Origin of the sequence: Chryseolinea lacunae, assembly GCF_016735595.1 — a bacterium.
Lineage (GTDB): Bacteria > Bacteroidota > Bacteroidia > Cytophagales > Cyclobacteriaceae > Chryseolinea > Chryseolinea lacunae.
Window position 1 is genome coordinate 1 of sequence record NZ_JAERRB010000014.1, and the last position, 57,671, is coordinate 57,671.

Annotated in this window: 52 protein-coding genes, 1 tRNA gene, 1 pseudogene and 1 riboswitch (1 of these 55 running past the window's edge); of the genes and pseudogenes, 34 read left to right on the forward strand and 20 right to left on the reverse strand. The window is 51.1% G+C overall.

Going from position 1 to position 57,671, the window contains the following annotated elements:
* Positions 1-223 precede the first annotated feature (223 nt).
* Complete coding sequence (locus tag JI741_RS27535; protein ID WP_202015173.1) at positions 224-952, reverse strand: hypothetical protein; 729 nt, start codon at positions 950-952, stop codon at positions 224-226.
* Positions 953-1,134: 182 nt separating this feature from the next.
* On the opposite strand from JI741_RS27535, the gene JI741_RS27540 reads away from it, so the two are divergent.
* Together JI741_RS27540 and JI741_RS32670 are read left to right on the forward strand one after the other, a co-directional pair.
* Positions 1,135-1,320 carry a hypothetical protein gene (locus JI741_RS27540; RefSeq protein ID WP_202015175.1) on the forward strand — a complete coding sequence of 62 codons (186 nt, stop codon included), beginning with the start codon at positions 1,135-1,137 and terminating at the stop codon, positions 1,318-1,320.
* A gap of 25 nt (positions 1,321-1,345) precedes the next feature.
* Positions 1,346-2,080, forward strand: a pseudogene (locus JI741_RS32670) (recombinase family protein); the annotation flags it as partial.
* 781 nt (positions 2,081-2,861) lie between these two features.
* On the opposite strand, the gene JI741_RS27550 reads toward JI741_RS32670, so the two are convergent.
* From JI741_RS27550 to JI741_RS27565, 4 genes are all read right to left on the reverse strand, one after another.
* Positions 2,862-2,935 (reverse strand) — tRNA-Pro (locus JI741_RS27550).
* 107 nt (positions 2,936-3,042) lie between these two features.
* The gene (locus JI741_RS27555; RefSeq protein ID WP_202015177.1) at positions 3,043-3,726 is read right to left on the reverse strand and encodes an SIMPL domain-containing protein; all 684 of its coding nucleotides are present in this window, start codon (positions 3,724-3,726) and stop codon (positions 3,043-3,045) included.
* 166 nt (positions 3,727-3,892) lie between these two features.
* Positions 3,893-4,489, reverse strand: coding sequence for a carboxymuconolactone decarboxylase family protein (locus JI741_RS27560; RefSeq protein WP_202015179.1), 597 nt, complete (start codon positions 4,487-4,489; stop codon positions 3,893-3,895).
* A gap of 55 nt (positions 4,490-4,544) precedes the next feature.
* A complete protein-coding gene (locus JI741_RS27565) occupies positions 4,545-5,102 on the reverse strand; it encodes a peroxiredoxin (protein ID WP_202015181.1) in 558 nt (185 codons plus the stop codon).
* Between the two features lie 129 nt (positions 5,103-5,231).
* Here JI741_RS27565 and JI741_RS27570 point away from each other — a divergent pair, with 129 nt between their 5' ends.
* From JI741_RS27570 to JI741_RS27610, 9 genes are all read left to right on the forward strand, one after another.
* Complete coding sequence (locus JI741_RS27570; protein ID WP_202015184.1) at positions 5,232-6,152, forward strand: hydrogen peroxide-inducible genes activator; 921 nt, start codon at positions 5,232-5,234, stop codon at positions 6,150-6,152.
* Positions 6,153-6,251: 99 nt separating this feature from the next.
* Positions 6,252-6,755 (forward strand): GbsR/MarR family transcriptional regulator, encoded by a 504-nt coding sequence (locus JI741_RS27575; protein ID WP_202015186.1) that lies wholly within the window; start codon positions 6,252-6,254, stop codon positions 6,753-6,755.
* A 60-nt stretch (positions 6,756-6,815) separates the two neighbouring features.
* The gene (locus JI741_RS27580) at positions 6,816-7,187 is read left to right on the forward strand and encodes a hypothetical protein (RefSeq protein ID WP_202015188.1); all 372 of its coding nucleotides are present in this window, start codon (positions 6,816-6,818) and stop codon (positions 7,185-7,187) included.
* Between the two features lie 11 nt (positions 7,188-7,198).
* Positions 7,199-8,005 (forward strand): DCC1-like thiol-disulfide oxidoreductase family protein, encoded by an 807-nt coding sequence (locus tag JI741_RS27585; RefSeq protein ID WP_202015190.1) that lies wholly within the window; start codon positions 7,199-7,201, stop codon positions 8,003-8,005.
* Positions 8,006-8,015: 10 nt separating this feature from the next.
* Positions 8,016-8,930, forward strand: a complete 915-nt coding sequence (locus tag JI741_RS27590; protein WP_202015192.1) for a TIGR01777 family oxidoreductase — start codon at positions 8,016-8,018, stop codon at positions 8,928-8,930.
* Between the two features lie 170 nt (positions 8,931-9,100).
* Positions 9,101-9,658 (forward strand): RNA polymerase sigma factor, encoded by a 558-nt coding sequence (locus JI741_RS27595; protein ID WP_236676306.1) that lies wholly within the window; start codon positions 9,101-9,103, stop codon positions 9,656-9,658.
* 32 nt (positions 9,659-9,690) lie between these two features.
* On the forward strand, positions 9,691-10,467 hold the full coding sequence (locus tag JI741_RS27600) for a HEAT repeat domain-containing protein (protein ID WP_202015193.1): 777 nt from the start codon (positions 9,691-9,693) through the stop codon (positions 10,465-10,467).
* Positions 10,468-10,624: 157 nt separating this feature from the next.
* Positions 10,625-11,365, forward strand: coding sequence for a DUF4097 family beta strand repeat-containing protein (locus JI741_RS27605; protein WP_202015195.1), 741 nt, complete (start codon positions 10,625-10,627; stop codon positions 11,363-11,365).
* Positions 11,366-11,443: 78 nt separating this feature from the next.
* Complete coding sequence (locus tag JI741_RS27610; RefSeq protein ID WP_202015197.1) at positions 11,444-12,190, forward strand: hypothetical protein; 747 nt, start codon at positions 11,444-11,446, stop codon at positions 12,188-12,190.
* A gap of 96 nt (positions 12,191-12,286) precedes the next feature.
* Here JI741_RS27610 and JI741_RS27615 read toward each other — a convergent pair whose 3' ends face one another.
* A complete protein-coding gene (locus JI741_RS27615; RefSeq protein WP_202015198.1) occupies positions 12,287-12,469 on the reverse strand; it encodes a hypothetical protein in 183 nt (60 codons plus the stop codon).
* Between the two features lie 442 nt (positions 12,470-12,911).
* Between JI741_RS27615 and JI741_RS27620 the strand changes: the two genes are divergently transcribed.
* From JI741_RS27620 to JI741_RS27665, 10 genes are all read left to right on the forward strand, one after another.
* Positions 12,912-13,517, forward strand: a complete 606-nt coding sequence (locus tag JI741_RS27620; RefSeq protein WP_202015200.1) for a YceI family protein — start codon at positions 12,912-12,914, stop codon at positions 13,515-13,517.
* A 259-nt stretch (positions 13,518-13,776) separates the two neighbouring features.
* Complete coding sequence (locus JI741_RS27625) at positions 13,777-15,216, forward strand: phytoene desaturase family protein (protein ID WP_202015202.1); 1,440 nt, start codon at positions 13,777-13,779, stop codon at positions 15,214-15,216.
* A gap of 59 nt (positions 15,217-15,275) precedes the next feature.
* Positions 15,276-16,535 (forward strand): YeiH family protein, encoded by a 1,260-nt coding sequence (locus JI741_RS27630; protein WP_202015204.1) that lies wholly within the window; start codon positions 15,276-15,278, stop codon positions 16,533-16,535.
* A gap of 527 nt (positions 16,536-17,062) precedes the next feature.
* A complete protein-coding gene (locus JI741_RS27635) occupies positions 17,063-17,812 on the forward strand; it encodes an alpha/beta fold hydrolase (RefSeq protein ID WP_202015207.1) in 750 nt (249 codons plus the stop codon).
* Positions 17,787-19,022 (forward strand): sterol desaturase family protein, encoded by a 1,236-nt coding sequence (locus JI741_RS27640; protein WP_202015209.1) that lies wholly within the window; start codon positions 17,787-17,789, stop codon positions 19,020-19,022. Before JI741_RS27635 ends, JI741_RS27640 begins: the two co-directional genes overlap by 26 nt.
* 103 nt (positions 19,023-19,125) lie before the next feature.
* A riboswitch (SAM riboswitch) is annotated at positions 19,126-19,230 on the forward strand.
* A 322-nt stretch (positions 19,231-19,552) separates the two neighbouring features.
* Complete coding sequence (locus tag JI741_RS27645) at positions 19,553-20,401, forward strand: phytanoyl-CoA dioxygenase family protein (protein ID WP_202015211.1); 849 nt, start codon at positions 19,553-19,555, stop codon at positions 20,399-20,401.
* Between the two features lie 226 nt (positions 20,402-20,627).
* A complete protein-coding gene (locus JI741_RS27650) occupies positions 20,628-21,536 on the forward strand; it encodes an ATP-grasp domain-containing protein (RefSeq protein ID WP_202015213.1) in 909 nt (302 codons plus the stop codon).
* 75 nt (positions 21,537-21,611) lie between these two features.
* Positions 21,612-24,524 carry a TonB-dependent receptor gene (locus tag JI741_RS27655; RefSeq protein WP_202015215.1) on the forward strand — a complete coding sequence of 971 codons (2,913 nt, stop codon included), beginning with the start codon at positions 21,612-21,614 and terminating at the stop codon, positions 24,522-24,524.
* Positions 24,525-24,685: 161 nt separating this feature from the next.
* A complete protein-coding gene (locus JI741_RS27660; protein ID WP_202015216.1) occupies positions 24,686-25,570 on the forward strand; it encodes a sulfite exporter TauE/SafE family protein in 885 nt (294 codons plus the stop codon).
* 563 nt (positions 25,571-26,133) lie between these two features.
* Entirely contained in the window at positions 26,134-26,670 is a 537-nt protein-coding gene (locus tag JI741_RS27665; RefSeq protein ID WP_202015219.1) for an SET domain-containing protein, read from the forward strand.
* Positions 26,671-26,694: 24 nt separating this feature from the next.
* On the opposite strand, the gene JI741_RS27670 is transcribed toward JI741_RS27665, so the two are convergent.
* The 7 genes from JI741_RS27670 to JI741_RS27700 all read right to left on the reverse strand — a co-directional run bounded on the left by JI741_RS27670 (position 26,695) and on the right by JI741_RS27700 (position 34,884).
* On the reverse strand, positions 26,695-29,649 hold the full coding sequence (locus JI741_RS27670; RefSeq protein ID WP_202015221.1) for a tetratricopeptide repeat protein: 2,955 nt from the start codon (positions 29,647-29,649) through the stop codon (positions 26,695-26,697).
* Positions 29,650-29,758: 109 nt separating this feature from the next.
* Positions 29,759-30,046 (reverse strand): Asp-tRNA(Asn)/Glu-tRNA(Gln) amidotransferase subunit GatC, encoded by a 288-nt coding sequence (gatC, locus tag JI741_RS27675; protein ID WP_202015223.1) that lies wholly within the window; start codon positions 30,044-30,046, stop codon positions 29,759-29,761.
* The gene (locus JI741_RS27680; protein ID WP_202015225.1) at positions 30,043-30,771 is read right to left on the reverse strand and encodes a lysophospholipid acyltransferase family protein; all 729 of its coding nucleotides are present in this window, start codon (positions 30,769-30,771) and stop codon (positions 30,043-30,045) included. Before JI741_RS27680 ends, gatC begins: the two co-directional genes overlap by 4 nt.
* A gap of 55 nt (positions 30,772-30,826) precedes the next feature.
* Positions 30,827-32,161, reverse strand: a complete 1,335-nt coding sequence (locus JI741_RS27685) for a M24 family metallopeptidase (RefSeq protein ID WP_202015227.1) — start codon at positions 32,159-32,161, stop codon at positions 30,827-30,829.
* Between the two features lie 81 nt (positions 32,162-32,242).
* Positions 32,243-32,806: an acyl-CoA thioesterase gene (locus tag JI741_RS27690; protein WP_202015229.1), complete on the reverse strand. Its 564-nt coding sequence runs from the start codon at positions 32,804-32,806 to the stop codon at positions 32,243-32,245.
* A gap of 108 nt (positions 32,807-32,914) precedes the next feature.
* Positions 32,915-34,279, reverse strand: a complete 1,365-nt coding sequence (locus JI741_RS27695; protein ID WP_202015230.1) for an MATE family efflux transporter — start codon at positions 34,277-34,279, stop codon at positions 32,915-32,917.
* 47 nt (positions 34,280-34,326) lie between these two features.
* Positions 34,327-34,884, reverse strand: a complete 558-nt coding sequence (locus tag JI741_RS27700; RefSeq protein ID WP_202015231.1) for an NUDIX domain-containing protein — start codon at positions 34,882-34,884, stop codon at positions 34,327-34,329.
* Between the two features lie 135 nt (positions 34,885-35,019).
* On the opposite strand from JI741_RS27700, the gene rnhB reads away from it, so the two are divergent.
* A complete protein-coding gene (gene rnhB, locus JI741_RS27705) occupies positions 35,020-35,616 on the forward strand; it encodes a ribonuclease HII (RefSeq protein WP_202015232.1) in 597 nt (198 codons plus the stop codon).
* A gap of 116 nt (positions 35,617-35,732) precedes the next feature.
* Positions 35,733-36,494: an NRDE family protein gene (locus tag JI741_RS27710; RefSeq protein WP_202015234.1), complete on the forward strand. Its 762-nt coding sequence runs from the start codon at positions 35,733-35,735 to the stop codon at positions 36,492-36,494.
* A gap of 10 nt (positions 36,495-36,504) precedes the next feature.
* On the opposite strand, the gene JI741_RS27715 is transcribed toward JI741_RS27710, so the two are convergent.
* Positions 36,505-41,835 carry a beta strand repeat-containing protein gene (locus JI741_RS27715; RefSeq protein WP_202015236.1) on the reverse strand — a complete coding sequence of 1,777 codons (5,331 nt, stop codon included), beginning with the start codon at positions 41,833-41,835 and terminating at the stop codon, positions 36,505-36,507.
* A gap of 100 nt (positions 41,836-41,935) precedes the next feature.
* Between JI741_RS27715 and JI741_RS27720 the strand changes: the two genes are divergently transcribed.
* From JI741_RS27720 to JI741_RS27765, 10 genes are all read left to right on the forward strand, one after another.
* The gene (locus JI741_RS27720; protein ID WP_202015239.1) at positions 41,936-42,796 is read left to right on the forward strand and encodes an alpha/beta hydrolase; all 861 of its coding nucleotides are present in this window, start codon (positions 41,936-41,938) and stop codon (positions 42,794-42,796) included.
* 154 nt (positions 42,797-42,950) lie between these two features.
* The gene (locus JI741_RS27725) at positions 42,951-43,667 is read left to right on the forward strand and encodes an ABC transporter ATP-binding protein (protein ID WP_236676307.1); all 717 of its coding nucleotides are present in this window, start codon (positions 42,951-42,953) and stop codon (positions 43,665-43,667) included.
* 38 nt (positions 43,668-43,705) lie between these two features.
* Positions 43,706-44,257 carry a cob(I)yrinic acid a,c-diamide adenosyltransferase gene (locus JI741_RS27730; protein ID WP_202015240.1) on the forward strand — a complete coding sequence of 184 codons (552 nt, stop codon included), beginning with the start codon at positions 43,706-43,708 and terminating at the stop codon, positions 44,255-44,257.
* Between the two features lie 19 nt (positions 44,258-44,276).
* Positions 44,277-45,035 (forward strand): arylamine N-acetyltransferase family protein, encoded by a 759-nt coding sequence (locus JI741_RS27735; RefSeq protein ID WP_202015242.1) that lies wholly within the window; start codon positions 44,277-44,279, stop codon positions 45,033-45,035.
* 183 nt (positions 45,036-45,218) lie between these two features.
* A complete protein-coding gene (locus JI741_RS27740; protein ID WP_202015244.1) occupies positions 45,219-46,283 on the forward strand; it encodes a branched-chain amino acid aminotransferase in 1,065 nt (354 codons plus the stop codon).
* Positions 46,284-46,371: 88 nt separating this feature from the next.
* Positions 46,372-46,893 (forward strand): hypothetical protein, encoded by a 522-nt coding sequence (locus JI741_RS27745; RefSeq protein ID WP_202015246.1) that lies wholly within the window; start codon positions 46,372-46,374, stop codon positions 46,891-46,893.
* 54 nt (positions 46,894-46,947) lie between these two features.
* A protein-coding gene (gene prfB, locus JI741_RS27750; RefSeq protein WP_202015248.1) for a peptide chain release factor 2 occupies positions 46,948-48,046 on the forward strand; the annotation gives its coding sequence in 2 pieces (ribosomal slippage) (positions 46,948-47,007 and positions 47,009-48,046; 1,098 coding nt in all).
* Between the two features lie 59 nt (positions 48,047-48,105).
* Positions 48,106-49,275, forward strand: a complete 1,170-nt coding sequence (locus tag JI741_RS27755) for an MFS transporter (protein ID WP_236676308.1) — start codon at positions 48,106-48,108, stop codon at positions 49,273-49,275.
* Positions 49,272-49,958, forward strand: a complete 687-nt coding sequence (locus JI741_RS27760; protein WP_202015249.1) for a lysoplasmalogenase — start codon at positions 49,272-49,274, stop codon at positions 49,956-49,958. Before JI741_RS27755 ends, JI741_RS27760 begins: the two co-directional genes overlap by 4 nt.
* 98 nt (positions 49,959-50,056) lie before the next feature.
* A complete protein-coding gene (locus JI741_RS27765) occupies positions 50,057-50,695 on the forward strand; it encodes an MgtC/SapB family protein (RefSeq protein ID WP_202015250.1) in 639 nt (212 codons plus the stop codon).
* A 114-nt stretch (positions 50,696-50,809) separates the two neighbouring features.
* On the opposite strand, the gene JI741_RS27770 is transcribed toward JI741_RS27765, so the two are convergent.
* Entirely contained in the window at positions 50,810-52,147 is a 1,338-nt protein-coding gene (locus JI741_RS27770; RefSeq protein ID WP_202015251.1) for a DUF418 domain-containing protein, read from the reverse strand.
* A gap of 144 nt (positions 52,148-52,291) precedes the next feature.
* On the reverse strand, positions 52,292-53,107 hold the full coding sequence (locus JI741_RS27775; protein ID WP_202015252.1) for a head GIN domain-containing protein: 816 nt from the start codon (positions 53,105-53,107) through the stop codon (positions 52,292-52,294).
* Positions 53,108-53,224: 117 nt separating this feature from the next.
* Here JI741_RS27775 and JI741_RS27780 point away from each other — a divergent pair, with 117 nt between their 5' ends.
* On the forward strand, positions 53,225-53,833 hold the full coding sequence (locus JI741_RS27780) for an IMPACT family protein (protein WP_202015253.1): 609 nt from the start codon (positions 53,225-53,227) through the stop codon (positions 53,831-53,833).
* A gap of 3 nt (positions 53,834-53,836) precedes the next feature.
* On the opposite strand, the gene JI741_RS27785 is transcribed toward JI741_RS27780, so the two are convergent.
* From JI741_RS27785 to JI741_RS27800, 4 genes are all read right to left on the reverse strand, one after another.
* Positions 53,837-56,110 carry a GAF domain-containing protein gene (locus JI741_RS27785; protein ID WP_202015254.1) on the reverse strand — a complete coding sequence of 758 codons (2,274 nt, stop codon included), beginning with the start codon at positions 56,108-56,110 and terminating at the stop codon, positions 53,837-53,839.
* 67 nt (positions 56,111-56,177) lie between these two features.
* Positions 56,178-56,330, reverse strand: coding sequence for a hypothetical protein (locus JI741_RS27790; protein ID WP_202015256.1), 153 nt, complete (start codon positions 56,328-56,330; stop codon positions 56,178-56,180).
* A 49-nt stretch (positions 56,331-56,379) separates the two neighbouring features.
* Complete coding sequence (locus JI741_RS27795; protein ID WP_202015258.1) at positions 56,380-56,706, reverse strand: 2Fe-2S iron-sulfur cluster-binding protein; 327 nt, start codon at positions 56,704-56,706, stop codon at positions 56,380-56,382.
* A 21-nt stretch (positions 56,707-56,727) separates the two neighbouring features.
* Positions 56,728-57,671: the 3' portion of an NAD(P)/FAD-dependent oxidoreductase gene (locus JI741_RS27800; protein ID WP_202015260.1), read on the reverse strand. It continues 61 nt past the right edge of the window; 944 of the gene's 1,005 nt are visible here — the last part of the coding sequence; its start codon lies beyond the right edge, outside the window; it ends in the stop codon at positions 56,728-56,730.

A 57,671-nucleotide genomic window follows, 5' to 3' on the forward strand; every position in this document is an offset into this window, starting at 1 on the left:
CCTAATTTCGTTTTGATTAACTTAGATTCTGTTCTCATTTTTCTGACAGTTTAAAGGGTTTGACTTTAGATAGTTTGCACTTCTAAGTTAACCCAACTGTCAGATTAAGTCGGAACTACTACAACTTAACCAAAATCTAAGTCCACATTATGAATTAATTAACGACTGTAATGATTCAGTACTCTACAAGGATTAAGATTAAGTCTGACTGCTTCACCCAGAGCTAAGGAGGAGTTAAATTCATTTTCTTTCTCAGGTACGCGATCCATTTCTCAGTGTTTTCTTCAACTTCCTTCACAGATTGATGGGGAAATTTTTTCGAAACGTATTCAGAAAAACTAGTTCTCAACTTCGCATCTTCCCATTCCATAATCGACATACTTAACATTGGCCAAATCTTAGATTGCACCATAAATCCAAACAATGGCAAATAGGGAGGTGCATAATAAAACGAATTCTCTATCAATTCATCATACAGCTGTTTGTTGAGCGCCATCTTCATGTCTCGCACAACATCAAAAAATATTCTCAACTTTCCGCCTTCCCTGATTGCTGTCGCAAGCGCTGGCATTCCTTTATCCTGAAAAAATGTAAACAAGTAGTCACCAAATCCGGGCTCGGTAAGATCGCATAGATCCTGGCCATAAAATAAATACTCTTCTTTAAACCGTTCGAGAGAAAAATCTGATAGGGTCTTTTCTATCACAAAATCGATGAGCTCTTTTTCCTTTTCAATAATTTGATCGATGGTTGGGCCTTGTTTCTTTCCAGATGAAAAAACAACATATCGAGGTTTGGAAAATAACTCAAAATAATAGCTCTTAAAGAAAATAGTTTTTCGATCATAGGTTACATGCACGTATAGAGGATGCGTAAGTTTCCCATGAAAATGAACCTTCTTCAGTCTATCGTTCAGAAAAATCTTATAACTGACCTTGTAGGTTTTGCTCATCCGCTGTTATTTGACCTGGACTCAAAATATCAGTTTATTCAAATCAATCCAAAATAAATCATTTTGAATTATCATAGGGTAATTCAAAGAGCCATTTAAGCTAATTAGATACAAGTTTAGTTAAAAATATTTGTTATCAAAACAAAACTTTTTAACTTAGCGTTTAAACGGTACCCCTTGTCATGCGCAAGGCGGATGAAGGGTGCCAAATGGAGAAAATTACGCCAGAAAAAGTAGTACAAATGCTCAAAGCAAAGGGCATGGAAGTGTCCCTTGAAGAGGCTACTTCTATACTTAAGTTTCTCCAACTACTTGCTGATGCCGTGGTGTCTCAATATCTGGGCAGAGAATGCAAGGAGCATAAATGATTTATTAATCTAAAGTGTTGTGCGCATGAAAACAGCCGATCTTTATGTAAGGGTAAGCACAGATGAGCAAGCTGATAAGGGCTATTCACAGCGCAGCCAGGAAGAGCTACTGCGAAAGTACTGTGACATCAATAAAATTGCCATTGGCAAGGTCATTATGGAAGACCATTCCGCTAAGACCTTCAACCGTCCGGAATGGCAAAAATATCTCCTCGAACTCCGAAAGCACAAGCGACAAGTTGACGTTGTGTTATTTCTGAAATGGGACAGGTTTAGTCGCAATGCTGGTGATGCGTATCAGATGATCAACACGCTGCGCAAACTTGGCGTTGAACCTCAAGCCATCGAGCAACCCTTAGACCTTTCTATTCCAGAAAATAAAATGATGCTGGCGTTTTATCTGGCTGCGCCAGAAGTTGAGAATGACCGAAGAGCATTGAATGTAATACACGGTATGCGCAGGGCAAGGAAAGAAGGCCGCTACATGGGATTGGCACCCATCGGATACGTTAACCGTACAGACGAAACAGGTAAAAAGCTTATCGCTCCTATAGAGCCACAAGCAGGAATTATACGTTGGTCATTCGAGAAGATTGCGGAAGGGGTATTCAATACCGAGCAGGTCTATAAGCAGGCAAAAGAAAAAGGCTTCGAGGGCACTAAAAGTTTGTTCTGGTTTGCGATCCGCAACCCGGTGTATTGCGGGAAGATTTTCATTGCTAAATACAAGGATGAAGAAAGTCGTTTTGTTAAAGGTCAGCATGAATCAATTATTTCTGAATCTCTCTTTTACGATGTTCAGGATGTTTTAGACGGAAGGAAACGAGGACAATACAAACTCAAAATTGCTTCCAATGCTACACTTCCTTTACGTGGCTTTTTGATTTGTCCTCATTGCGGAAAGCTGTTAACGGGAAGTGCCTCTAAGGGAGCCAGAAAGTATTATTCATATTATCACTGCTTTGATGGTTGTACTTGTAGATTCAGGGCAGATGGAATAAATAATCTCTTTGTCTATGAGCTAAAGAAATACATACCGAAACCGGAAATGATAGACGTCTATAAATTAGTTTTAACAGAAGCATGGAACGGACAGTTCGGTTCTGTGCAGGACGATAGAACTAAGCTGCTGACGCAAAAAAAAGAGCTTGAGGGCAAGATTTCTTATATCAGGGACCTGCTTTCATCTCGACAGATCGATCCGGCAGATTTCAGGGAAATGAAGTCCGATTATAGCAATAAGTTAGAAAGGCTTGAGGCTAAGCTGAGCGCTTTCAACCACGAGCAGATAGACATTAAGCAACTTTTAGATAAGGGATTGGATAACCTTTTAAAACTTGATTACGCTTATGAAAGTGGTGACATAGAAAAGAAGCGGCTAATCATTAGTTCGATGTTCCCGGAAAAAATGACATTTGACGGATTCGTACTTCGAACAACCCGCATCAATGAGGCAGTACGCCTCATTTACACGTTGAACACGGATTTTGGGCAAAATAAAAACAGGACAAATAGAGCTAACTCTAATTTGTCCTGTCAAGTCGGGGTGACAGGATTCGAACCTACGACCTCTTCGTCCCGAACGAAGCGCGCTACCGGGCTGCGCTACACCCCGAATGATATTTTAAAATTAAGAATTCTTTGAAAATGGAAATACCCCCAAAATAAAAAAATGCAGGAATACTTTCCTGCATTTTTTTTAAGGCACTGAAGGCGAGAACCCTACTTTATCTCGAATTGCGCCACAATCTGCGCCTTCAGTTTTATCTTCTTGAACCCGATTTCAGGCTCACCGGAATTGCCGGCCAGGTCGCCTCCTTTGAACATCGCATTTGCATACACGGGCTGAACGGGCTCATTATCCCAATCGCGCACCATGAGCGGCTTGCCCGCCTCGGCGCCGATGGATTTCAAAAGTGTTTGGGCTTTGGCCTGGGCGGCTTGTAACGCTTTCACTTTCAGGTCGATTTTGTATTTCTCGATGTCGGTGTGGCTCACGCGGGTGAGGTCGAGTTGTTCCACTTTCACGGGCTCGAGTTTCACCAGGAATTTTTCCAGTTCGGCGGCGCTGGTCAACTTCAGCTCGTAGGACTTTTCGCGGAACGCATCTTTTTCTTTGCGGCCCAGTTTGCCGAGTTGTGAGCCGGCATCGGCCAGCGTAAGATTTTTGCGGTCAACGCCGGCGGCCTTCAGGGCTGCCATAAAATCCTGGTCGAGTTTTTCGAGTTGCACTTTGTTACGGTTCTCTTCGAATTCGCGCAGGCGGATGAACAGGAAGATTTCGTTTGGTTCAATTTCCAATTGTGCCGAGCCGGGCACTTCAATAAAATGTTCGCCTTTAAAAACATCCTGGCCAAAGGTGGTGGCGACAGAGAACAGAAAAATAAAAAAAATCGGGAATCGCATAGTTGTATTTGTTTGATGGATTAGACACAAAACCCTTGCCTAAAGTGGTAACGCAAACTCAAAAATGATGGACAACTGCGGTAATGCGCTGATCTACAGAAACAATAAAAAAATAAAAAGGCCGATGTCACGCGACACCGGCCTTCTCTTAACAAACTAAAACTCCTTAATAAATAATCTTGCTCACACTGGTGATAACAGACGCGAGACGCACGGCTTCAAAAATCCGTTCTTCTTTGCTGCCCAGCTCAATGAGCGAAGCCTCATGCGACTTCACACACAGCTCGCAGCCGTTCACCGCGCTCACGGCCAGGCTCATCAGCTCAAAGAATTCTTTGCCGCCTACAGGTCTGCCCATGATGTTCATCTTGATGCGTGCAGGGATCTCGTTGTATTTTTCCTTGTTCACAAAATGACGGAACCGGTAAAACACATTGTTTGCGCTCAGCAGCGAGGAGCAACCTACCGCTTCGGCAATTTCTTCGGCCGACGCCCCTTCTTCCTGGGCGTTGGCGGCGAAAAAGGTGCGCAAAACGGGGTTCCCGGCATTCACTGCCAACGCCACCCCAAGCACTGCAATCTCTTTCTTGGTGAGAAACTCGCTTTCGAAAGAGTTCTTGAAATTGATTTTCAGGTCGGCCAGGTAGCGCGACTTGCCATTTTCCAGCAGGTCGAGCGATTGGGTTTCGTATCCCTTGTCGAGTTTCAGAAAGTCGAGGAATTCCTGCGTGCTTTCCGAATACGTCGTTGTTGTTGATTCCATGATTTGTTTTGCTTATTGAACTGAAATAGATTCCAGAGACGCGAGGGGAATTGTACTACACCTTCAGCGTTTCTTTTCCTTTTTCCCAGTTGCAAGGGCAAAGCTCGTCGGTTTGAAGCGCATCGAGCACGCGGATCACTTCTTTCACATTGCGGCCCACGTTCAGGTCATACACACTCACCCAACGCACGATGCCCTGAGGATCGATGATGAAGGTGGCACGGTATGCGATTTTCTCTGTAGGCTCCAGGATGCCAAGGTCTTCAGCCAACGACTTCGAGGTGTCGGCCAGCATGGGGAACTTCAGGTCTCTCAGGTCGTCGTGATTTTTTCTCCAGGCCAGGTGAACAAATTCAGAATCGGTCGAAGCGCCGATGAGGTTGGCACTGCGGTCGCGGAACTCGCCATAGCTTTTGTTAAATTCTGCAATTTCGGTAGGGCACACAAACGTGAAATCCTTGGGCCACCAGAAAAGCACGGTCCAGCGTCCTTCGTCGTTGATGAGGTCTTCCGAAGAGATGTCAAAAAATTCTTTTCCTTTTTCGAGCGATACAACAGCCGACTTTTTGAAAGCGGGGAACGGTTGTCCAATAGATAAGATGCCTTTTGTCATGAGGTTAGAAAATTTTTTAGTGATTGATTCTGACAAAAATAAGATGAATTGAGTTATAAATTTTATCGATATTTACTATTCGGATATATATGTGGTCTATTACAACGTTTTAAATACACGCGCAATCGTATGAACCTCCAACAACTCGAATATATTGTCGCCCTCGACATCCATCGAAACCACGCCAAGGCTGCTGAACATTGTCATGTGACCCAACCCACGCTCAGCATGATGGTGAAAAAACTCGAAGACGAACTCGACGTCAGGATCTTCGACAAGGGGCAGCCCCTCAAGCCCACACCCGCCGGCGAAATGATTGTGTCGCGGTCGCGGCAAATCCTTCAGGACATAAAAAACCTGAAGGAATTTATTCGCAACGAAAAAGATTCTATCGAGGGTGAATTCAGGTTGGGTGTTATTCCCACGCTGGCGCCCTACCTGTTGCCACGTTTCCTCAACGGCTTCCTGGAAAAAAATCCGGGCACATCGTTCACCGTCATGGAGTTGCAAACCCAGGAAATTATCCGCCTGCTCAAAACCAACCGCCTCGACATCGCCATCCTCGTTACACCCATCGACGACCGCGAGATACGCGAGGTGCCCGTGTTTTATGAGCCCATTCTTCTCTACACCTCCGAAGGTCTCAAATACTATCAGCAGGACAAGGTGAACCTGAAATCGCTCACCTACGACAACCTGCTGATGCTGGAAGAGGGACATTGTTTCCGCGGCCAGGTAGAGAACCTGTGTTCGGCCAAGGGCAAAAAGGTGCATCACCAACTCAACTACCAGAGCGGTTCGTTCGAAACGCTGAAGGCCATGGTAGACAACAACTACGGCTACACGCTCATTCCCGAACTGTCGGTGAATGTGAAAAGCAAACATGTGAAACACTTCATGTCGCCCGAGCCGGTGCGCGAGGTAAGCCTGGCTGTGCACCACGGGTTTGTGAAAGAAATGCTGTTGTCGAAACTGCGCGACGCCATCCTCAAATCCATCCCCGCGCACTTCAAGAAAAACGAAAAATACGTTCGCGTCCGCTGGAACTGATGCGCTAATGGCTTGATTTTGAGGATTCTGATATTCGTGATTTTAACGAACTTTCAATAAGTATTGAAAGTTTCAAAACTTTTAATACATTTGATCCGTATGAAATACAAGGAAGCCAAGGAAGAGTTGATACAGGCCTGGGGAAACCTGGGGTACAGCTGGGGTCTGAACAAAACCATGGCCCAGATTCACGCCTTGCTCATGATTTCCACCAAGCCCCTCTCCACGGAAGACATCATGGAAGACCTGAACATTTCGCGCGGCAACGCCAACATGAACATCCGCGCGCTGCTCGACTGGCGCATCATCTACCGCATCTCGGTGCCCGGCGACCGGAAGGAATATTTTAAGTCTGAGAAAGACATTTGGGCGCTGGCCCGCCAGGTGGCGAAGGAGCGGAGAAAGCGCGAACTGGAACCTATCCTGAAAGTGCTCAAATCGGTGAACGAAGTGCAAGCCGATGGCACAGACGAAACAAAAGAACTGAAGAAAGTAGTGAAAGACCTGAAAAACTTTGCCGAAAAATCAGACAACCTGCTGGAAGCCTTCGAAAAATCGGAGGAGAACTGGTTCTGGAGCACGGTGGTGAAAATGTTCAAGTGAGAGCATTTTTTTTACCTTGAATTTTCAATATTTTCTGAAAATACAAAATATATAAACATTATGAAATACGTCGACCTCGCCATCCAAACCCTGCTTTTTCTCGCCGCCGCCGGGGTAGTGATCACGCATTTTGGAGCGCCAGATTGGGAGATGGGCATTTTGTTGGTACAGATCCTGCTGGGGCCGTGGCAATTGCTCGGTTCCCTGGCAGCTGTTCTTTTGCGCACCCGCCAACATGAATTGAAAGTGCCGCACCTGGCCATTTCGTGGATATACATCTTTGTGCTTTTGGTGGTTAGTCGCGATCACGTGTCTGTGATGCTGGTCACCGTTCCGGCCTGGCTGCTGGCGGCCTATTATTATGTGGTCACCTGGAAAGTGGCGCTCCATCGCAAACACGATGGCAAATTTCTTCCTCATCTCAGTTTCTAATGGCATTGCATATGAAAACCCTGAAGAACCACATCATCCTCTACGACGACGAATGTCCCATGTGCGATTTATATACTCGCCAGTTTGTGCGCACCGGCATGCTCGACCAAAACGGCCGCGCACCCTACGCGCAGGCCGACGCGCTCCACCTGGCGTTGGATAAAGAACGGGCACGCAACGAGATTGCTATGGTCGACACCGAGAGTGGCGAGGTCGTTTATGGCATCAACAGCTTTTTCAAAATCCTGATCAACCGTTTCCCTGCGCTGGAATTTTTGTTCCGGTGGAAAATATTTCAATGGCTGGCGGCACGCGTCTATGCTTTCATATCCTACAACCGGAAGGTGATCGTTCCTTCCACACGACCTCAAGCCCTTTGCACGCCCGATTTTAAACTCACCTATCGCATTGCCTACATCGTCTTTACGTGGCTGTTCACATCCGTCATACTCAACGCCTACACGCAGCACCTCGCGCCACTTGTTGCCCCCAGCAACCTCACACGCGAACTTGCGGTGTGTGGTGGACAAATTCTGTTTCAGGGTTTTGTTGTAGCGTTGCTCTACAAAGATCGGGTGGTTGAATACCTGGGCAACATGATGACGGTTTCTTTTATAGGCGCATTGCTGTTGCTGCCCGGGCTCTTGTTCACCCAAGCCGGCGAAGTTTCGGCCTGGGCACACACGGCGTGGTTTATGATGGTGGTAACGATCATGTTTCTGGAACACTGGCGTCGCGTGAAACTTTTGCGCTTGCCGGCAAACATTTCCATGAGCTGGGTTTTCTACCGCGTTCTGGTGTTGAGTATCATTCTTTAATCTAAGAGTTATGAATAAAGTAATTCTGGCCGGTGGAAGTGGATTTCTTGGTTCCGTGTTGGCCCGCTATTTTGCCACACGCGCCAAACACGTGGTGATTTTTAGTCGCAAGCCCCAGCCCGCCGTGGGCAACATCAACACGGTGCAGTGGGATGCGAAACAATTGAACAACACCTGGGTGCGCGAACTGGAAGGCGCCGATCTGCTCATTAACCTCACGGGCAAAAATGTGAACTGCCGCTACACGGAGGCGAACAAAAAAGAAATTCTAGAATCACGACTCGATTCCACGAATGTGCTGGGCCTTGCCCTGCAGCAGCTACAACAACCTCCCCGCGTGTGGATACAAAGTGCGTCCGCAACATACTATCGCCACGCCGAAGACCGTCCCATGGACGAGACCACGGGCGAAGCCGGCGAAGGATTTTCGGTGGATGTTTGCAAGGCATGGGAAAAAACATTTGCCGACCAGATCGCACCGCGCACACGAAAAGTGCTGCTTCGCGTTGGCATTGTGTTGGGCATGGGCGACGGCGCATTTCCCCGCATGCTGAACCTGGTGCGTGCAGGGTTAGGAGGGCGTCAGGGCGATGGCCATCAGCTCATCAGCTGGATTCATGAAAAGGATGTCGCGCAAATCATGCACTGGCTCTATCAACACGAAACGCTCGACGGCATGTTCAACGTCACGGCGCCACAACCGGTCACGAACGCGGTGTTTATGGACACCCTTCGCCGGATTTGCAAAATGCCATTTGGTCTTCCTTCTCCCGGTTGGTTGCTGAAACTTGGCGCGGGGGTTATCGGCACGGAAACCGAACTGATCTTGAAGAGCCGCTGGGTAATTCCGAAACGCTTGCAGCAGGAAGGCTATATGTTTGCTTTCCCTACGCTTGAAGGGGCATTGAAGGATATTGTAGGATGATTGGCCAGGCCCGGGTTTGAAAATCGATGAAAGGGTGATGCAAAGGCCTTAGGGGCCACCGCGAAGAGAAAGAAAGCCGTTCCGACCAATCGGGGCGGCTTTTATATTTGTTTGAAAATCTGTAAATCTTGTTGTAACCATTCGTATGCCTCCCGGTAACTAACACGAAATTGACAAAACGCATAGAGTTGATGACAGACGAAACCATCATGGAGGCCGTGAAAAGCGGGGATCTTCAACAGGCATCTATGCTGTTTGAGCGCTATCACAAGCGCATCTTCAATTTCCTGGCGCGGCTGGCCATGGACCGCGCGCTGGCCGAAGATCTGACACAAAATGTTTTTTTGAGGATCATCAAATACCGGAACAGCTATCGCGAAGGCGCGCGCTTCCAGTCGTGGATCTATCAGGTGGCCCGCAACGTGTTTTCGGATCACTATCAGGCACACAAAAACAAGTATTCGGATTTTGTAGACGTAGACAAATTGAGAGACAACATGGCCGAAGCAGAAGACGAACAATGGGACGAGAAGGAGAAACTACTGCACCGTTCGATGGCACTGCTCGCAGACGAACAACGCGAGCTGCTGATTTTGACGCGCTTTCAACACATGAAATATGAAGAGGTGGCGCAGGTGATGAACACCACCGTGGCAAACATAAAAGTGAAAGTGCACCGCGCCATTGCCAAGCTGCGCGAACACTATTTTGAATTGGAAAAGAATTGATTACTGAATTGCCTTTGGGCGAACGACTAGATATGGAAAAGGAAAAACTGGAAAGCCTGATCATCGACTTCATCGACGGAAAACTTTTGGAAGACGAGCGGAAGATTGTTGAGCAGGAATTGATGCGAAATCCGGCCGCTTATAAATTATACGAAGAGTTGAAGGAGGTGATGCAGGCCATGCACACGGCATCGCGCCTCGAACCTTCGGCCAACCTGAAGCTGCAGTTCGACAAGATGCTGGCCGAGGAAATGCAACAACAAAAGCCGGCAAAGACCATCTTCTTTCAACCGGTGTTCTATCGCGTGGCGGCGGCCGTGTTGTTGCTGGTGTTGGGAGGCGGTGTAGGTTTTTGGATAAGCAGGCAGCAACAACAAGCCGAAGAGCTGAGGGCCATGAAAGAGGAGATGGAAAAGACCAAACAAATGATGATGGGCATGCTCGACAACCAGGAGTCGGCAAGCCAACGCCTCATGGGCGCTAACGTGGCCTACAAAACCATCGTGAAAGCCGACGACGAAATTGTGAACGCACTGGTTAACACCATGAACGAAGACCCGAACACCAACGTGCGCATGGCAGCCCTGGAAGCGCTGTCGAAATTTCACAGTCAACCCCACGTGCGCAAAGCGCTCATTGCATCGCTGCGCACACAAAAAGATCCCCTTGTGCAAATCGCCCTCATCCACCTCATGATCGACATGAAAGAGAAGGGCATCACCGAAGAGCTGAAACGCATCACCACCGACGACGAAGCATTGCCCGCCGTGAAGGATGAAGCCCATGTGGGTTTGCTGAAGCTCTCTTAAGACGAAAAAAAGTGAAAGCATAATAGTGAAATCAAGCTACGTATACGTAACCACACACCCACACGAGAACTATTACACGAGTAGCCTTTGAATAAACAGGTTTAACAAAAACGAAAACAGATCGACAATGAGACGAATAATGACAACAATTACCCTCATGACATTAAGCATAGGGTTTATGCAGGCGCAGGAATACAAAGTAGCCAAAAGCAGCGGCCGCCTCGAAATCAGGGAAGTGAACCATGTGGTGGTGGAGGGCTATTCCGGAAACGAAATTGTGTTTACTTCCCGCAGTGGCAAACGCGACGACGACGAACGTGCCAAAGGCCTCCGCTCCGTTAGCGCCAACGGTTTGGAAGACAACACCAACCTCGGCCTCTCGGTGGTAGATAAAGGCAACGTGATTGAAGTGCAACAACTGAAACGCATGGACGGCCCCGAAATCACCATCAAAGTTCCCAAGGGCGTGACTGTGTCATACTCGCACACCTCGCCGCACGGCGACGAAATTGAATTCAAAAATGTGGAAGGCGAAATCGAAGTGTCGACTATGCACAATGGCGTGCAGCTCACCAACGTGACCGGGCCGCTCACCATCAAAACGGTGCATGGCGACATTGAGGGAACATTGAATGCCAGCGTGAAAGCGCCCATCTCCATCGTGTCGGTGCACGGCCATGTGGACATTGCGCTGCCCACGACGGTGAAGGCTTCGGTGAAATTGGGTACGGTATACGGCGAGATCTTTGTGGACCCTGAGTTCAAGATGGACCTCGAGCGCACCGAAAACAACATGGTGAAATTCAGCAGCGACACCGTGACCGGCAAAATCAACGGCGGCGGACTCGACATCAACCTGTCGTCTACGCACAACAACGTTTACCTCCGCAAGAAATAAACTTCAGCGCAGTACTCTTCAACATCACTTGTCGCAAGATGGGGTGGGAGAGTATTGCCCTGCTAAAATCCAAAAGCCATGAACAAAAATATACTTGGGATCCTCGCCGCACTGCTGCTGCCCCTGCCAGACTATGCGCAAACCGTGGTGAACAAAACCGTGGAAGCAAAACCCGGACAACACGTGGTGATGCACTTCGACTACCCGGAACTGGTGCGCGTGAGCACCTGGGATAAAAACGAAATCAGCATTCAGAGCGCCGTGAGCATCAACAACGGCGAGAACGACGACGCCTTCGAAATCTTCACATCCGTGTCGGGCAACGCCATCTCCATCAGAAACGAAATCAAAAACATGGACAAGCTGCCGCGGCGCATCACCATTGTGGATGGGGCGCAGAAAATTGTGTTCAAAGACAAGGAAGAGCTTCGAAAGTATCAGCAGGAAAAAGGTTCTGCAAACTACGACCGCATGTCCTATGGACTGGAGATGAAAATAAAGATCGAAGTGAAAGTGCCGCGCAACTTCGAAACACGGGTAGAGAGTGTTTATGGGATGGTGGAGGTGAAAGACTTCACCGGGCCATTAACCATCGATGCAACCTATGGCGGTGTGGATGCTGCACTGACCGAGCGCGCTGCCGGTGAAGTGGAAGCCGAAACAAACTACGGAGAGATCTATACAAACTTCGACGCAAAATTTGGATCGGGCGCGTTCAAGCAAGGCGATTTTCACACGCATGTGGTGGCCAAACCGGGAACGGGTCCGAAGTATAGCTTCGACTCAAAATATGGAAATGTGTATATTCGGAAATCGGTTCAATAAGAAAACAGCACACGTCATTTGGTCTCTGCGCGTTGACAGTGTTCAAAGCGCAGGGACTTTTTTCTTTTTCAACGTTTTCTGCATTCATCAAAAAAACTATTCGGCCTTGGCGTTGGTCTGCATCGCGATTTCTTTCGCGTTGTTTTCGGATTTGTCTTTTGTGGTTTTGCCAAGCGGCTCATCGGTCAGTTTGAACGCCAGCGAAACAACGGCCCATGCAGCGATAAAAATCAGTTTTCCAATGGTGCGAGACCTGGAATGGGAGCGTAGAATCTTCATGCGGATAAGAATTTGATAATCAAACTTAATAAATATCTACTAATCCTATAGATAATGTTGGTAAATAAATTTTTTATACTACTTTTGTCTCGTTGTCAGGCAAAAACATAACCTTTGCCACAGAGAAGAGAGATTCTCTGCCCCATATTTTTTCGGGTTGATTTCTGAAAGGGAGTTACCGGATGGAATGGCGGGAGATAAAGGACAGATATTGACGCTATGAAGACTGTGATTGAACTGAACACGATTTCGAAATTCCACCACACGGCACAAAGCCACGCGCAAAATGCCGCGAACAACACACGCTGCGCCACCGGCTGTTGTTGAACACCATCAATTTATTTTTTTAACGAACCGATCCGAACCTCCACCGCGTGAAGCCTGGCACGGAAATCGCGTTCCATTCAATTTTTAAAAACACTAAACTATAATTTACTAAAGAATGAAAACTCAAATGCTGAAATTCCTCGCCCTGATTGTTGTGGCTTCTGTGGCTGTTGCGTTCACGAACCGTGCGCCACAAACGTATAAAGTGAGTCCGAAAGAAAGTGCGTTGACGTGGACCGGCAAGAAAGTGACGGGCCAGCACAATGGCACCGTGGCCATTTCCGCCGGTTCGTTGACCTGGGATGGAAAAACACTGAAAGATGGCTCGTTCGATATTGACCTGTCGACCATCACAGTGACCGATATCACCGACGCCGATACCAATGCAAAACTGGTTGGCCATTTGAAAGGTGACGATTTCTTTGGCGTGGCAAAAACGCCAAAGGCCACATTCGTGATCACCTCGGTGACACCAAAAGACGGTAAGTACTGGGTGAAAGGAAAGCTCACCATCAAAGGCATCACAAACGATTCTGAATTCCCGGCAACGGTGAAAGCCGATGGCAAGAAATTGACCGCCGAAGCCAAGATCATTGTGGACCGCACGAAGTATGACATCAAATTCAGATCGACAAACTTCTTCGAAAACCTGGGCGACAAAGCCATCTCCAACGACTTTGAGTTGGATGTGAAACTGGTGGCCACTGTTGCCGGTGTATAAAATATTCTGGTTGTAGTTAGGGTAAAGGGATGAGGGGTTCTGTACGTTGGCTAGTCTGAATTTCCTCTCCCTTTCTTTTTCTCACCACAAAAGCACTCATTAACCTAGGTGAAAACTCTGGAGGAGGCAGATCAATTTTAGTTGGTTTGCCTCCAAAAGAGCAACGTTGTCAGCAAATGTTTTTGATCATCTCCACTCCCTTGCCATCCCCCTAACGAAGTCGTAACTTGCTTGCTACCCTAAAAGGAACGCGGTGAGTATGAATGATGCTGATGCTATAGTGGTGGGAAGCGGCCCCAACGGCCTGGCCGCAGCCATCACGTTGCAACAACAAGGCCTGTCGGTTTTGTTGCTGGAAGCCAAACCCACCGTTGGTGGTGGGCTGAGGTCGGCTGAGCTCACTTTGCCGGGCTATGTTCACGACGTGTGTTCGGCCATCCATCCCCTTGCTTTGGCGTCTCCCTTTTTTCGGACCTTGCCGTTGCACGACCATGGCCTTGCCTTTGTGCAACCCGCCCTGGCGCTGGCCCATCCGTTTGACAACGGCCGCGCTGTTGCACTCTACCCATCGCTGGCCGAAACGGCAAAGAACCTCGGCGCTGACGGCGAGGTGTTCCAAACCTTGCTGACATCCATGATTGAACGCTGGCCTGCGGTTGAAAATAATGTGTTGGGACCGTTGCGTTTTCCATCGCACCCTCTTGCACTGGCAAAGTTTGGATTGAAGGCGTTGCCGTCGGCTATGGCCATGGCGCGAAAATTTTCGACGGCCGAAGCAAAAGGATTGTGGGCGGGAATGGCGGCGCACAGCATGCTGCCGCTCGACAGCATGACCACGGCAGCCATTGGCTGGGTGTTGTGCATTGCAGCGTTTCGTGGCGGGTGGCCGGTGGCCAAAGGCGGGTCGCAGCAAATTGCCAATGCGCTCGCGTCGTATTTTGTTTCCATCGGCGGAAAAATTGAAACAAACACCGAAGTAAAATCCCTCAGTCAACTTCCGAATGCAAAGGCTGTGTTGCTGGACGTCACACCCCGCCAGGTGCTGGGCATCGCCGGCCACAAACTTTCGTCGCTCTACACGTGGCAGCTAAAGCGCTACCGCTATGGCATGGGTGTGTTTAAAGTAGACTGGGCGCTCGATGGTGCTGTGCCGTTTGCGGCCGACATCTGTCGCCAGGCCGGCACTTTGCACATAGGGAGTACGTTGGAAGAGATCCGGTTGTCGGAGGCCGCAGCCGCCGACGGACGATATGCGGAGCGGCCCTTTGTGTTGTTTGCCCAGCAGAGTGTGGCCGACCCAAGCCGGGCACCACAGGGCAAACATGTGGCGTGGGCCTATTGCCACACACCAAACGGGTCAACAGCCGATCGCACCGCCGTTATCGAGAAGCAGGTGGAGCGTTTTGCGCCGGGCTTTCGCGACCGCATCCTGGCGCGGCACACGTTGAACTCGGCACAGCTTGAGCAATACAATTTTAACTATGTGGGTGGCGACATCAACGGCGGTGTGCTCGACCTCGGGCAGCTCTTCACGCGGCCCGTGCTGCGGGCATCGCCCTATCGCACATCGTTGAAAGGTCTCTATATATGTTCTTCGGCCACGCCTCCCGGTGGTGGTGTTCACGGTCTTTGCGGCCACTATGCGGCGCGACGTGCGTTGAAGGATATCTTCGGCATTTCTGTAAAACCCCTGTTATAATTACTATATTTTTTATAACTCGGATTTCCATAACACAAATCGCTTAACCGAAAATCAACATGGCTGATACAAAAAAAGTGTTGCTTCACGAAGACTGGGCCGTAGTGGTGCTGGGGTTTGCCATCATCGCACTTTTTCTCCTGGGCCTTGTGGTGCCCGTGCCTTCCTTCTCGTGGAGCTCGGCCGAAGACCTGACGCAAAAGGTTTTCACCGCCGGAAATCTGATGAAGATCGGCGCGCAATTTATCGTGGTGTTTGTGTTTGCCACGGCCGGTGCCTGGCTCACCAACAAGCCGCTGAAATCGTCGCTGTTGGTTTTTCCGGTGGTGTTTCTGCTCACGGTCGTAGCGTTGATCATCGCGGGAAACAAGGGCGTGAAAGATCTGAACCTGGAAGCTGTTATTTTTAGTCTCACCATTGGGTTGATCATAGGGAATGTATTTAACCTTCCCGCCGGATTTCGCGAAGCCTTGTCCACAGAGTTGTTTGTGAAAATCGGGTTGGTATTGCTGGGCACGAGTGTGATCTTTTCCGATATATTAAAAGCGGGTGGACTTGGTCTTGTGCAGGCGTTGGTGGTGGTGCTCAGTGTGTGGTATTTCGCCTTCTGGCTTTGCAAAAAACTGAAGGTCGACGATGAATTGTCGATGATGATTTCGAGTGCCGTGTCCATCTGCGGTGTGTCGGCAGCCATTGCCACGGCGGGTGCGATAAAGGGCGACACAAAAAAACTTTCGTATGTCATTTCGCTGGTGTTGATCACCGCCATACCCATGATGATCGTTATGCCCTACATAGCCAAACACTATGGCTTTTCGGAAGAAGTGACGGGCGCGTGGCTGGGGGGCAGCATCGACACCACGGGTGCGGTGGTGGCTTCGGGCACGCTGGTGGGAGAGACGGCACTAAAAATCAGCACCATCGTTAAGTTCTCACAAAATGTTTTGTTGGGTCTCGCGGCGTTTGCCATCAGCATCTACTGGACCTATGCGGGCAAAGCCACACCGGATGCTGCAGAAAAACAAAAGCCCACATTGAACGTGATCTGGGAACGGTTTCCAAAATTTGTGATCGGGTTTGTAGCGGCCTCGTTGCTCTTTTCTTTTTTTCTGAGCGCCGAGAAAGTGAGCGCCGTGAAAGACGGTATGAAAAGCATTCAGACCCTTTGGTTTGTGCTGGCCTTTACGAGCATCGGCCTGGAAACAAAGTTTTCGGACCTCATCAATTCCAACACACAAAGACCGCTCTATGCCTTTTTGGGCGCGCAGCTGTTTAACATTCTGGTGACGTTGGTGCTGGCCTATGTGCTGTTTGGCTAAGCAAGTGGCCTTTCAGAAGTATTCTACACGAAAAAGACAGCTTTAAAAAAACAGCGCTAACCATGCGACTGAAAAAATAACATTAAATTAAAGTCTATAAAAACCATAGACTTAATTTGAATTAAGAAATTTTTATATCTTTACGCCAGAGTTCGGCAGCAAGCTTGCTGATCGGGCCGGATAAAAACTTTTAGATGCAACACTTTAACACGCACAACGCCATGCAGATGCCCACCTCCGTCTGCGCTATGCCTCGCGGGCATTTCTATTGTTGTTGCTGTTGAATGAATGAACGGCCCGTCATAAAATCAAAAAAAATCCCCTCATCATTCTCGAAGCACCCGCTTTAGCTGCGGCGCTGCGGTAGTGATGCATGGAATAAAGGCAAAATTGAAATTCATACACTAAAGAAAATGGCTGTCGGATGCACCTGCTTGAGAGGCTTATTGGTGGTAGGTCTGTTAAGAATAGGTGCATTCCGTCGCCACCAATGCCGACGATAGACCACCTTTAAAACGACATTACGTATGAACGCAACACTAGCACTTCCGCATGTTCCTTTGTTCGACGTGGGCGAAGGCGAACCGATCATTTTGTTGCACGGCCTTTTTGGCAATCTCAGCAACTGGGGTCAGGTAGCGTTCGAGTTCACTTCTACGCATCGTGTGCTCATACCACGTCTGCCACTATACTCCACACCGCTCTCGCGCGAAAGACTGGACAATCTGGTGGACTACGTAGAAAATTTTATTGAAGAACAAGGCCTCGACACGGTGACGCTCATGGGCAACTCGCTTGGCGGGCACATTGCGTTGCTCTATGCCTGGCGTCATCCGCAGAAGGTGAAAAAACTGGTGCTGGCCGGAAGTTCGGGGCTCACGGAGAATTCTTTTGGAGGAACCTTTCCGCGGGTGAGAGACTACGAATACATCCGCGAGCGCGTGGAGAAAACATTCTATAAACGCGAAGTTGTGACCAAGCAACTGGTGGACGAAGTATACGAAACGGTTCAAAGCCGGCCGAAGACGCTCAGCATCATTAACCTGGCGCGTGCCGCACAACGCCACAACGTGGCCGATACGCTACAGAAAATCAAAACACCGACACTGCTGGTGTGGGGACGCCAGGACACCATTACGCCCCCCGAAGTGGCGCTGGAGTTTCATGCGTTGCTGCCCCATTCGAAAGTAGTTTTCTTTGATCAGTGCGGGCACGTGCCCATGATGGAGCATCCTAAGTTATTCAATCAGCATGTCAGAGATTTTCTGGAGTCATAAGGCCGTCAACTACGCCGCGCTGGCAATACCAGCATTTTTTTTATTCCTGGGACTGGAATATGCAGCGGCATTGCGTCAACGAAAAACACACCTCTTCAAGTTCGACAGCTCCATCGCGAACATCAGCATCGGCATTGGTGAGCGGTTGTTGAATTTGTTTCTTACGGCGAGCTTCTATGGTGTGTTTACCTACCTCTACGAAAATTTTGCCCTCTGGCAAATTCCAAACACGTGGGTAGTGTGGGTGATTCTGTTGCTGGTCACCGATCTGGTGTGGTACTGGTATCATCGGCTCGGGCACGAAATCAATTTGTTCTGGGCGGCACACATTGTGCATCATCACAGCGAGGAATTTAACTACAGTGTTTCGGCGCGCATCACCACCATTCAATCCATTGTGCGCAACCTGTTCTGGGCCTTGCTGCCGCTGGCGGGCTTTCACCCGGCCATGGTCATGACCATTCTGGTGGTGCATGGCACGTATTCGTTTTTCACGCACACGCAAATGATACGCAAGCTGGGCTGGTTCGAACACGTGCTCATCACGCCGTCGCATCACCGGGTGCACCATGCCTCCAATGAGAAGTATCTCAATAAAAACTATGGCGATCTGTTTGTGTTTTGGGACAAGCTCTTTGGCACCTTCCAACGCGAGGAAGAAGAACCGGTTTACGGGTTAACCCATCCGTTGAAAAGCTACAGCTTCATCTGGCAGCACTTTCATTATTTCATGGAGATCTTCTATGCCACCTCCCAGGAGAAGGGCATCGTTAACAAACTGAAAATAATTTTCGGGAGTCCCGAAACGCTGGATCAAAACATCCGCCCCATGCTGGAGCAACGTTTCATTCCCAACCAGCATGATACCAATCCGCGCAAGCGTTTCAAAGCCTATCTGGTCATCCAGGTATTGCTGGCGGTGGCCGTACTTTTCCCTGTTACGTTATTTTATCAGGACATTGCCCTGCTCGAAAAAGTAGTGGCCGCATTTTTCATTCTCATCACGCTGGTGAATTGTGGTGCCCTGCAGGAACAACGGCGGTGGATCTATTACCTGGAATACCTGCGTTTGCTGGTGGTGGTGACCTATGTGTCGTATCGGATGAATAGCCCGGAGCTCTTGGTTTGCACCGTGTTCATCAGCCTATTGGTGATCTGGCCTTTGCAGAAGTGGTACTTCCGGTTGGTCTATGGCGTGCAGGAACGCTAAAAAAATAAAATAAAATTAATCGAAACTTAAAAAGCACTTGCTCCGTTTCAGAATTAATATTATGTTTGTCTATCGATTTAGTAGACATTAAAAAACTGAATCAGATTTATAAAGAAGAGGGGAGAGAACAGGCTCTGTGAACCTCTAGCAACTTTCTGGAAAGAATAAGTGCTACATCCTGCCCGAAACCAAAATGGGTATATAAAACGAAGAACAACATGAGAACATCGAACCAACCTCTGCATCCATCGTCACACCGCCTCGCCTTTTCTATGTGTCGAAGCCTGACAACCCGCTGTTGTTGTTAACCACAGCACCTCCTTTTTCATTCTAGAAGTCTTGTTCACGGCCGATGACGCATCGGTGTGTGGCTTCGTCATCTCTATAATCATTTCGAAACCTTAACGTCATCTGGCTATGTCATTTGTGTGCACTTTCGTGCGATGTTGATGAGATCGACATTACACGTACCAAACCCCATCATTACACGGACCTATATCGAATACATCACCACCAAAATTTGAAACACCATGTCATCGTATAAAAAATTCACATTCCAGGGCGAACTCACCGAAGAACAACTTCAATTCTTTACCAAAAACGGATTTATTCATTTTGAAAACTATGCTTCACGCGAAACAGTAAACGACATCTTGCAGTCTACCGAAGATGTGCAGCGCCGCTGGATCGCCAACGGTGTAGACAAAGTGAATGGCATTCCCATCAAATACGGACAGGACGTTGACGGAAACAAAATTGTGCAGCGTTTTGCATTCACCAACCAACACAGCGACGCCGTGCAGCGCTTCGCCTCGAACCCGAACCTGGATGTGTTGAAAGCCCTCATGCCCAAAGGCGCGCGCCTGGGTCTGCAAGAAAAAGACGGCGTGGTGTTCAACCACTATGTGAACACCGAAGGGAGCAACTTCTATCACATGGGCTGGCACACCGATAGCGCACGCGACATCTTCTATGGCAAAAAGGTAGCGCCCATGCTGAACATCGGTTTCTATCTCGACGACTCCACGGCGGCAAAAGGTGGACTCCGTGTTTTGCCGGGCACACACAAACAAAGTCTTTGGGATTTGTTGTTCCGCAAAAAATATTATCTCAACAACTACGCCGACGAAAACGAAGTGCTGGTGGAAGCCAAAGCCGGCGACCTCGTGATTCACGACGGACGCATCTGGCACCGCGTGGCGCCTTCGCCTGTGACGGGCGAAGCCAGCCGTCGCCGCGTGATGTACATTCCCATGATTGTGGGCAAGTTCAAACCAAAAACACAAGAGAGTGCCACGCCGCTTTATCTGCACCTGCTGCCGTTTGTGGGAACCAAGAAGCATAAGAACTTGATTCCGGCATTCCGCAAAGCCGCATAAAAAAGAGGCTGTCAGCAAATGTGCTGACAGCCGTTTCTCCTTGAAGTATCAACAAAAAAATAAATGCATATCGCGATCACCCATTTTTTAAGCCTGAATCTTCGTGCAGCCGGCAGAATCCTGCCAAAGGCACACCGTTGTTGCTAGCGCCACCACGCCACCACCTGCGCCTTCGCGCTTTGTCTTGTTCAGAAAAGCATCATTCAACCTAAACGTTTTAGCGCATATGTTCACCCTTATTGAAAAACCCATTGGCATTTTCTATGGTCACGAAGAGTGGTTCAATCCATTGTTCCGCGAATTGGAGCGTCGTGAATTGCCCTATGTGAAACTGAACCCGGCCCGGCAATGGTTCGACCTGGGCGAAACGGAAACACCCTATAGCCTGGTGTATAACGACATGAGTTTCCCATCGTATGCCGATGGCCCATCGTCGTCCAACCTAAGCCTGTCGGCCTATTTTAGTTACCTGGAGCAGCAACGCGTGCCTGTGATCAACGGATCGGCAGCCATCGCGTTGCAACAAGCCAAAGTGCAACAGCTGCTGTTGTTGAAACGACTGGGCCTTGACTTTCCCGACACACGCGTCATCACGCACCTCAGTCAATTGAAGAAGGCGGGCGACGTGTTGATCTTTCCCGTGCTCATCAAAGGCAATGCCGGCCTGGGCAACGAAACCGTGCTTGTGCAATCTCTTCAACACCTGCGCGAGAGCCTGGAGGACGGAACACTGGCCCTGAGCCAACAAACTCCGTGGCTGGTGCAGCAGTGGATTCCCGCCAAGGGCCATCATGTGGTTCGGGCGGAAGTGATTAATGGAAATTTTCAATATGCCGTGAAACTGCATCGCCCGCAGCATGACCTCGACCTGCGCACAGCCGATGCAGAATGGTTTGAGCCGACGCACAGCGTGGTGAAAGCCGTGGAGGCTATCGCGCGTGAGGCACGGCTGGAAGTGGCCAGCGTGGAATATGCCGTGGATCGCCGCGACAATAAACCCTATTTCTATGCTATTCACGCGCATTCCAACTTTGTGGCCCTTCCTCAACGCCATGGATATGACCCTTATGCCGCCCTGGCCAGCCATATTGAGGCCAGGCTTCAAAAACGGCGCGAAATTGAATTGGTGTTATAATTTCCCCTAACTCTATTGATTCAATAGTGTTTAATTGTATTTTTGTGATAAATCCACCAAACCCATAGAGTTTATATGAACCGTTTGTATTCCCTTCTCTTCCTGCTCTCGTTAGCCTCCGGAGCCTGGGCCCAGTCGCCCGCGGTGCTAACCGGAAAAATAACCGACGGCGAAACCCAGGAACCCCTTGCCGGTGTGAACATCCTTATTAAAGGCACTGTGACCGGAACCGTAACCGATCTGGAAGGAAACTTCAGCCTCAAAACAAAATCGCTGCCCATAACATTGTCGGCATCTTTTATTGGTTTCAAAACACAGGATGTGACGGTGACATCGGCCGACCAGACCATCAACCTCGTGCTGGAACCCAGTGCGCTGTTGGGCTCGGAGGTGGTGGTGACCGCTTCGCGTGTGGAGGAGTCGCAGTTGAAATCGCCCGTAGCCATCGAGAAACTCGATACGCGCGCCATCCGCGATTCGCCTGCGCCCAGCTTTTACGACGCGTTAGAAAACGTGAAAGGTGTGCAGATGACCACCTCAAGCCTCACGTTTAAAGTGCCCAACACCCGTGGCTTCAATATTCCCAACAACTTCCGCTTCATGCAAGTGGTGGACGGTGTAGACATGCAGGCTGCCACATTGGGTGTGCCCCTGGGAAATGCCATCGGCCCCACGGAACTCGATATTGAAAGCGTGGAAATAACTCCCGGAGCAGCTTCGGCCCTCTATGGCATGAACGCCATCAACGGTATGGCTAACCTCATCACGAAAAGCCCTTTCCTGTATCAAGGCCTCAGCCTATATCAAAAAACCGGCGTGAACCACGTGGACGGGATCGACTACGATCCCAGCGTGCTGTCTGAAACCGCCGTGCGCTATGCGCATGCCTTTAATAACAAAGTGGCTTTTAAAGTGAACGGCAGCTACCTGCGTGCCACCGACTGGCGCGGCAACACGGGCACCGATCAGAACCCGAACGGAACCCCCGGCACCGGCAACCCGAACTATCCCGAATTGAATGTGGCCGATCATCCGGCCTACGACGCCTGGAATAAATATGGCGACGACAGCGGAAGCAACGCGGTGACGGTGAGTGGTGTGACCTATAACGGTGCGCCCAATCAATCGTTCGTAGTGAGAAGAACCGGCTATTGGGAGAAAGACCTCGTGCCCGGCAAAGTAGACAATAAAAAATTCGACGCGGCCATTCACTATCGCATTGGCAGCAACGCTGAGCTTTCGTACGCCTATCGCATTGGTGAAATGGATGGTCTGTTTCAGCGGGGAAATAAAATCCAGCTGAACAACACGCGTGTACAGAATCACAAACTGGAATTGAAAGGTGCCAATTATTTTGTGCGCACCTATGTGTCGCTCGAGAACACGGGCGACTCCTATAACCTGAAACCTTTGTCTGACAACCTCGATTTGTCGCATTTGTCAAACAAAGACTGGACAACCAAGTTCAAGAATTCATTGCAAACCGAATTGAATGGTGGCACCGACCTGGCCGAAGCGATGCGTCGCGCCCGCGCGGCAGCCGATGCCGGAAGAGCAGAGCCCGGCACACCTGAATTTGATGCGTTGAAAAAAGAAATCATCAGCATCAATAACTGGGACCACATCAGCGCAGTGCCCACAGGAACACAAACCGGTGGCGCGGCCCTGAATCAAAAGAGCCGTATGTATCATGCCGATGCACAGTGGGATCTTTCAAAACAGGTAAAATATTTCGACCTGTTAGTGGGCGCGGACTTCCGCATCTATGAGATCATTCCCGATGGAAACAACTTCGTGGAGTTTTCGAGACCCATTGCCGAACGCACACAGCCCGAAGACGACGGCAGCTTTGGCAACAATGTATACTACAAGAAGTATGGATTTTTCTCGCAGGTGACCAAGACGTTTTTCAAAGAGAAGCTGAAGATCTTCGGATCGCTTCGCCTGGATCATAATCTTGAATTCACGCCGAAGCTTAATCCACGGATAGCAGCCGTGTATACGGTGGCTGAAAAACACAACTTCCGCGCTTCCTTCCAGAATGGATTCCGGTTCCCGTCCTTGTTCGAAGCCTTGTCGTTTGTGAACAACGGAAACATCCGTCGCGTGGGCGGCCTGCCCTACATCAACGACGGTCTGAACTATCTCGACAATTCGTACACGCTGGCTTCCATCAACACCTTCAACGCGGCGGTGAACACCGACGTGAAGGGCGGTCTTTCTTTGACCGACGCGGCCTATAAAAACCGTGCACTGCTGGAAGTGACCAACTTGTCGGCCACACGTCCCGAGCGAATCAATTCGTTTGAAGTTGGCTACAAGAGCGTGCTGTTCGACAACACACTGGTGATCGACATCGATGCCTACACCAATCAATACGACGGTTTCCTTGGTCAGGTGGAGGTGGCTGTGCCATACTTGACCACCGACGGAAAATATCCTGACGACAACCAGCAAGTGCAGGTGGGATCGGACGCCGCCGTGATTTCGATGTTGGCTGCAAACCGCACCCCGCGTCAGAAACGTTATCGTGTATACACCAACGCCAAGCAGAAGTATAACAACTATGGCTCGTCGCTGGGAGTGACTTATAATTTCTTCAAGAAGTTCACCGTAGGTGGAAACCTCAACTACAACAACATCTCGTCTAACACGGAAAAAGATGTGTTTGTGACAGGTTTCAATACCCCCAAGTGGGCGACCAACATTTCGTTTGGAAATCGTGAAGTGGTGAAAAACCTTGGCTTCAACGTGGTGTACAGATGGCAACAGTCTTTCCTCTGGGAGAGCCCATTGGCCAACGGCTCCATTCCGGCCTATCACACCTTCGACGCACAAGTGTCTTACAAACTGCCTGAGCTGAAGTCGACTTTCAAACTGGGTGGAACCAATATTTTGAACAATCGCTACATCCAGTATGCCGCGGGTCCTACCATCGGCGCACTGTATTACTTCTCCATCACCGTCGACGGATTGTTGAAGAAGTAGGGAAGAGCATTAACCTGAACTGAGCTTGCCCCGGCGCGAACAGCGCAACCATTGCAGCGAGAAATGGTGGGGTGAGCAAAGTTTTTTAAGGTACGTTGTGGCGTTGGTGTTTGATCTTCGTAAAAACCATGATCATGTGAACTAAAAACCCAGAGACAAAGATGGAAGCAGCCGATAAAAGTTTGTTGAACCGGAGAGCGATTGTGGGTGTGATTGCCGGGGCCGTGGTGTTGCTGGTATTGGTTGTTTTTTCTTTTTCTGATGGGCTGTGGGAAGACACCACCGCGCTGGTGTCTGGCATTGGTCCGGAGTTTTTCATTTTTGTGTTGGGCGGGTTCATCGCCCAAATGATCGATGGTTCGCTGGGCATGGCCTATGGCGTGAGTGCGTCAACGTTTTTGTTGTCGTTTGGCGTGCCGCCTGCGGCGGCGAGTGCCAGCATTCACACGTCGGAGATCTTCACCACGGGTGTTTCGGGATTGTCGCACCTTCGTTTTCAGAATGTAAACAAAAAACTTTTCCGCAGCCTGTTGTTGCCGGGCATCGCGGGTGCCGTGGCGGGCGCTTATATTCTTTCCTCGTTTGAGGAATACAATACATACATCCGACCGATTGTGGCAGCCTACACGTTGGTGCTGGGTGTTGTGATTGTGCGCAAAGCGGTTCGCAAAAGTCAACCAAAGACCAAGACGCGGAACATTCCGGCGCTGGCAACCTTTGGCGGTTTCATGGATTCTATTGGCGGAGGCGGCTGGGGACCCATTGTGGCGTCGACGCTGATCGCGAAGGGAAGAAGTCCGCGCTACACCATTGGCTCGGTGAACCTGGCGGAGTTCTTTATTTCCACCTCCAGTTCCATCACATTTTTTGCCACCATTGGGGTGAGCTATTTTCAAATTATTGCCGGCCTTGTTCTGGGCGGAATCATTGCTGCGCCCATTGCCGCACACCTCACCCGAAAGCTGCCCGTGAAAAAAATGATGATCGTGGTGGGTGTGGTAGTCATCCTGGTGAGCATCCGGCTTATCGTGAAGGCGTTTGTTTAACAAAGGGTTTTGAGCGACTGTCGTTTCTTCGTTGCCGACATTTTCGTTTTTTGGTCGCGATATTCTTGCGCAGATTATGCTTCACTCGTTTGCGAAATGTGTTTTGTCTTTGAATAAACTGTGTTCGTGTTTAGAATTTCAGATCATGCCGGAGACGCTCTTTGTGTTCTGTTCGCTTCAAAAGAGAAGCATTTCGAAATGGGTGACGGCCTTTTCGGGTGAGACTTGCCAGGTGCTGTGTGGCAGTTGTAAGCGTTGGGACAATGGTGTGTGATGGTGTGTTGGGAATATTTCCGTGGCCAACGTTTCATTTCCGGACGGCAATGTGCTCACGGCTGCTGCAGGCAAAACGTTGGTTCTGCCAGCGGATGCGAGTGGTTTCAACGGGCAGCCGTCCATCTGTGTGTGAAATCTATCCTTGAAAAGTACCGGCTTTCGAATTCCACTCCCGGCCAGATCACAATTGATTTTTGTTGGCGTGTAAATTCTTCTATCTTGCGCCCCATTTATTTATTAGTTATTTGGACGGATCACCCGTGGATCCACAGCTGGTTGAAATTGAAATGGCACTACTCGAAAAGCAACTTTACGTTAAGAAGTCTACGATCCCCAACGCAGGCAAAGGTTTATTCACAAAGAAATTCATTCCCAAAGGAACACTCATCGTCGAGTACAAAGGCAAGCGAAGCACGTGGAAAGAAGTGAAAGATGAAGACGGCAAGAACGGCTACATCTTTTTCATCAACCGAAACAACGTTATCAACGGCTTGCCCAATAAAAAAGCACTGGCCCGCTACGCGAATGACGCCCGCGGTCTGGTGAAAATCAAAGGCCTGCTCAACAACTGCGAATATTCAGTGGACGGCATCAAGGCCTACATCGAATCGAAGAAAGACATTCCCGCCGGTTCCGAGATTTTTGTTGACTATGGCAAAGACTATTGGAAAGTTATCCGCGAAAACATCAAGCTGTGGAAGCAGGAAGCCAAGGAAGCCGCCGCAAAGAAGAGCACCAAGAAAAACGGTAAGGCCGTGAAAACAAAAAAGGCCGGCAAGAAGAAAATTCACCACACGGCTAAACGCATGGAGCACGGGCACTAAGTGCCGCGCGGCGGCCCGCATCTCTCAACGTGCCGCCTGTTCCGCAACTACCAATCGCTGATTTGCATCAGCGGCAAATTCATCAAATCCTTTTTTAAGGGCTTCGGCAATGTAGGCCTTCAACAGCCTGATGGAATTTCCATTGATCTGAATGGCTTCCGACAGAATGGTGTAGGCCTTGAAACTATCTTTCGAATTGGTCCGATAGAAATCGGCCGACGCAATAATGCCCTCTTCAAAATAGGGATTGTAGTGCGACAACACCGCGTATTGTTTTTCGGCCGTGTTCAAATCTCCGTTCGATTCGGCCACCAGCGCTGTATACAACATTTTTTCCAACGACTGCGACTCGTCGAACGTGATGCCTTTGTTGATTTGGTTGGCCAGTCCCCTTGTCTCCTTGCGATAGGCCAGCATCAGCAGCTCGAAGTGCGCCACATCGTTGTATAATTTTTTGTCGGTAAGTTCCAGGCCGGCGATGCGGTTAAAAAGGCGTATAGCCGGAACGGTATGATCGGCTTCGAAATAGCGTTGGCTGAAGTCCAGCAGGGCCTGCGCTTTGAAGTTGACGTTGGCAAATGAGTTGACCAGGTGATTAAAAGCCAGCGAATCGCCCAGCCCGACACGATAGCGGCAAAACTGATATTTGTCCGGGTCTGACAGCGTGAGCACTTCGGCGAACGACACGGTCAGAATTTTTTTCATCTGCGTGGCGATAAGTTTTTCTTTCAGGTCTTCCTTGCGCGAAACCGTGTCCCAGGCAGCAAGTGCCTCGGGGAGACGGCGGGCTTCGGTGAGCGCGATGGCGTTATAGAACCGGGCATCCTTATAGTCGTAGGTGCCGGCAAAGGTGAAGAAGCTCGATGCGAGGTCGGGGTTATGTTGCTCCAGCGCCCACAAGCCCATCACATAATTAAATTTTCCCTGGTAGGATTGACTGAGGTAGGTTTGCTCTGCCAGAATTTCCAACGCTTTCGACACGTTGCCGCGATGGTAGAAGGCAAACGCCAGCGACGCTTTCAGTGCTTCTCTGAAGTCGCTATTCAGCGAATCGTCGGCAATCTGGTTTGCCCTGGCGATGAATGTGGTGTCGACCGTGGTGGCATATTTCACGATGTAGTTGTTCAGCAGCGTGGCCGAATACAAATCCAGTCTCGTGGCCGGGAGAGGCGACACGTCTGTTTTCAACGGTTGTTGCTGCAGGGACGAAAGCGCCAACGCGTTGCTCAACACAGCTGGCGTGGTGTTGCCGAACAGTTGAAGAATGGAGTCTGTTTTCAACGGAAGATTTTCCGTCGCGGCCATGGCGAAGAAATTGGTTTCGGCCGTGACACGTGTTTGGTTATGTCCGCGGGCCCGGTCAAGATAGCGTAGCGCCGAGTCTACGTTGTGGAGTTTGGAGTAGGCATAGCCGAGGTTGTTTTCCAATGGCCCCATGGAGCCGTGTGTTTTTAGATTTTCCGTGAAATTTTCCACGGCTCCTGATGGACTGCCTTCCCACAAATAGATGTTGCCGGCATTCGTCAGGGAATACGGCGTGGGGCGTCGGCGATTGGCCTGTGCGTAGAATTGGTGAGCGTCGTCAAAATTGAAACGCGATGCTTTCAAGCGACCCAGCGCATAGTTGGCGCGGTTGTTTTGAAAGGCCTGGGTTCGCGACTGCTCATAGAACGATTCGGCAAAGTCGCCATTGCCAAGCAACGTGTGCATGTCGCCTGCCGCATTATAGAAGCCGCCCATGCTGTGGAAAACATATTCGTGCCAGTTTGAATAAAACACAAACCCCAGCACAGCAATGGTGCCGGCAAAACGATAGGTGAAGTAAGGCATGCGCGTGGGTTGATAGAGCACGTTGAACACGGGCAGATCGCGCGCCAGCATCAGCACATAGTTAGAGAACAGGTAGGTGAGAAAGATGATGCCGTAGCCCGTGTGGGCAAAGATGATGGCATCGCGAATCACTTTCAGGGCCGGGTCGTTCGCATTGCCCAGCAGTTGCCCCATGGTGGCAAAGGCGATCGCTCCCAACGCGAGAAAGAAATAGCCGCCAAACGGATGATATGGAAATATGTTGGCATACAGAATTTCGCGACGGCGAAAACCCCACACGCCCAGCACCGCCGACACTGTGAACAGCAGGTATAGGTTGATGTATAAAATATTCCAGTCGATCACGCCCATCTCGTGGAAACAGGTGATGAGGATGTTGGCCAGGTAAATAACGCTGATGATGGACAGGTGACGCAGACTTTTGGTTCCTCCACGGCTCGTGATGTAGACAAACGACGCCATCACTTCGTGCGCAATGAGAATGATGAATAACACCGTGAGAATCATGCCCGGCGTGTATCCCGTTAAGGTGAGATGATAGAAGGGATAGTTAACGGCAGCGAACAACGCCACACACCCCGCGATGAGGGCCGTGATGCCTCCAAACAAAAGAAGACGCGTAGTGAACGACCAGCTTGCACGCACGCGGTTGAAGTAGAATGCAGGCACAACATAGAGAACGAGCGCGGCGATGACCGGAATTCTGTGGTGATGTCCGAACAACCCCAGCACCTCCAGCCGCAGGCTCACCAGGAAGAGAATGAACAACCCCATGCCCACAAAAAACCAGAACCGCTCCATGGTGGTGATGACGGTGAGGATAACGATGGCGCACACCACAAGGATCGCGAGGAAAATATAGGAAGCCGTTGTGTTCGGCACGATGTCGCTGCCATCGAGGTATTCGAAGATCACATAGCTTTCGGCGGGAACGTTGAGCGAGAAGGGCCCAAGCCGGAAACTATGCACGGTGGTTTCCAACATTTTTTGTTCCTGCAGTTTGTTCCAATGGAGGATGCCGTCGGCACCTTTGAACCAACTGAACCACAGAAAGACGATAGAAAAAATAAAAACCACGCCGAGGCCAAGCCACACGGTGCGGTATTCTTTCAGCCAGTTTTTCCAGAAGAAGAGCGATTGCGTAGTCATTACTTTTAATTGAAGATCGGTATCACAAGATAAAAAAATAAAACCCGGAAGGCGTTCGCCACTCCCGGGTCAAGTTCAGGCCCGTGGCCAGACAGTAACGTGGTGTGTTTTATTCCAGTACTTTCGGCACGCGGAAATAGTCAGCATCTTTTTTGGGTGCGTTGCGCAGGGCGCGTTCGTGGCTGAGGTGTTCCTTCACTTCGTCTTCGCGCAGCACGTTCACTTCGTGGCTCATGGTGGTGAGGGGTTCCACGCCAGTGGTGTCTACCTCGCTCAGTTTTTCTACCCAGTCCACAATGGCGGTCATGTCGCCCATCATTTTCTCGGCATCTTTCGCGTCGAATTCGAGGCGCGAAAGGTGTGCGATTTTGTCCAACAGGGCACGATCTATTTTCATTTTCCTTGATGCTGTTTCAGTTCGGTGTCGATGATGGAAAACAATTTCTGTTTGAGGGCGTCGGTATCTTTGGCCGTGAGCCCGGTGGTTTCCAGTGGTTCGTGAAAGATCACGTGGAGTGGATGCCAGCGCAACAGGAATTGATCCGGCGGCAAAATTATCCAATTATACGGTATGGTGACAGGCACAATGGGAATTTGTTTCTCCACGGCGATGCGCACGGCGCCGTCTTTGAAAGGACCCATTTCGGGGCCCTTTTCAGTAACTATCCCCCCCTCGGGGAAGATCACGAGGTTCTTGCCCTGGTCGATCGCGTCCATAGAACGGACCAACGACGTGTAGCGGCTGCGCATCTTCTTGCGGTCGACCGTGATGTGGAGCTTGCCATACATCCACCCAAACACCGGCACGGTTTCGATGCCGCTCTTGCCCACAAAGATGGCGTTGTGCGGTATGAGCCCCATGGCCGGAATGTCGAGGTATGAAAAATGGTTTGAGCAAAAGATGTATTGCTTCTTTGGATCTAACGGTGTTCGGTACACCAATCGTAGCGGCACACCAATGAAAAAGAAAAGCAGCCGGGCCCACAACCGGTTGAGGATGCCCACCAGTTTGTGCTGGCGTGGAAACAAAATGGGAATAAGAAACAGCGGCAGCAACAACGCGAAAAGCATGGCAAACACCAGCGAACCATACGCCGTGTAGACGCCTCTTAGAATTTTCATACTAGTTTATACAAAGGCACAAACGCGTTTCAAATCTATCGAAAATAAACCGATGCTACTGGCCATTTATAGTGCTGGCGCCTGGAATAACGATAAGTGTTTTCTGGCGGCCGTCGATGTAGCGGAATTTTCCCTGGTCGTCGAAGAAGCCATCTTCCTCCAGTTTGATCTGGATGTCTTTCTTCCATTCGGCAATGTTGGTTGTCACGTTAAGCTCGATGGAGTAGGCTGTGTTGTAGTGCAGGGGATAGTCGCCGGTGTCGGGCACACCGTTTTGCATGTCCCATTGCCCGATGGTGGTGCCGGCCGCGTGGCCATGATATCCGATGGGGTGGGTGTAGATCGAAGGCGTGAGACCCTGCGCCAACGCCTGCTTGCGCGAGTCGGCCAGGATTTGGTTGCCCGTTTTGCCCAGGACAAAGTTCGATGTGAGGATGTCCTGAAGCTGGTTGCCTTGTTTGAGGGCTTTCTTCAGGTATTCCGGCGCATCGGTTTCTCCGCCTTTCAGGATATAGGCATGTTGTTGCGTGTCGGTGTTAAGCCGCAGATAGGTTATGCCGAAGTCCACATGCAGGAGGTCGCCGGGCTGGATCACGAGCGGCTGAATGCGTTTGGTGAAAATGACGTCGGGCTCGCTGCGCTGAATGGACACGGAAGGATGAAACCACGTGTCGAGCTTCAGTTCTTTGATCTTCTCACGGTACCACCACACGACGTCTTCTGTGGTGGTGGCGCCGGGTTGAATGACGCGATCGGAAAAACCTTGCTGAATGATTTCATGGGCAATGCGGCAGATTTGCGGATAGATTGCCATCTCTTTGTCGCTGCGGGTTTCCAGCCAGCTCACGGCAAGTTTCTCGGCCGACACCACGCGCGATTGCAGGGGTGCTCCCAATGCTTTTGTCAATGCCTCATAGTCGTTGGCGGTGAGGCCGTCGGCATGACCATAGTGCTCGGCTTTGTTGACGCCGATTTTCTTTGGATTTCTTTCTTTGATGATGCTGGCCAGTTGTGCCCATTGGTCGGGTTGTTTGTCGGGGTCCCAGGCGCGTTTAAAAACTTTGCCCACGTCATAGCGGGCCACGGCCAGGTATTCCATTTCTTCTTTCGCACCCCGGTCAAACATCACCAGCATGGTGGTGCGGCGGGCCGCCATCCACGTGGCCGGCAATAGTGTTTTGATGACGGGATCTTCGTTGTATTCGCGCGACATCACCACCCACATGTCGAAGCCTTCGCGGCGCATCAGGGCGGGCAGAAGTGTTTTCAACCGGTCGTCCAAAAGTTCGTCAATCACTTTGGCCTGATCGCGCTGCGACAGAATGAGCGGAGTTTGTGCAAACGAGAGGCTTGTCAGAAATAGCGTGCATGCAAAAAGAAAATACTTCATAGGTCAGGTAAAAATTTTTCGTCGTTCGCTACCGACTGAGCACCGGGTAGCGGAAGGGTGTTGTGTCGAGCGCCGGTCTTTTTATTCTTTTTCTTTGAACGCAATGATGCAACGCTCTGTCTTCAACATTTCCAGTGCGTCGTTCACATGGATGGTCGACTTGGCGTCGTTCATTTCGTCTTTGATTTTGTTCTTTATTTCTTTCATGTGCAGCGCTTCAATGAAGCGACGCACGTCGTCGTGCGTTTCCAGAATGAGCTTGGGCACTTCGGCGGGTTTGTCGTGATCGTCTTTGGCCACCATGGTGAAGTAGCACGAGTTGGTGTGACGAATGGTGCTGTTTTTCACATGCTCGGCTTCCACGCGAATGCCGACAATCATGGACGAGCGCCCCACATAGTTCACCGATGCATGCAGCGAAACCAGTTCGCCCACTTCCACGGGTTTCAAAAACTCAACCCGGTCCACCGACACGGTCACGCAATAGGCGCCCGCGTGTTTACTGGAACAGGCATAGGCCACTTTGTCCATGAGCGACAACAAAATGCCCCCGTGAATTTTTCCGCCAAAGTTGGCATAAGAAGGAATCATCAACTCGGTGATGGTGGTCTGTGAGGTGCGTACGGGTTTTGCGGCTTCAGCCATGCCTTTCGTTTTCGAAAAGATAGGAAAAAATAACAGGGCGTAAACGGAATTTTGTCCGGGAGGCAAACGGCCTTCGTTGGCCTTGCATTCACAAAGGTGTGCGGTGAATTATTTTGATGGTGCGGGCAAGCTTGCCTCAACGGAAAGGGCCAGGCGCGAGGCCAGCATACGAAACCGGAAGAACATGGCCAGGGCCGTTAGCGTGAGCCCAATGGAAAGGCCAAGCCAGATGCCCAACGAACCCATGCCTGCATGAAAGGCCAGCCCATACCCCAACGGAAGTCCGATGATCCAGTAGGCCACAAAGATGAGCACCGATGGAATCTTCACATCCTGCAAGCCGCGAAGGGCCGAAGCACACACCACCTGCGTGCCGTCTGAAAGTTGAAAGAGTCCGGCAATGATCATGAGCGAGGAGGCGATGCGAATCACGTCGCCATCGTTGATGTAGAGCATGGGCAGCGCATGGCGACCGGCCACAAAACCAACGGCACAGCACAACATCAACACGAGGGCCATGCCCAGCAAGGTGTAGCAGGCAAGCTTCAGATTTTTGACATCCCGTTGTCCCAAAAAATAGCCGACACGAATCGTTGCCGCAGCGGCAAGTCCTGCCGTGGTCATATAGCTGATGGTGGCCAGGTTGATCACCACCTGGTGCGCGGCCTGCGATTTGGTGCCGAGCCATCCCATCATCACCAGCGAAAAATCGAATGCCGCCACTTCAAAAATAAACTGCGCACCACTGGGCACGCCAATGTTCAACATCTTGGCAAACAGCGCACGCGAATAATTTCCCAACGAAAAACTTGCCCGGAATTTTCGGAACGCTGGCGCAGCATAAACATAGCCCACAATGGCCAACGCCATGAACACCCGCGACAAGAACGTGGCCCATCCTGAACCCATCAACCCCATCGCAGGAAAGCCTCCATGCCCATAGACGAGCGCGTAGTTCAACGCGATGTTCACCACGTTGCTGGCAATCATGATGACCATGGCCACACGGGTATTCGACAATCCTTCAGCAAACTGTTTGAAGCTTTGAAAGATGAGAACAGGAATCAACGAAAAGGCAATAATTTTCAGGAATGGAATGGAGAGTGCAATAACATCTTCGGGTTGGCCGATGTGATAGAGCGCTTCCTTGCCAATATACACGGCGCCCACCAGCACCAGAGCATTCACCACGTTAATGACCAGCCCGTGTCGCAAGGTTTCGACAATGCGTTTGTCGTCGTGCTGCCCGTCGGCTTCGGCCACCAGAGGCGTGATGGCATACGACACACCAATGCCAAACAACAACAGCACATTGAACGCCACCGTTGCCAGCCCCGCCGCGGCCAATTCTGTAGCTCCCAGGTGACCGACCATGATGTTGTCGGTGAACCCCATCATCACGTGGCCCAGGTTGCTGAGCATGACGGGGTAGGCGAGGTGAAAATTTTCCTTGATGTGAGCGCGGATGGTCATGTATGTAGACGACGTTCAAAAAATGGAGAGGAGTGTTTTTAAAAAAATCAAATGCCTTTCAACCGGGCCACCGCCAGCAGACCGGCCATGCTGATGGCGTCGGTGATCTCGCCGCGCATCACCATGGCCACGGCGTCGCGCAAGGGGAGCTTTCGCACTTTCATGTCGGCTTCGGTTTCTTCGCGGGCTGTGTCGCCGTGTTGCAGTTCTTCGGCCAGAAACACAAAGCCCTCTTCGTCGGTGGCTGAGTTGGATGTGTGGATGCGGAAGAGGCGTGTCCATTTCTGCGCGGTTAGTCCGGTTTCTTCCTGCAGTTCGCGGCGCGCAGACAGTTCAGGGTCGACTGTGAAGGCGCCACCACCTTCGGGAATTTCCCAATGGAATTCGTTTAGCGTATACCGGTATTGACCGACCAACCAAGTGTTGTTTTCTTCGTCGAGGGCTACAATGCCAATGGCTTTATTTTTGAAATGTACTTTGCCATAGATGCCGTTTCCGCCGGCGGGGTTGATGACCTGGTGTTCGGTCACTTTGATCCACGGATTTTCATATTTGTCTTCCGACGACAGGGTGGTCCAGGGATTTTCGATTTCGTTTTGCGCCATACGGGTTTGCACGATGCCGGAATTTTTTTCCTGAAAACCTTTCAGGATGCGTGAATTGAAGGGCTTCCGGCATGTTGTTCAAAGCTATTCAATCTCTTTTTTGCAGGAAATCATTTACGCATTAAGTTTGTGTTCATGCTGCGATCGTCGTTCACCAAAGATCTGATCGAGGCCGGATGCGATGAAGCCGGCCGGGGGTGTCTTGCCGGCCCGGTAGTGGCCGCCGCCGTGATCCTCCCCAAAAAATACCGCCACAAACTCCTGAACGATTCCAAACAACTCACAAAGGAAGAACGCGAAGCCCTGCGCGAAGACATTCAGCGCGATGCCATGGCGTGGGCAGTCGGCGAAATCGACCAGCTGGAGATCGACCGCATCAACATTCTGAATGCCTCTTTCAAAGCTATGCACGTGGCACTCGACAAACTCACCGTCCGCCCCGAACTGTTGCTCATAGACGGCAACCGGTTCAAGCCCTATGCGGAACTGAAGCACGAGTGTATCATCAAAGGCGATGGCAAATATCTGTCTATCGCGGCAGCATCCATACTCGCCAAAACCTATCGCGACGACCTGATGCTGAAGCTGGCCGAACAATTTCCGGGCTACAACTGGCACACCAACGTGGGCTACCCCACAGAAGCGCACCGCGAGGGCATCCGGCAGCTGGGCATCACACCTTACCATCGCCGATCGTTCACGCTGTTGCCCGACCAGCTGGAATTGTTTTGAACCACGAAACGATGGGAACGTTTACCAAGATTATGCGAGGCTGAAAACGTTGCTGCTTGCTAGTCAAAGAAATATTGCTTTAACTTTTATTGGGTGATTTAAAATCTGAGTCTGGTATGTGTTTAATTTTTCTGTCTTTCCGAAATCACCCCACCTACAAACTTGTTGTGGCTGCAAACCGCGATGAATTTTATGAACGCCAAACGGAAGCTGCAAAGTTCTGGGACGACAAACCTCAAATTTTGGCGGGCCGCGACCTCGTGGCCAATGGCACCTGGATGGGCATGACCACGTCGGGAAAAATCTCGTTGCTCACCAACTATCGCGATCCCAAAAACATCGACCCCCACGCACCTTCGCGCGGACTCCTCGTGTCCGACTATCTGGAGGGGCGCAACCGTCCCGAAAATTATTTGCGTGCCGTGGATGAAGGCGACGCGGAGTATAACGGGTTCAATATCATCACGGGCAGTGTAAACGAGTTGTGGTATTATTCAAACTATTCACATGTGATTGAAGAACTGATGCCCGGGTTTTATGGGCTGAGCAATCATCTGCTGGACACGCCGTGGCCAAAAATTGTTCGGGGCAAAGAGAAGTTGAAGAGCATTATCGCGCAACCGGTCATTCAACCGGAGCAACTGCTCGACGCGATGTATGATGAAGTGCTGGCTCCCGAAGATAAATTGCCCGACACGGGCTTGTCGCCGGAGCGTGAGAAGGCGTTGTCGTCCATGTTTATTAAAACGCCAAACTACGGCACCCGGTGTTCAACCGTGGTGCTCGTAGATTATGATAATGAAGTGACGTTTGTGGAGCGGGTGTATGATGTTAAAACCTTTCAGCACACCACGGGCACCTTTCAATTCAAGGTGTGATCGTAGGCAACTACTTCTTCACGAAGCGCGTCACCTGTCCTTTTTGGTTTCTCAAAATGTAAATCCCTGCAGGCAGTGGCGTGGCGTCAAAATCCTTCACACCATCGGCCTGCATCACCACCTGGTTCAGGCTGTTGAAGAATGTTACGTTGGCACGTTGGCTGAAGTAGATTGTTTCGTTGCCGCCGGCGTTGGGATAGACCGTAAATTCTGCATCCTCACCTTTTCGCTGCAGCGACGTGATCCACGATTTTGATTTGCCGTCGTAGTCCGTTTGTATGAGGCGATAGTACGATAAGCCATCATAGGGTTCTTCGTCAATAAAGCTATAGGTCTTGCGTGTGCTGGAGTTTCCGGCACCTTTCACCTTGGTCATAAACGTGAAGTCAAGACCATTCTGCGAGCGTTCGAGTGTGAAGAAGTCGTTGTTTTTTTCGGTGACCGTGGTCCAGTTCAAAGTTGCCGTTGCGCCGCCGTCTTGAGCGAAGAAGCGTTCGAGTTCTATGGGGAGGGGGTTGGTCGGGGAGACTGATGCTAAGGTTAGGGGGCCGTCTGCAGAGCCTCCCAAAAGAACGGAAGCTGTAACAGAGCCCGTTGCGCCACCCGAGGCAGTTCCATCATTACCATAGTTTTGCCAGGCCGAGCCGCTCCACCGGGCCACCCGGAGTGTGGCTGGCGTGGAGACATACACCGGCCCACCACATGCGTTTTCATTCCACGTTAGTGTGACGTATACATTTGAAAGTCCGTTTGCCCGGGTGATGTTCCAGTACTCGCAACCGCTAACGGTGTAGAAGCTCGGATCCCAAGTGGTCTTTCCCCCGAAAGGCTGAGGGGTGTTAAAGTACTCCGCCGTAAAAATCTGCGTGATGACATTTGGTGTACCAACTCTGGCAGAGATGGCCATAGGTCGGTAGAATCCATTTTTGCCAATGGGGAATGAAAATGCCACGTTGCCGGTTTTTCGCACCGGACCATTCACGTAGCTGTTGCTGTTTGCACCCGACACTGTTGCGGCAACAGGGAAAGACGGGAGCGCTGTCGAGCTAGAGTTAATCACGCCGGATGTCATGGCAAGATTGCCTGAAATGGTGATGCCCGTATTCAAGGTCACGCTTGTTCCAACCGTCTTGTTCATGGTCATTCGTTGAAAGGTTGGCGCTGCCGAACCACCTACTACACTTATAGACTGAGCATTTCCACCAGAAAATTCGGCGAACCCGTTGTTCGCGCCAAAGGTTATGCCTGCCGCTGCGTTTACCGTCACATTCGATCGGAAGAAGCTGGTAGAATTGTAGGCCGGTTGAAGAAGACCCGAACCGGTTCGAGTAAACGTTATGTCTCCGTTGAAATTGTCGCCAGTTGTATTGGCCAACGTGAAATCGCCGTTGGCGCTATTGACGATAGTCGTTGTTCCATTGAAGACGTTAGAACCCGAGCTGACGTTGGCGGTTGTTCCATTCTTTTCTATGTACGTCGTGCCGGCATAAGTTGCGCCTTGAAGTTGAACTTGTGGCGCAACAAAATTCACGTCAGCGTTAAATGTTGACGAGGGGCCAGAAATCAACAATGCTGTTCCCGTAAGGGTCAACGCCTGGGCTGTGCTACCCACTTGCGTGAAGGCTCGCAGCTGAAGTGTTCCGATGCTAAATCCTGCGGCATCGAGGGCAATAGTTTTAGATGTTGCCAGTGTAGACGATCCTCCATTGTTGCCAAACAGAACACCACTGCCGGAGGTTGAACTAACGGAAATGTTTCCGTTGTAGAGCGAACCGGCCGCCGTATGCGACATACGCAACGCCGATCCCGTGCCTCTGCTTCTCAAAATAACATCGGCATTAAATTGATCGATCGCAGTGTTGGCAAACGTGAAGTTGCCCGTGCCCGAAACAACAATTTCGGAAGGTGCATTGAAGATGTTGTTGCCCGTGCCGTTCTCTGTTGTTGATCCTGTTTTTTCAAGATAAGCGGTGCCGTTAAATGTTGTGCCGTTCATGGCCATGCCCGGTGCCTGAAGCACTACGTTGCCGTTGAACGTTGTGCCGGGGCCGGACGTGAGCAACGCTGTGCTCGACGGACTGGAAGGCAGAATGATGCTCTGTGGTGTACCACCCACTTGTGTGAAACGGAACAAACGAAGTTCACCAAACGCATAACCCGCACCGCCCACGCTAATGGTTTGCCCGCTAGCCAACGAAGAGCTTCCGCCGCCGTTGCCAAAGAAAATGCCGCCGCCAAAGGTGGAGGTCATCACGATGTTTCCGGCAAAGGTGTTGCCCGTGCCAAGATCGGCCACGCGAATGGTGCCCGCACCGGAGTTGTTCAGATTCAACGCATTGTTGAACCTATCCAGGTTGGCCGCAGAGGATGGACTTCTCAAGTAGCCCGAGCCCGAATTGTTTAGGGTAGTGACACCGTTAAAAATATTGTTTCCCTGGCTGTCGTCGTTGGTGGCACCTGTCTTTTCGAAGATGGTGGTTCCATTGTAGGTGGCACCACTCAGCACAAGGGCCGGTGCCTTGAAATTCACATTGCCATTGAAGACAGAACTGAGACCAATGGTGAGGTTCGCGCTACCCGTGAGTGTGAGCGCCTGCGGTGTGGTTCCCAGCTGTGTAAAGTTCTGAAGGGTGAGCGTGCCCGCCGTAAATTTTCCGGCGCCTTCATCAGTAATCGTGAAACCGTTGGCCAGTGTCACCGGGCCACCATTGCCACTGAGTAATATGCCACGACCGGCGGTGGACGAAACGATGATGTTGTTGTTGAACGTGGCCGTGCCATCATTGCCAATAACAATACCCGATGTCGCGTTGGCGTTGGTACAACGAAGCGTAACCACACCGTTGAACGTGGCGGTTGAACCGGCGTTCCGCGCAATGATGGTGTTCACGTTGGCGCTGGTGTTTCCTCCGTGGTTCACAGTCACATTGCCACCAAAGAAGTTGTTTGCTGAACTTATCCCGATTTGGATGCGATACGTTCCGGTGTTGTTTACGGTGAGATCGCCGTTGAACGTTTCGGGAAGCGTGTCGCCAAATTCGAACGTAGACGATCCGCTGTTCACCAGCGTAGTGGTGCTGTTGAAAATGTTGCCGCCCACTGACGTGCTACCGGTGGCGCCGTTTTTTTCGAGGTAGGCAGTGCCGTTATACGTGGTTTGTCTGGAGGTGAGTTGAGGCGCCACAAAATTCACATTGCCATCGAACTGCGACGCGGGACCGATCACCAGATTGGCCAGCGACGTGAGCGTAAGGCTCTGCGGTGTGGCACCTGTTTGACGGAACTGTTCAAGACGCAGGTCGCCACGCGAAAATCCCGATGAGCCAACGGTGATGGTCTTGTTTGCGGCCAATGTTGATGTCCCACCGTTGTCACCAAACCAGATGCCGGTTCCGAAAGTAGAGTTCACAACAATGTTTCCATTGAAGAGCGTGCCCGCCACCTGGTACGCCAGCTGAATGCTTCCGGCACCTGTGTTTCTGAGGGTGAGGTCGCCATTGAAGGTGTCGAGGGCCGACACGCCGCTGCGCAACGCCGCTGTGCCGGGGTTGGAGTTCACCAGTGTGGTGGGTCCGTTAAACGTGTTGTTTCCAACGCTGTTGTCTGTGGTGATGCCGGTCTTTTCCAGGTAGGTAGTGCCTGCGTAGGTTGATCCATCCAAAATCAACCGGGGCGCGATGCCCGTCACGTTGCTATTGAAGGTGGCCATGGGGCCCAGCGCGAGTATGGCGGTTCCCGTAAGGGTTAGGTTGGTTGCTGCCGTGCCGGTTTGTGTAAAATTCTGGAAGGTAAGTCGGCCTTGCGAAAAACCGGAAGGCCCCACGGTGATGGTTCCGTTTCCAAACACAACCGTGCCCGAGCCGGCCGTCATCCGGATGTTGTCGCCACAGGTGCTGTTCACCTGCACGTTGCCATTGATGACCACATTTCCGTCGCGAGCAATTTCAAATTCACCCGTTGCCGAGGTGCCCGAGTTCAGGATCAGCGGACCGTTAAATGTGGTGAGCGTGTTGGGATCAAGACTCACGTGAATGTCGCTGGAGTTACCGTTGTTGTTGAGGGTGGTGGTGCCAAAGAACGTGGTGACCGATCCAGATAGTCGTGAAATCTGTATACGGTTCACGTTGTCTACCGCTCCGGAACTATTGATGGTGGCGTTGCCATTGAACACGTTGCCCGTGGTGCTTTCGCCGATCCGAATGCGACCGCCGCCAAGACCGTTGAAGGTGGCTGCCCCATTCCAGGTGTCGCCCGTGCCGCTGTTGCCCAACACAAAGTCGGCGTCGCCGGTGTTGGTCATGGTGAAGGTGCCCACGAACAGGTTTCCGCCCACCGAGTTGCCCGTGGTGGTGCTGCTGGTTTGTGTGAAGTTTCCGCTGTTGTTGAAGGTGCTGGTGTTGAAGCGATGCACCGGCGACGATGTGGTGATCGGCCCATTGAACGTTGACGCAGGACCAAGCGTGAGAATGGCCGTTTCGTTCCCGGCCAGCGTAATGTTCTGCGTGGTGGTTCCTGCTTGTGTGAAGTTGCCCAGCTGAAGGTTGCCACAGCCTGAGGCGCCATAGCTTGCCACCGTGATGGTGCGCGTGTTGGCCAGCGTGGATGTGCCACCGTTGTTTCCAAAGATGACAGCGCCCGTATTGTTATAGTTGATGGTGATGTCGTTGTTGAAGAGGGTGCCCGCGGCGTTGCGTGCCAGCAGAATGGCCGAAGCGCTGTTGCTGTTTATGGTGAGCGTGTTGTTGAACGCATCCGGATTGATAACGCCCAACCAAAGCTGAGCCGTGCCGGCATTGGTGAGTGTCACGGCACCGTTGAAGGCGTTGCCGCCGTCGCCCGAATCGTTGGTGCCTCCCGTTTTTGTGAGCGTCACAGTGTTGTTGAACGTGCTGCCGCTCAGTTGAAGCTGCGCCGAGCTGCCCGTCACGGCCGCGCCAAACAGTGTTCCGTTGAACCGGCTAAGCCCCGTGCTGTTCAACGCCAGCGAGGCGGCTGCGCCCGTGTTCGAAACGGTTCCTGTAGTGAACGTGTTGGGTCCGTTGGTGGTGAGTGTGTTGCCAGAGAGATCGATCGTGCCGGTGTAGCCGGTAATGCTCAAACCATTTATGGTTGGCACCACGTTCACAACGCAATTGCCATTGCGCCCGCCCACACCGTTGAAGAACACAGCGTCGGTTGACGTGGGGGGTGTGGAACCTCCCGGACCTGTGGCCGTGGTGGACCAGTTGTTGGGGTCATTCCAGTTTCCGGTGGTGGTTGCGATCCAATGTCGTTGTGCAAGCGTGCTTTGAGCTGCCAGGAAGAGCCCAATGAAGAGGGCCAAGCGGTAAAATTTATACATAGATGGGCTCGCGGTATATAGAACCAGCAATTTATACATTAATTGCAGGACATGTAACACGTGTAAGTTTAAACAAATAAATTACTTAGCCCGGCTGTTGATGAAGAAAGATCAGGCTCCCTTACCGCTGAAGATAATGCGGTGGATTTTTCCAAAATTGGAGGTCATTGCCCCCTGGCTGGCACATCGTTTTTTTATAAAAATATTTTTCTCACCCCTCCACTACCCGCGTCCTGAAAAAGAGAAAAAGGCAGAAGACTTTGCTCAGCGGTTCACCGTGACCGCGGCAGGAAAAAAAGTTCAGGGGTATGTATGGGGAGAGGGCAGGCCTGTGCTGGTCATTCATGGCTGGGCAGGACGGGCAACGCAGTTCAGACGGTTTGTGAAACCCCTGCTGGCCGCTGGTTTTCAGGTGGTGGGGTTCGACGCTCCGGCCCATGGTCACAGCGAGGGCAAGAAAACCAACCTGGAAGAATTTGATGAATCTATTCGCGCCGTCTGTGCGCATGTGGGTGAACCCTGGGCGGTCATTGCCCATTCGTTTGGTGGCGCCGCGGCCCTGTTTTCGGCTTCCCGGGGCGTGCCCATTCACCGGTTGGTGATGATTGCATCGCCGTCTGTAGGCGACGAAATCATCAATGGCTTTTTGAAGGCCGTTCACGGGACAGCGCCTACGCATAAATTTTTTAAAAACTATATACGCGAAACGACCGGGAAACCTTTCGAAGAATTCACCGGGGAGCATTTCATCACCCAGCTAAAAGGCCCCCTCGATCTGCTGTTGGTATACGACGAGGAGGACAAGGAAGTGCCTATGCTGCACGCCCGCGCCCTGTTGCAACGCTATCCCTCGGCGATGCTCATCCGCACCAAGGGCCTTGGCCACACCCGCATCCTGCGCGACGACCACGTGATTGCGGCCTGTGTAACATTTGTCCGCAACGGAACGTCGCAGGGGTGAGCATTGAAAAAAAATCGCCTGCCGAATGCAAAAATTGGGCGGTGATATAAAAAAGAGCAACTTAAATTCGCAGCGGAAGTTATATAACGGGCAAGCCTCACGAATTTTTGCCGGGAACTGTAATTCGCGGGCCGAAGCATAAACTAATTGGACAATGAAGATTATTGAAACCGACAACCTGACAAAGGTTTACCGCATGGGCGACAACATTGTTAACGCCCTGCAAGGTGTGTCCATCTCCATCGACAAAGGTGAATATGTGGCGTTCATGGGCCCCTCCGGCTCTGGCAAGTCAACCCTCATGAACATTGTGGGGTGTCTCGACTCACCCACCACAGGAAGCTATAGCCTCAACAACCACCAGGTGAGCGACATGACGGAAAACGAACTGGCCGAAGTGCGCAACAAGGAGATCGGCTTCGTGTTTCAAACCTTCAACCTGCTTCCCCGCGCCAGTGCCCTCGACAATGTGGCCCTTCCCCTCATTTATGCGGGCTACAGCAAATCCGATCGCGACGAGCTCGCCATGGCCGCCCTGCAAAGTGTGAACCTGGCCGACCGCCATCATCACAAACCCAACGAACTGTCGGGCGGACAGCGACAGCGCGTGGCCATTGCCCGTGCGTTGGTGAATAATCCTTCCATCATCCTTGCCGATGAGCCGACCGGTAACCTCGACACCAAAACGTCGTATGGCATCATGGCGCTTTTTCAGGAGTTGCACGACAAAGGCAACACCATCATCATGGTGACGCACGAAGACGACATTGCGCACTATGCACATCGCATCATCCGCCTGCGCGATGGACTGATTGAGTGGGACAAAAAGAACGACAACGTGAGCCGCGGCAATCCCGTGGAAGCACACTAGGCGTTTTCACTTTCCTGCCGAACGTCTACCTTTAGCCCATGAAGATCTATACGAAAACCGGCGACGAGGGCACCACAGCACTCTTCGGAGGCAAGCGTGTTTCCAAAGCCGATCTGCGCATCGACACCTATGGCACCGTAGACGAATTGAATTCGTGGATGGGCCTGCTTCGCGATCAGGAGGTGAACAGCTCACGCAAAGAAATTCTCGTGTTCATTCAAGACCGGCTTTTCACCATCGGTTCCATCCTGGCCACAGAGCCTGGTAACACCAAAGTGAAAATTCCCGCGCTGCACGAAAGTGACATCACCACACTCGAAACTGAAATCGACACCATGGACGCCGCCTTGCCGCCCATGCGTTTCTTTGTGCTGCCCGGCGGGCATTCGTCTGTTTCATTTTGCCACATTGCCCGCACCGTTTGCCGCAGGGCCGAGCGCCTCATCATTGCCCTGCATGCGCAGGAAGGTGTGGAGCCACTGGTCATAAAATACGTGAACAGACTTTCTGACTACCTCTTTATGCTGAGCCGGAAAATGACGCAGGAGCTGCAAGCAGAAGAGACCCCCTGGAAACCGAAGATGGAATAGGCCGCGAATGTTTCAGGGGATGAACCGATCCGACTATTTAGCACGCATCAACTTCGCAGGCCCGGCCTCGCCCGATCATGAAACGCTGATGATGCTTCATCGCCAGCACGTTTATCATGTGCCGTTCGAAGACCTGGACATTCACTACCAAAGACCCTTCACGCTGGATGAAGACCGTGTGTTCGACAAAATCGTGAACCACCGGCGGGGTGGATTTTGCTATGAAGTGAACTCGTTGCTGACCATGCTGCTGAACGACATTGGCTTTTCGGCGCGCATAATTTCGGCCCGCGTCTTTACTGAAGACGACGTGGAAGGACCACCCTTCGATCACATGGCTGTGTTGATCGAACTGGACAAGACCTATCTCGCCGACGTTGGCTTTGGTGACTTATTCATCACACCCCTCGAATTGAAAGAAGACATCATTCAAACCGATGGTCGAAACCATTTCAGGATCGACAAACGGGATGATGGAAATTTTGTCTTGCAGATGGCCAGCGATCAGAAAACATTTCAACGCAAATATTCATTCAGCCTGGCACCTTGCACACTCGACGACTTTCGCGAACCGTGTCGCGACAAACAAATAAATCCCGAATCGCATTTTGTGAAGAACACCATCTGCACGTTGCCTACGGAACAGGGACGCATCACGGTGTATAACGCCAGGTTCATCGATCGAAAAGGAACAGAGAAATATGAAACGCTTGTTGATGACGATGCAGCCCTTCGGAAAATTTTGAAAGAGCGATTTCAAATCGAGATCCTGCCGTGATAAAAATGCTGGGTCAGGTTATGTTGATCGTTTCAGGAGACAAAGAAAATTTTCCCATTGCCGTCAAAATCGGCACCCCCGGCAAATAAAACACAAGCGATTTCGATACTTACAGCATAAACTAACAGTTGTTAGTGGTGAAGAAAAATTATCTCTACCTTCGAGCCCTTAATATGCTGATCCATGGTAGAGACCTTGAAAGTTGAAGTTGAGCGTGTGGCAAAATCAAGATTGCCACAGGTGGATTTTTCAAACCTCCCGTTCGGGAAGATTTGCACCGACCATATGTTTATGGCCGATTTCAGAAACGGTGCGTGGGGCAACCTGCGCATTGTGCCGTTTGGCTACATGCCCATCAGCCCGGCCACACCGGCCTTGCACTATGGCCAGTCGGTGTTCGAAGGATTGAAAGCGCATCGCGGCGCAAACAACGAAGCGCTGGTGTTCCGCCCCATGGACAACTGGGCACGGTTGAACCGCTCGGCCGAACGGTTGTGTATGGCACAGGTTTCGGAAGAGGTGTATGTGGAGGGTTTGCGCGCCTTGATCGAACTGGATCGCACGTGGATTCCCGGCGCGCCCGGCAGTTCGCTATACATTCGTCCTTTCCTTTTTTCGGCCGACGAAATTATCGGCATCCGTCCTTCGCAGGATTTCACGTTCATGATCATTGCTTCGCCGGTGGGAGCCTACTATGCCGCGCCGGTGAAAGTGAAAATAGAAACACACTACACCCGCGCTGTGGCTGGTGGAACAGGCTTTGCCAAAGCCGGTGGAAACTATGGTGGCGCGATCTATCCCACCAAGCTCGCCAACGACCAGGGCTACCAGCAACTGCTGTGGACCGACGGGCGCGAACACGCCAACATTGAAGAGTCGGGCACGATGAACGTGATGTTTGTTATTGACGACACTCTGGTAACGCCCGCCCTAAGCGATTCCATCCTGGCCGGCATCACCCGCGACAGTGTGCTGACCGTTGCGCGCAGCGAAGGCATGCGCGTGGAGGAACGCAAGGTGAGTGTGAAAGAACTGATTGAAGGCCTGCAGAACGGACGCGTGCGCGAAGCCTTTGGCGTGGGCACAGCCGCCACCATCGCGCCCATTGAGGCCATTGGCCACGAAGGCGTGGACTACCACCTGCCCGCGGTAGAGAAATCGTCGGTGGCCCCGCACATCTACAAAACGCTCGACAACCTGAAGCGTGGCATTGCACCCGACCCGTTTGGGTGGATCACAAAAATGTAATCTCTTTTTTTACCTGAATAACTCAACCTGAAACGGTGGACTTGATTGTCCACCGTTTTCTCTATTTTTAAGGGTAAATAAACTTCGCGTGAAAAAAAGTAGAGCGTGCTGGAGTGTTGTGATGATGTTGCTTTTTGCCACGGTGGGCTATGCACAAAAGCAGCTGGTGGTGCTGAAAGGCGAAAAGGTACTGTTGAGGCTGCGCTATGGCGACGAGATTGTTTTTCGCGTGAAGGGCAGCAAGACCGTTCGCGAAAGCTATGTGAACAATTTGTTCGACACCGCTGTGATGGCCCACAAAGACATCATTCCTTTCCACAAGATAGACCGCATCTATTTCAAGCACAGCAACCTGGCCAATGTGGTGGGCGGAATTCTTTTGATTGGCGGCACCGGCTATTTTGTGATCGATCAATTTAACACCGTGGTGGTGCAAGGCCACGAAGCCAGCCTCGACGACAACGTTACGCGCACGTCGGTTTCGATGGTGGCCGTGGGGTTGCCCCTGTTCTTGATCCGTAAGAAATCTCAACGCATCCGGGGGCGCTATCGCCTGCTCACGGCCAACTATGACTCGCCTTTCTATCAGCACGACCTCGATCATTTTTAGCGCGAGGGTATTTGCCGGAATTCCTTACTTTTGCCCAAAATTTATTTATTCACCATGACAACAGATCAATTGAAAGATTTGAAGGTTCGCGTTAGCGCCTTGAGGGGGTATCTTTGACTACGATCATAAGATCCTTGAAGTAAGAGACGAAGAGCTCATCACCCAGCAGGCTGATTTCTGGAACAATCCCAAACAAGCCGAAGCCATTCTCAAAAACATCCGCACCAAAAAAGTGTGGACCGACGCATTCGACAGCCTCACCAAAGGTCTGGACGATCTGGAAGTGCTCTATGAGTTCTACCAAGCCGGCGACGTGGGCGAGGAGGAATTGGACCGCGACTATGAAAAAGCGGCCAAAGCTGTGGAAGAGCTCGAATTCAAAAAAATGCTGAGCAAGGAAGAAGACCAACTCAGCGCCGTCGTCGAAATCAATCCCGGAGCCGGTGGAACCGAAAGCCAGGACTGGGCCGACATGTTGAACCGCATGTACATTATGTGGGGCGAAAAGAGCGGCTACAAAGTGACACAGATCGACTATCAATCGGGCGACGTGGCTGGCATCAAATCGGCCACGCTCGAAATAGACGGACCGTTTGCCTATGGAAAGTTGAAAGCCGAAATCGGCGTGCACCGTCTCGTGCGCATTTCGCCCTACGACTCCAACCAACGCCGGCACACGTCGTTCGCATCCATCTTTGTCTATCCCAAAGTAGACGACTCGATCGAAATTGAAATCAACCCGGCCGACATCGAAATTCAAACGTCGCGCTCCGGTGGCGCCGGTGGGCAGAACGTGAACAAGGTGGAAACCAAAGTGCAGCTCACGCACAAACCCACGGGCATCGTCATTGTGTGCCAGGTGGAACGCTCGCAGCACGCCAACCGCGAACGCGCCATGCAGATGCTGAAGTCCAAGCTCTATCAGCTGGAGATGGAAAAACGCAACGCAGCCCGCGACAAGATTGAAGCCGGAAAAATGAAAATCGATTTTGGCTCGCAGATCCGTAACTATGTGTTGCATCCCTACAAGCTGGTGAAGGATGCCCGCACGGCCGTGGAGCGTCACGATGCACAGAACGTGCTCGACGGTGACCTCGACGACTACATCAAAGCCTTCTTACTGGGCGCACAAGAAAAGCCTCAGCAATCGTAACCCTTTAGCAGGCTCGCGCGATTAACGTGGTGCGAGCCTGTTTTTTTCTACACAACCCCTTGACCACGGCACGAATCTATAACACACAGTTTTGGCTGGTATGCTGCAGCTCGTTGCTGTTCTTTGCCAGTTTCAACATGCTCATGCCCAAATTGCCTTCTTTTCTCAGCAGTTTAGGTGGTGGCGGCTATAAGGGATTCATTATTTTTCTATTCACAGTCACGGCATTGATTTCTCGCCCGTTCAGTGGCAAGCTTGCCGACAAGTTGGGCCGCGTGCCAGTGATGATGGCGGGGTGCATCGTCTGTTTTTTTTGTAGCCTCGTCTATCCCTTCACTACCACAGTGTTCTGGTTTTTCATACTGCGCCTTGTGCACGGGTTCTCTACGGGGTTCACACCAACCGGCCAGGCTGCATATCTATCGGATGTAATACCTGCCGCGCGCCGTGGTGAGGCTATTGGACTGCTGGGTACGATGGGGACGTTGGGCTCAACGATTGGTCCGGCCTTTGGAAGCTTGATTGCTGAATCCTATGGCTTGCAGGCAATGTTCTTTTGTTCGTCTGCTCTGGCCTTAATGTCCACCCTCATCCTGTTGGGCATTCGGGAAACGTTGTTTGAGAAACATCCTTTCAGTCGCGGGTTGATCAAAGTGAAGCGCTCAGATCTGTTTGAGCCGCGTGTGCTGGTGCCTTGTATTGTGATGTTAATGAGTGTGTATGCTTATGGCGCGATGTACACCTTACTTCCGGACTTTGCAGAGTATTTGAAGTTCAAGAACACGGGCATATTGTTATCATATCTCGCCGCGGCTTCACTATTCGTGCGTCTGGTAGCTGGCCGCGCCTCCGATCGTTATGGACGGAAGCCGGTGTTGTGCGTGGCCACGTTCATAATCGCGATTGCTTTGCTGGTGACGGGTTTTGCGCACACAAAACTTCAACTCATTCTTGGCGTGGTGATGTATGGATTTGCCTACGGCGCCGTGTCGCCCACGTTGCTGGCCTGGGCCACTGACCTGAGCGACGAGCATCATAAGGGGCGCGGTTTGGCATCGCTCTATATTTTTATGGAGATGGGCATTGGTATCGGTGCCCTCATGTCGGGATGGGTCTATGGAAATGATCCTTCAAATTTTATCCTTACCTTTTCCATCTGTAGCGCGTTGGCCGCAGCGTCGTTTGTGTACCTGCTGTTTAACCGCCCGGTCGTAAAAGTAAGCGCATGAAAAAACTGTTACTGATTCTTTTTGTCGTGGTGAGTTTGGGTGAACTCATCGCCGGATTTATAGACGTGCCCGAACTTCACCTCGTGTGCAAGCCGATGATATTGCTGACCCTGGGAGCCTATTACTGGGTGAGCGCCGGGCATCGGAACACCCTCGTGCTGCTGGCCATTTTCTTTTCGCTGGCGGGCGATGTGTTGCTCATGTTTGATGCGGGCAACGAACTGTTTTTTATCTTTGGCTTGCTGGCCTTCCTCACCTCGCACCTCTTCTACATTTTTGTTTATCGGCAACATCAATGGCCCGCCGTGGAGGATAAACTGAAGGGCATTCAAAAAATCAGACTGGCGTTTCCGATCGTGCTGGCCGGCACGGGATTGATGGTGGTGTTGTATGATGCATTGGGGCCGTTGAAAATTCCGGTAATGGTCTATGCGCTGGTGCTGGTGGTGATGGTCCTCAACGCGTTGTTTCGCTATGGCCGCACATCGCCAAAAAGTTTTCGTTTGGTCTTTGGCGGCGCTGTGTTCTTCATGCTTTCCGATTCGCTATTGGCGATCAACAAATTTCTTACGCCCCTGGCCAACAGCGCCACCTGGATCATGCTCACCTACATCGTGGCCCAGTATTGCATTGTGTCGGGACTGCTCGATCACGATAGCGAACCGGATGCACAACGTGACTGACTATGATTTTCTTAATGACGTTTCTGATACGATATTTCACAAAACATTCAGACTGTAACAGAGTTTATCTATTCAAACAAAACTAACAACCGCGCAGCATGGACTTTGTTATTCACTATGAAACTGCATTGCAACTCCTGATCTCGTTTGCCATCGGCACGGCCATCGGGCTTGAGCGTGAATACAGAAGCAAGGCGGCCGGTCTTCGCACCATGATCATTATCTGCCTGGGCTCTACGCTTTTCACGGAAGTGTCCATGGCCATTGGTGGTGCCTCGCCCGATCGCATTGCGTCGAACATCATCACGGGCGTGGGCTTTCTGGGAGCCGGTGTTATTTTCAAAGACGGCCTCACCATCACCGGCATCACCACCGCCACCACCATCTGGATTTCGGCGGCGTTGGGAATGGCCGTGGGCGCAGGCCAATATTTCATTGCCCTTGTAGGCTCGGGCGTAGTGCTCATTGTGCTGACGCTCTTCGAAAAACTCCAGGAGCTCATCGAACGGTTTCATCACGCGCGTTCATACAAAATCGTGTATACTTTCGACGACTCGTTTGTCGCGACATTGGAAAGTGTATTGCGCAAGGGCAGATTGCGCTTTCAAAAGAAACGCGACATCAAGGAAGAAAAAGGATTTCTGTTGCTCTATGAAGTATCAGGGCGCGAACAACGGCTCGAGGCGTTCAATACGTTTCTGAAAATGGATAGCCGGGTCATCTCGTTCGAATATTGAGGTTAGCCTAGGATATTGTTTCATAGAATGACACCGAATGTAAAAAGCAGAGGCTACGCAAAATGAATTGTGTAGCCTCTGTTGCATTGTATACGTCCAGAGTAGCGTTACGCGTCAGGTCAGCACCAGCTCCATCGCTTTCGACCGAAGCATAGGTTGTTTTTTCCAATAGGTAAGACTGCGCCACACCCATTCCAGCGGGCCAAACAAAAAGTAGCGTAGCCACACGTTGCTGAAAATGATTTGAAAAACCCAAATGGCAATAATATAATACCATTGCTCGGAGCGACCAATTTGTCCGAATTTCCCAAAACCATAGCCGTAGAAAATGAGGGTGCAAATCATGGACTGCGACAGATAGTTGGTGAATGCCATTTGCCCCACGTTCGCATAGAGTTTGAGAAACCCGTGGAAGAAACCACTTTTATACAACAACATGATCAACCCGATGTGTCCCAGCGACACCGACGCACGGTGAATGTCGTATAGACTCACGTGCACCGGCCACAGTTCAATAAACTTATAAAAATCCAAACCGGCATTATACCAGGCTATGCCCACCAGCACACCTTCGCCAATGCCCACACCATAGCCAACGAGCATGAGCCAGAAATAGAAAAGGGTTGATTTGTCGCCTGTTAAAATTCCCGTGCGATAAAGAATCATTCCCAGCAACACACAGACCATGACATCAAAAAAAATGGACTGATAAAATTTCGACGATTCAAATTTTGCGTTGAGTGGACTCAGGTGTTTCCACACTTTGGGGTAGCTCTGCAGCATGGCTTTATTTTCTTTCTCCACGTCCTTCCTGATATTCTCTACTTTTTGTTTGTCAAGCGTTTCTTCCCATTTCTTCAGATCGCCATCCTGCTCTTCGGTCAAGGTTTTCTTTTGCTCCTTGAGGGCGAGCGCGGCGAGTCCGTTGTCGCGCTTGGCAATGTTGTCGGTAAACTTCAGATAGGACTTGAACATGTTGATGGAAATGAAGAACACCAGGAGCAGCACCAGCACCCTGACGGAACTTTTGCGCAACGGGAACAAAAACAATCCGCAGATGGCATAGTGATAGAGAATGTCGCCGGGCCATAGCAGCACGTAGGCGTTCACTAATCCAAACACGAGCAACCAGATGAGCCTGCGGTAATAGATGTCGGCCGCTTCGATGCCCGATTGTTTTTCAAGGCGCGATATGATGAGCAGTGCGCCAGCGCCAAACAACATCGAAAACATTCCGCGGAACGATCCGCCCAACACAAACAGTGTGGTCATCCAACTCGACACATCAAGTGGTGTTGACGCATCGTTCAGAATGCGGAAATCGAAGTCCACCTGAAAGGCACGCGAGAAGAATGGCATGTTCAGAATGAGAATGCCACAGAGGGCAACACCCCGCAGGGCGTCCAGCACAAAGATTCTCTCTTTTTGCTGAAGAGGGAGAGAAGGATTCATAGGAGAGGGTTTGTTGATCCTATGAAGTTAATATTCTGCGTTTCGGATTACAATACCCTATTCAGGTGACATCCTAAAAATGCCGGGACGCAACATGCTTGCATGTTGCGCCCCGGCGTTGTGCATTGGCTTGTTGTGCAAAAATTACATTTTGTGCACGTGGCCGCTGCCGGCCGAATGACTGTTGATTTTGCTGGGATTGCCTTTATAGCCCACCGATCCACTGCCGGTGATGTTGGCATCCAGTTCTTCGCGCACGTTGATTTCCACATCGCCCGAGCCCGAGATGCGGACGTCGCATTTCGACGTGGTGAAGTCTGCGGCCAGCACTTTGCCCGAACCGCTGATGGTGGCTTTCACCGTTCCGGCGCTGCCTTCGGCTTCAATTTTTCCGGAGCCGGCCACACCGAAGTCGGCGGCGTTGGTCACGTTCATGGAGAGCATCAGGTTGCCCGAGCCGCTCACGTCGCTGTTGAAGCTTTTGCTTTTTCCTTTCAGGCGAATGTTGCCCGAGCCACTGAGGTCGCTTTCCAGGTCGCCCGAAGCTTCCACGTCAAGCTTCATGTTGCCGGAGCCACTCACGCTCAATTCGATATTGTCTCCCACAATTTTGGTTTCGCCAATGATGTCGCCAGAGCCGTTCAGGATCACGGCGTCGATGTCTTTCACGGTGATGTATACGTTCACGTCGTCGCCATCTTTCCAGCGCCAGCTCTGCCAGCGTCCTTCTCGTCCAATCACCAGTCGGCCACCGTCCACTTCCAGTTCAAGTTTCTCGAGGATTTCTTTTCTGCCTTCGAGTTCAACTTTTTGAGGGCTGCCCTGGCGCAGGTAGAGCTTGCCGGGTATGCGATATGAAATTTTAGTGAATGTATCGACGTTTCGCGTCTCGCGGGTTTGGGCGTGGGTCAGCGAAAGCATGAGGCCCAGGGCCAGGGTGAGCAGGAATTGTTTTTTCATGTGTTCTGGTATTGTTTGCTTTTCAGTATAGACTGGCCATCCCACATCAAGGTTGCACGGGTTTGTGAGGAATTTTTATTTCTCGTTCTTTGACGGAAATTTTCCACGCCCGGTTACATGCCCGTTTTCGACTTCAAGACCTTGCAAGCCCCTGCCTCAGGCACGTATAAAGAGAAGGGAAGCAAATTCCTGGCGTTTGCCTACCCGGTGTCGTCATCCGCCGACATCAAAGAAAAACTGGATGCCCTGCGAAAAGAATATTATGATGCCCGTCACCATTGTTATGCTTGGATGCTGGGGCCGGACCAGAAAAATTTTCGCGCGGCCGACGACGGCGAACCCAACCATTCAGCGGGCGACCCAATCCTGGGACAAATCCGCGCCAAAGGCCTGACCGATGTGCTCATTGTGGTGGTGCGCTACTTTGGAGGAATCAAACTGGGCGTGGGCGGACTCATCACCGCCTATAAGGCTGCGGCCGACGATGCGTTGCAAAATGCTGTAGTGATACAAAAGGAAGTGATGGCCACCGTCACACTCACCTACGACTATGATGCCACGCCCGAAGCGATGCGCCTGTTAAAAGATTTTAATGCCACCATTGTCAGGCAGGATTTCACCGAACGATGCCGCATGGAAATAACATTTTCGTTGAGGGTGCAGGAAAAATTCCAGGAAGCGCTCCTCCTTCTTCAGGCCCTGGGCACCGCCATTGCCGGCGAATAACACTCAGCCTTTCTTACGAAGTTCGTTGATGCGCTGCGATGCTTCTTCTTCCTTCATCGACGAAAGAATGACCCACTGCACATCCGGAATGGCCAGCGGTGCATAGGCATTCAACAACTCCACACCCGAAGAATTTTTTTCGATACGGGTTCCGGTCTCGCCATTTAGCGCATTTGTTATCGACTGCAGGTTTAATTGTTCCACCAGAATGCTGGTGTTCATCAGGTCGACCTGATGCACCACGGCATCGGAATAGCCGTTGGCCCGAAGGGTGGCGAGGTAGTGGCGTTTGTCTTCGAGAAGGTCGCGCGAAATGGATCGCAGCTTGTAGTCGCTGCCCACCATATACGTTTCGCCGCTTTCTCCCAGCCCGTCTTCGCGCCACTTGTTGTCGCCCGTAAGAATCTGATTGATTTTGTTGATGGGCATCTGAAACACAAGCGCTCCCGTTTTTTCATCGCCGTCACAGATCGGGCATGCAATGAAGGAGGCTGGAGCGTTATAAGACGGTGCATACGGTTCGAAGTCAACCAGTCGCACAAATTGTTTGTCGGTGCTTCGGAGCGCAGTCTGCACCAGGCTTCCAAAGTTGGTGGTGCTGTAGCGGCCCGTGATGAGGTTGGTTCCAAAGTCCACCTCCTTGAACACGCTATACACGATGTTGCCGGCGCGGTCGATGAGGAAGATGTCGTAGTAGCCAAATTTATCGAGGAAACTCAGCAGCAACGGGTGATAACGTGCGTGCACGAGACCGTATTCGCTGTTGTCGCGCGACGTGACCATCAGTGACTTTTGGCCGGTCGGGTGAGGGTTGGCCGCGATGAACGTATATTGAAGTTGCTGCGCAATGCTGTCGGCGGGAATAAAGTCATCGGCGTTCACCGCGTCAGAAACATTGTCTTGCAGCCGGGGCAGAAACTCTTTTGCGTAATACTGTTTGATGCCTTCTTTCACGCGGCCTTGTGCGCCGGCGCTGGCATCGATCTCGAGGCTATGAAAGGTTTTGGTGAATTCCTGCATGGCGTCGATCACCATTTTGTTTTCCGAGAACGTGATGATCTGGTTTCGGATGATGTCGAAATAATATTCCACGTTTCGTTTCTTCGTGGAGTTGATGGATTTGAGCTGATCGAATTTTGACTGGTGGTTGAGGTCCGTAAGCTGCCGGAACAACTCGTTGTATTTGCGGCTGATTTCCTCCTGGGTAGCCTGCAATTCTTCCTGGTTCTGTCGCAGCTCTTCCTCCTGCGAACGCATGTGCTCCGCTTGCTCCTGCGACTCTTGTAGAAGCTGGCGTGTGTGTTCGGCAGTGCGAAACGAAATGATGTTGTGGGCAATGGTCTCGCCAATTTTTTCAACAAAGGCTATCTCGTGTTTTTCAAACTCGCGGAACGATGCAAGCTCAACGGTGCCCACCACATCGTCGTCCATTTTTAAGGGGGTGATGAGGAGGAACCTGGGCGTGGCGTCGCCGAGACCGGAGGTGATGCGCACAAAATTTTCGGGCACCTCTTTGAGATACATGGTTTGTTTCTCCAGATACACCTGGCCGATAAGTCCCTCGCCAGGCATGATGGTTTTGTTGATATACTTCTTCCGGTCGAACGCATAGCACGCTTGCATGTCGAGCGAAGGTTTATCGGTTGTGCTGCTGTTGATGATGAAGATGGTGCCCTGGTTGGCGCGCAGCAGCTTGATAAGATTCCGCAGAATGTCGTCGCACAGTTGCTTCAGGTTTCGGTCGGTGCGCAACACGTCCACAAAACGGGCGAGGCCGTCGGTGGTCCAGTTTCGTTTCCGGTCTTCTTCTTTCACGGCCAGCAGGCTTTCCTTGATCTTTAACAACGAATGTCCCAACAGGTCGTCGTCGCTGAGGGGTTGATAGGAAGCCTGGAGGTTTCCTTCGCCGATCTGGTTGGCGAAGTCCGTTTTGTTTTTCAGCTCTTCGCGTGTTCGGTGAATGGCCTGGCTGATCGCGTTGAACTCGCCGTCATCCACCCCATGCAGCGTGTGGTTGAATTTCCCCTCCGACAAATGCATCGATGCCTCCTCCACTTTTTCGAAACGCCGCGACAACGCGCGCAGGAAAAGCGCCGCGAAAAGTCCATAGCCCGCCGTCACAACAACGGCCATGACCAGCATGAAAAAGGGTTGGGAGTTTTCTTCCGGCGTGCGCAGCGACATGCCTACGGTGAACGCGAGAAGAAGCAAAACGGGAATGATGACGAGTAACGAGAATTTAACCAAAAGCCTTCGCTCCTGAGAAATAAAAGCCATGGAAAAGAATAGGTTTATGAGTTTGACTCAAAGTACAATTTTTTTGAGTTCTATAACACACATCGGGCTAACAGAATTTGACGGGAACGTTTGTGATGAGGCCATCTACGTAGATGTGCGCGTGTGCTTTGCCGATGGATGTTGCTGCGCGGATTTCGAGGCTGGACTTGGATGGGCGATGAGCAGCACACCCTATCCACACGGCATGGAAAGGAAACATGTTATGGCAATGTTAATCCTCGGAGTGGCACTGAGGATCTATTGGAGCTTTACGAAAGCGTAGTATCCATCAACGCGAAGGCCGCGTCCTGCAGGCGTTCGTTCAACCTGATCTGACAAGCCAGGCGGCTTTGTGGCGTGGCGTTGGGAAGCGTGTCCAGCATGTCAAGCTCGGCGTCGGCCGGGGCCAGAAGCTGGTCTGCACCCTTCAGCACTTCCACATGGCATGTGGCGCACAAGGCCATGCCACCACAGGTGGCGGCAATGGGATAGTCGGAAGCTTTCAACACTTCCATGAGGCTCAGGTTGATGTCGTCTGGTAGCTCGAGCGTCTGGGTCTGCCCGGTGCGGTCGGCTACGGTGAACGTTATATTCATGGTGGTAGGTAGCGTTGTTCGTTAGAAAGCATTAACACCATTCACGGTCGTGTATTTGAAACTACGCTTCTGCGAAGGATACACAAACTCGAATGCGCGCTGGGCCATGAGGGCCGCTTCATGAAAGCCGCACAAAATGAGCTTGAGTTTGCCAGGGTAGGTGTTGATGTCGCCAATGGCAAAGACACCTTCCACGTTGGTAGCATAGTCTACCGTGTTCACTTCAATGGCGCTCTTGTCGAGGTTCAAGCCCCAGTGGGCGATGGGCCCGAGTTTAGGGCTGAGGCCGAACAATGGGATGAGGTAGTCGGTCTCGATCTCCTTCACACTTTTGTCCTTGTCAACTACCGAAACACTCTTCACCACACCATTGCCATTCACGGCCTGCAGGTTGGCGCTGAGCAGCAAGTCGATCTTGCCTTCGTGAGCCAGCTTAAAAACTTTCTCGGCCGAGTCGGGCGCGCCACGGAAAGATTCGTTCCGGTGAATGAGCGTGACGCGCTCGGCGATCGACGACAAATGAATAGCCCAGTCCAACGCAGAGTCACCCCCGCCGGCAATGACCAGCCTGCGTTTGCGAAAGGTTTCCGGATCCTTCACCATATACACCACGCCTTTGCCTTCGAAGTGTTCGAGGTTTTGCAGCTCGGGCTTGCGCGGTTCGAAGCTGCCCAGGCCGGCGGCAATCACCACCACCTTGCAGTGCACTTGTGTGCCTTCGGAGGTAGTCACCACAAAGCTGCCGTCGTCGTTTCGCGTGAGGCCGTCAACCCGTTCGCCCAGGGTGAACGTCGGTTTGAACGGATCGATCTGTTTGCGCAGGTTGTCTACCAACGTCTGCGCATTCACTTCCGGAAAGCCGGGAATATCGTAGATGGGTTTTTTGGGATAGATCTCCGAAAGCTGACCGCCAATCTGTGGCAACGCGTCGATGAGGTGACAGCGCATTTTCAAAAGCCCGGCTT

Bases quoted from the DNA above. Each gene is read 5' to 3' on its own strand.
- JI741_RS27630 (WP_202015204.1), top strand. From the start codon at position 15,276: ATGGCTGATACAAAAAAAGTGTTGCTTCACGAAGACTGGGCCGTAGTG.
- JI741_RS27610 (WP_202015197.1), top strand. From the start codon at position 11,444: ATGAACAAAAATATACTTGGGATCCTCGCCGCACTGCTGCTGCCCCTG.
- JI741_RS27760 (WP_202015249.1), top strand. From the start codon at position 49,272: ATGAAAAAACTGTTACTGATTCTTTTTGTCGTGGTGAGTTTGGGTGAA.
- JI741_RS27670 (WP_202015221.1), bottom strand. From the start codon at position 29,649: ATGACTACGCAATCGCTCTTCTTCTGGAAAAACTGGCTGAAAGAATAC.
- JI741_RS27695 (WP_202015230.1), bottom strand. From the start codon at position 34,279: ATGACCATCCGCGCTCACATCAAGGAAAATTTTCACCTCGCCTACCCC.
- JI741_RS27575 (WP_202015186.1), top strand. From the start codon at position 6,252: ATGAAATACAAGGAAGCCAAGGAAGAGTTGATACAGGCCTGGGGAAAC.
- JI741_RS27690 (WP_202015229.1), bottom strand. From the start codon at position 32,806: ATGGCTGAAGCCGCAAAACCCGTACGCACCTCACAGACCACCATCACC.
- JI741_RS27655 (WP_202015215.1), top strand. From the start codon at position 21,612: ATGAACCGTTTGTATTCCCTTCTCTTCCTGCTCTCGTTAGCCTCCGGA.
- JI741_RS27790 (WP_202015256.1), bottom strand. From the start codon at position 56,330: ATGTTTCCTTTCCATGCCGTGTGGATAGGGTGTGCTGCTCATCGCCCA.
- JI741_RS27640 (WP_202015209.1), top strand. From the start codon at position 17,787: ATGTCAGAGATTTTCTGGAGTCATAAGGCCGTCAACTACGCCGCGCTG.
- JI741_RS27605 (WP_202015195.1), top strand. From the start codon at position 10,625: ATGACATTAAGCATAGGGTTTATGCAGGCGCAGGAATACAAAGTAGCC.
- JI741_RS27645 (WP_202015211.1), top strand. From the start codon at position 19,553: ATGTCATCGTATAAAAAATTCACATTCCAGGGCGAACTCACCGAAGAA.
- JI741_RS27685 (WP_202015227.1), bottom strand. From the start codon at position 32,161: ATGAAGTATTTTCTTTTTGCATGCACGCTATTTCTGACAAGCCTCTCG.
- JI741_RS27625 (WP_202015202.1), top strand. From the start codon at position 13,777: ATGAATGATGCTGATGCTATAGTGGTGGGAAGCGGCCCCAACGGCCTG.
- JI741_RS27715 (WP_202015236.1), bottom strand. From the start codon at position 41,835: ATGTATAAATTTTACCGCTTGGCCCTCTTCATTGGGCTCTTCCTGGCA.
- JI741_RS27620 (WP_202015200.1), top strand. From the start codon at position 12,912: ATGAAAACTCAAATGCTGAAATTCCTCGCCCTGATTGTTGTGGCTTCT.
- JI741_RS27660 (WP_202015216.1), top strand. From the start codon at position 24,686: ATGGAAGCAGCCGATAAAAGTTTGTTGAACCGGAGAGCGATTGTGGGT.
- JI741_RS27740 (WP_202015244.1), top strand. From the start codon at position 45,219: ATGGTAGAGACCTTGAAAGTTGAAGTTGAGCGTGTGGCAAAATCAAGA.
- JI741_RS27615 (WP_202015198.1), bottom strand. From the start codon at position 12,469: ATGAAGATTCTACGCTCCCATTCCAGGTCTCGCACCATTGGAAAACTG.
- JI741_RS27725 (WP_236676307.1), top strand. From the start codon at position 42,951: ATGAAGATTATTGAAACCGACAACCTGACAAAGGTTTACCGCATGGGC.
- rnhB (WP_202015232.1), top strand. From the start codon at position 35,020: ATGCTGCGATCGTCGTTCACCAAAGATCTGATCGAGGCCGGATGCGAT.
- JI741_RS27735 (WP_202015242.1), top strand. From the start codon at position 44,277: ATGAACCGATCCGACTATTTAGCACGCATCAACTTCGCAGGCCCGGCC.
- JI741_RS27710 (WP_202015234.1), top strand. From the start codon at position 35,733: ATGTGTTTAATTTTTCTGTCTTTCCGAAATCACCCCACCTACAAACTT.
- JI741_RS27590 (WP_202015192.1), top strand. From the start codon at position 8,016: ATGAATAAAGTAATTCTGGCCGGTGGAAGTGGATTTCTTGGTTCCGTG.
- JI741_RS27560 (WP_202015179.1), bottom strand. From the start codon at position 4,489: ATGGAATCAACAACAACGACGTATTCGGAAAGCACGCAGGAATTCCTC.
- JI741_RS27650 (WP_202015213.1), top strand. From the start codon at position 20,628: ATGTTCACCCTTATTGAAAAACCCATTGGCATTTTCTATGGTCACGAA.
- JI741_RS27765 (WP_202015250.1), top strand. From the start codon at position 50,057: ATGGACTTTGTTATTCACTATGAAACTGCATTGCAACTCCTGATCTCG.
- JI741_RS27580 (WP_202015188.1), top strand. From the start codon at position 6,816: ATGAAATACGTCGACCTCGCCATCCAAACCCTGCTTTTTCTCGCCGCC.
- JI741_RS27600 (WP_202015193.1), top strand. From the start codon at position 9,691: ATGGAAAAGGAAAAACTGGAAAGCCTGATCATCGACTTCATCGACGGA.
- JI741_RS27555 (WP_202015177.1), bottom strand. From the start codon at position 3,726: ATGCGATTCCCGATTTTTTTTATTTTTCTGTTCTCTGTCGCCACCACC.
- JI741_RS27565 (WP_202015181.1), bottom strand. From the start codon at position 5,102: ATGACAAAAGGCATCTTATCTATTGGACAACCGTTCCCCGCTTTCAAA.
- JI741_RS27795 (WP_202015258.1), bottom strand. From the start codon at position 56,706: ATGAATATAACGTTCACCGTAGCCGACCGCACCGGGCAGACCCAGACG.
- JI741_RS27635 (WP_202015207.1), top strand. From the start codon at position 17,063: ATGAACGCAACACTAGCACTTCCGCATGTTCCTTTGTTCGACGTGGGC.
- JI741_RS27730 (WP_202015240.1), top strand. From the start codon at position 43,706: ATGAAGATCTATACGAAAACCGGCGACGAGGGCACCACAGCACTCTTC.
- JI741_RS27770 (WP_202015251.1), bottom strand. From the start codon at position 52,147: ATGAATCCTTCTCTCCCTCTTCAGCAAAAAGAGAGAATCTTTGTGCTG.
- JI741_RS27720 (WP_202015239.1), top strand. From the start codon at position 41,936: ATGAAGAAAGATCAGGCTCCCTTACCGCTGAAGATAATGCGGTGGATT.
- JI741_RS27535 (WP_202015173.1), bottom strand. From the start codon at position 952: ATGAGCAAAACCTACAAGGTCAGTTATAAGATTTTTCTGAACGATAGA.
- JI741_RS27585 (WP_202015190.1), top strand. From the start codon at position 7,199: ATGAAAACCCTGAAGAACCACATCATCCTCTACGACGACGAATGTCCC.
- JI741_RS27775 (WP_202015252.1), bottom strand. From the start codon at position 53,107: ATGAAAAAACAATTCCTGCTCACCCTGGCCCTGGGCCTCATGCTTTCG.
- JI741_RS27785 (WP_202015254.1), bottom strand. From the start codon at position 56,110: ATGGCTTTTATTTCTCAGGAGCGAAGGCTTTTGGTTAAATTCTCGTTA.
- JI741_RS27780 (WP_202015253.1), top strand. From the start codon at position 53,225: ATGCCCGTTTTCGACTTCAAGACCTTGCAAGCCCCTGCCTCAGGCACG.
- gatC (WP_202015223.1), bottom strand. From the start codon at position 30,046: ATGAAAATAGATCGTGCCCTGTTGGACAAAATCGCACACCTTTCGCGC.
- JI741_RS27540 (WP_202015175.1), top strand. From the start codon at position 1,135: ATGCGCAAGGCGGATGAAGGGTGCCAAATGGAGAAAATTACGCCAGAA.
- JI741_RS27700 (WP_202015231.1), bottom strand. From the start codon at position 34,884: ATGGCGCAAAACGAAATCGAAAATCCCTGGACCACCCTGTCGTCGGAA.
- JI741_RS27680 (WP_202015225.1), bottom strand. From the start codon at position 30,771: ATGAAAATTCTAAGAGGCGTCTACACGGCGTATGGTTCGCTGGTGTTT.
- JI741_RS27570 (WP_202015184.1), top strand. From the start codon at position 5,232: ATGAACCTCCAACAACTCGAATATATTGTCGCCCTCGACATCCATCGA.
- JI741_RS27665 (WP_202015219.1), top strand. From the start codon at position 26,134: ATGGCACTACTCGAAAAGCAACTTTACGTTAAGAAGTCTACGATCCCC.